Origin of the sequence: Exiguobacterium sp. s64 (assembly GCF_018618035.1) — a bacterium.
Classification (GTDB): domain Bacteria; phylum Bacillota; class Bacilli; order Exiguobacteriales; family Exiguobacteriaceae; genus Exiguobacterium; species Exiguobacterium mexicanum_A.
The window spans coordinates 1-56343 of record NZ_JACSLH010000010.1 but is presented as its reverse complement, the minus strand read 5'-3'; the positions used below and the strand labels follow the sequence as shown (position 1 = coordinate 56343).

The following is a 56343-nucleotide window of genomic DNA, read 5'->3' as shown; positions in this document are numbered from 1 at the left end:
GACGAGCATATAGATGGTCGGTCCGCTCGGATCACGCTTCAGCTCTTCGATGACATGTTTCGTCATCCATTCGCTTTTTCCGCTCCCGGAACGCCCGACATGAAAAGTGACCGTCATTTAGGCGAACACCCCTTCCCTTTTTTCTTTATTATGACCCATTCGACCTCGTTTGTAGAGGGAAATCCTTCAACAGCCCGGGAAGAAAATTGACCAGCCCGCTTCAGTCCCCTTTTCCGCAAAAATCGATTAGACTGAACGTATGAGGGGGAAAGAAGATGAGTGCATATGAACAATTTGGAGGCGAACGTGGCGTTCAGCAACTCGTGGACGCTTTTTACGACCTCGTTTACGCCGATCCGATCTTATTGCCGTTGTTCCCGGACGACAAAGACCGGGTCAAAGCGCATCAGTTTGAGTTTTTAACACAACTGCTCGGGGGACCGAAACTGTATACGGAACGTCGCGGTGGCGGCAACTTGGCGATGATCCATCGCGACCACCCGATCTCGGAAACGCACGCCGGCCACTGGCTCGGCTGCATGGAGCAAGCGCTCAAAACAGTCGATGCCCCCGAATCGGTCAAGCAACAACTGTTCCATCGTTTGATCATGTCATCCTCGAACGTCGTCCGCGTCTGCTCCCACCATTTTGAGTAGTCAGCCTTTCGAAAAGCGGGTATGATAAGAAAGTAAGTAAAGGAGGTCGTTTTTCATGACAGAAGAAGAAAAAAAAGAGGCCGTTTCCTCTGAAGAAGAAACGGAAGAAGTAGAACCGACGGCAGTCCTCGCCGACGCCCTCGCAGAGGATGAAGAGGAAGAAGACCAACCCGAAGAAAAGAACATGGACCATATTAAAGGCGTGTTCAACTATCCACATGAGAATGGACGAGAGTACCGCGTCGTCTTCTATAACGATCGCAAAAACCTCGTGTTCCGTGAACTCGGGAACGGGAAAGTCGAATTCGTCGGCCGTTTCACAGACGAGTCGTATGACCAAGAGAACGAAGCAGAAATGCGTGAACTCGGCGAGCAACAGCTCGAACGGATTCTCGCAGATCGCCTCAAATAAAAAAATCGCCCGCGGGCGATTTTTTTATTTGTGCTTGTTTTTGTTTTGTTTTTTCTTACGAAGCGCGTAAATCGCACCCGCAAGTCCTCCGGCGACAGCAATCCCGGCCATGACCGGCACGAGCACTTTTTTCGTCGGAATCATCTCTTTCACCCGTTCATACGGTGTCGGCACCGACAGCTCGAGTTGAACCGCCGACTCGCCGTGACCGTGCGCACGCGCCTGACGAGCCGCATCGGTAATGACGACACGTCCCGTCGTATAACGACGAACACCGTGTTCATCGGTGTACGGGCGACGGACACGTTTGACGCCACGCACGGTGCGCCCACGAGCCGCATCGGGTCGGACTATCCGTTCACTCGTCCACGAGCGACCCCCTGTCGCGCTATAAGCAGGGCGCATCTTGCGCCGATTGATCCATGTGTACGAATCATTCATGTCTATTCCCTCCAATATACTGAAGTACCTTTTCTTATTATACCCATACAACATCTGGGGGAAACATGAGTTGTCGTGAACGTTCGTTCACAAAAACAGAGGATGGCCCGGTTCGGACCACCCTCTGTTTGCCACATTACTCCGTGAACGGCTTATCTCGATGGCGACGTTTCGCCAAAATCAAGTAGTAAGCTGGAACGAGCACGAGCGTCAATACGGTCGAGAAGAGAATTCCTGACACGATTCCGATAGCAAGCGGTCGGAACAGTGGGTCTTCTCCAAGCGCGACCGGCAAGAGTGCCACGACAGCGGTCAACGCCGTCAACAGAATCGGACGAATCCGGGCGCGTCCCGCCTCATAGACGGCGGTCGTGACGGCCATGCCGTCGCGAATTCCTTGCTCGATGAACTCGAACAAGACGACTGCGTTCCGAACGACGATTCCGGCTAGTGAGACGATCCCCATCGAAGCCATGAAACTAAATGGTGTCTGGGTGACGAACAGTCCGACCACAGCACCGGCAATCGCCAAGTAAATCGTGAACAAGACGAGGATCGGAAGTGACAGTGAATTGAACTGGAACGCGATGATCAAGAAAATCAAGAACAAGACGACGACGAACAACGTAGCAAGTTCAAGGAAGAACTCGTTTTGTGTGTCGCTCGCGCCGGATTGGTCGAACGCGATTCCTTCATCGGTCAATGACGCCTCGGCGTCAGCAAGCACGCGGTCGACGTCTTGTTTGAACGCCTCTTCGTCCATGCCTTCACTCGCATAAATTTGGAGCGTCACGATCCGTTCCCCGTTCTCACGCGGAATCTGTTGAATCTGTTCTGTCGTCGTCTCAGTGACGAACGTACTGAGCGGTGCGACCGGAGGACCCGTCTCCGTCTGAACCGGGACGAGGATGTCGTCTAAGGCGAGCGCCTCACGGTTCGCTTCCGCATCGACGACGATTTTCACATCGCGTTGTTCGACTCCGTCATCAAACGTGCCAATCGGGATGCCGTCCGTGACGAGGCGAATCTGGTCACTGATTGATTTCGCGGTCACACCAGCGGCCGCCATGGCGTCACGATCAAGTTCATACGTGAGCGTCTGGAACGGCTCTTTAATGTTGTCGAGCACGAGTGCACCGTCGATTGCTTCGAGGTCCGCTTTCACGGTATCCCGGGCCATGACGAGTTGCTCGATCGTTTCACCGCGCATCGTGAACTCGACTGGTGCCGAAGTCGGCGGCCCTTGTTGCTGCGTATCCAAGAAGATTTCAGCATCCGGGTTGTTTTCCCGGATTTGTGTCGTATATTCGTCAATCAATTGAATCGCGTCAATCGTCTCGTTGTCGACACGAACGACGATTTGACCCGTGTTTTCACCGGTCTGATCGAGCCCTCCCGTGAAGAGGCTCGGTAGGCCGCCACCCGCAAAGACAGATGTCTCGACGACACCATCAATACTTTGGAACTCTTCCTCGATCGCTCGAAGTCTCTGTTCCGTCTCCTCAAGGTCGGTTTGGACCGGCAAGGTGACACTCGTCACGACTTCTGGCCGGTTCGCAGCCGGGAAGAATTCGAACGGCGTCAACAAGATCAAGCCGTACAATGCGGTCGTGATGACGAAACCGACGAGACCGAACGTCCATGGACGCTTCGCGACTTTGGGTAATAACGTATCTGCATAGAAATTACTGAGCCGGTTCAGTGGCCCACCTAACCAACCCGGCTCGCGTTTCGATACTTTCACTTGCTTCCGATTCAACCAGTACTGGGCGATCGGCACGAGCGTCAAACTGATGAGCATCGAAGCGAGCACCGACAAGGCCAAGACGGTCGGCAAGGCACGGATAAAGTTCCCGTTCGCTCCCGAGAGGAGTGTCAATGGCAAGAAGGCGAAGACGACGGCGAGCGTCGATGTGACGATCGAGCCCCACACTTCTTTCGTCCCGCGTACGGCACCGCCCATCGCCGTGTCACCTTTTCGGTAACGGCGCAGGATATTGTCATTGACGACGATGGCGTCATCGACGAGGATCCCGAGCGCAATGATGGCCCCGATGATTGAGATTTGGTTCAAGTCGACTCCGGTGAAACGAAGTGGAATCAACGCGAGCAAGAACGACAATGGAATCGCTAAGCTGACAATCAGCGAGCCTGAGAACGTGAGCCCAATCGTCGTGACGACGATGACCGCAATCATGGCAATGATGAATTCACGAGTGAGGGATGAGAAAATATCATCGACCGCTTTGGCCTGCTCGTAATATGGAACAAGTTCGACACCATTCACGTCCCCGACTTCATCCGCAACGACTTCGTCGACGCGTTCTTGAAGAGTCGGAATATCTTGACCCGATTCAATCGTGACCGTCAAGGAAACGGCAGGTTGTCCGTCGAGTGAAACGAGGTCCGTGACCGCTTTCTCCGTCTCTTCGACCGTGCCGACGTCTTCAAGCAGGACAGGCGTCCCATCCACTGAGCCGACGACGACTTGGCCCATGTCATTGACGTTCGTCAAACTATCGATCGCCAATTGGTAAATCCCATCTTCAGTCGACTGGCGACCGAGCGGGGTCGTCTTATATTCTTCATTGATCGCCGTCAAGACGTCCGGAAAAGCAAGTTGACGCTCCCCGAGTTCCGCCGAGTCGAGCGAGACGACGAATTCCGTTTCCGGTAGTCCTTTGATCGTCACACCGGTAACCCCATCTGTCCGCAACAGACGTTCCTCCAACCGCTCGATATCTTCACGCACTGTCTGGAGTGTTTGGCGATCATCTGCCGTCAACAAGTAAGAAGCGACCGGCAACTGCCCGATCGAGTCATTGACGGTCGGGGCCAGCGCATTTTCTGGCAAGCGAGGCGCAGCGTCTGAGATCGCTTGGCGTACATTCGACTGCAGCTCACTTCGATCGAAGCCGTCTTCATACTCGACGGTGATATTCGAGAACTCGGATGCGGATAATGATGACACATTCTCGATACCATCGAGTCCTCTCAATTCAGTCTCCAAAATATTCGTAACGTTCCGTTCGACCGTCTCTGCGGTCGCGCCCGGATATGGCGTTTGAATCAAGATGATATTGACACTCGTCTCTGGAATTTCACGCTTCGGAAGTTGGAAGAACGTGAGCACTCCAACGACGACTGCGACGAGCAAAAACACGATGACCAGTTTTCCTCGTTCAATCATTTTTTGAAAAAACATGTTGACCCCTCACTTTCAGATAATGTGCAAATACACATATGAACTATTCTTCTTTATCATAGAGGGGTTCACCATTCATTTCAATCTTTAAACACAGTTGAATGTGCTTCAGTGAAAGCGTTTTTGAAACGAATACGATAACTCGATGGACCGTTGCTTTTGCTTATAGACGGTATGATTCGAGACCGGGACCTCGACCGACTCACCCGAATGAAAGATAATCCGACTTCCTTTACCACTCTTCTTAGCATCGAGGACTTGAGAAAAATTGATCCAGGCACAGTCCGGACTCTCTTTTGCAATCGTCGGGAAAAAGATTGCATCTGCATGCCAATCCATGATGACCGGCGTCTTCCGGTGCGGGCCGAGTACGTTACGGGCCGCCTCGATCCGTCCTTGAATGCTTGAACCGTAATACAGACAGGCCGATTCGAGTAAATACAGGGGCGATCCCTTCATTCGCGATACACCGTCGGATTGATAGACGAGCGTCTCCGCCTCCCCATACTCATTGAAAACTGGAATCAAAGCTCTTGTTTCATTCGTCAACTGAGTCATCTGATTTGCCTCCATCATGGATATAGTGACTTACATGTCATTCATACCAAGAAATGAAGACTTAAACAAATCGCGTTCATATATTTCCCACTAAAAAAACCAACCGATTATCGGCTGATTTTTTAATTTCAGTGATCTAATTTCTTATTCTGTAACGATTTCGATTGGGGAAATTGAAAATGTACACGTACTCCGTCTTTTGTATTTCCCAAGGCGACCGTCCCCTCATGAAGTGTCACGATTCGTTGAACGATGAACAGGCCAAGACCGAACTTCCCTTGTTTCCCTCGCGAAAACTGATGGAACAAGTCGAGGTTCGCGTCGACCGGGGGACCGTCATTCTCAATGGTGATGTCGACACCCGCCTCGGAGCGTGTCAGTTCGATTCGAATCGTCGACTCGGCATAGCGCAAGGCATTATCGAGCACGTTCTCGAAGGCGACACGGATTTGTTCTCCGTCCCCGAGCATCTCGCCGGCATGTCCTGTCACCGACCAGTCCAAGTTGCCTCGCAGTTTGAATCGGCTGACGAGCAGTTCCATCAACTTATCGAGATTAATCGGTTCAAGCCGCATCTCTTGGCCTTTGAAGTATTCGAGCTTCGTGACATATAACAAATCGACGACTTTCTTCTCGAGTCGGGACGCCTCTTCGTCGATGACTTCGGCCGACCCTTTCAAATCCCCGGTCGGATAAATCCCGTCCCCGATGGATTGGGCGTAGCCGCGGATGACCATGATCGGTGTCTTCAAGTCGTGCGAGATGTTTTGGAGCAGCGCCTGTTGGGCCACGTCTTGCTCTTGCAACTCTTGCCGCATCGCGTCAATCGAGCGGGCCAACTGCCCGAGCTCATCTTGACGAGCGAGCGGGAGCACCGTCTCCCATTGTCGGTTCGAGATTTTCTCGACCGCCCGCTCCATCTCGACGATCGGTTTCGTCAACTCTCGCGACATCCATAAAGCCGGGATTAACGACAACAGGCTGATGACGCCGATTAAAATCGAGATGCGCCAGTAGAGCGTCGAGACAAGTTCACGCCGGTAAGCGTCCCAGGCGTAGGAAGCTTGGTAAATCAGAGCCCCATCGTACTCGTTCTGCCGGATGATATAGTAGACGTCCTCTCCATCAATCGTCGTCTGGTATTTGGCGACCTCGCTCGTCTGTGTGAGCGCCTCTTGATACATCCGGTTCGTCAATTCAAGCGGGGCCGAACCATAAATGATGCGTCCATTCGGCAAAAAGATGAGCTGGTTGACCGAACGGGACTCTTGTTGGCGACGGTCATATTCAATCGGATTTTGCGGGATGTTTTCTAGCTCATTCGTATTCCCCAGGTAATAATCGACATCTTGTAACGTCTCATACACTTGTTCATCGATGAACTGCGTGATCGAGGAACGAATCGTCAACAAAATCATCAAGGCGAGCGTCACGATGATCAGAAGGATCAATACCCAAATCTTCCACATGAGCCGTTTCGGCTGGAGACGATCGAGCTTCATGGCTTAACGAGTCGGTAACCGACGCCATAGAGCGTTTCGAGCTCAAGGCGATGCAGTTTCTTCCGGAGACGGCGTACCAAGTCATCGACGACGCGGTCCGAGCCGAAATAGTCATGGCCCCATACCCCTTCTAAAATCTGTTCGCGTGATAAGGCCGACCCCGGATGTTCGAGGAAGAGCAGCAACAAGTCGAACTCTTTTGATGTCAAATCGATTTCATCTTGTTCATGCTTGATGAGACGTTTTTCAGGATAAATCGTATATTCTCCATATTCGATATGCTCATTCGATTTCGAACCGTAGACACGGTCGATCAATTTTTTGACGCGGATGACCAGTTCCCGTGGCAAGAACGGTTTCGCGATGTAATCGTCTGATCCCATCTCGAGTCCGATAATTTTATCGATATCCTCATCTCGCGCCGAAATGAAAATCGTCGGCGTGAACGCGTTTTTCGCTTTGATTTGTTTCAGTAATTGGAACCCATCGAGGTCCGGGAGCATGATATCGAGCACCCATAAGTCTGGTTCGTCTTTAATTGCGGCCTGGGCCGAGGTCCCGTCGGTGAACGAACGGACCTGATACCCTTCTTGCTCTAAATACGTGACGAGCATCTTATTTAAATTGATTTCATCATCGACTAAATAGATTGTGTACATTCCAGTCACCTCTGCAACGTTTTTTGTTTATCATATCAAACAATTGTGGATGAATGATGGGAATGCAGCCGTTTCCTCCGCGCTCAATGTGTTCACGACACGCAAACAAGCCCACAAAAAAAGAAGGGTTCCCCCTTCCTCACCGCGTCGGCCGAGTGCGCATCTGTTGTGCGAGGAATACCGTGCCGCCACTAAGGAGGGCCAGTACACCGCTGATCATCATGAGTTCCATCATGTTCCACCTTCCTACTGATAGCGATTCTCATTATCACCTATAATATAGCATACTTTTCTTAGCATGAACATGACAAAAAAAAACTCCCGCCATGGTAGGCGGGAGCTCTCGATTATGCGTTGACGTCGTAACCCTGTTCTTCGATGGCTTCGATCATCGTTTTCACTGAAATTTTATCGTTGTGGATGACATCGACCCGATGGTCCTGTAACGAGACGATCGCTGACTCGACGCCTTCAAGTTCTGTCAAGGCGCCTTCGACCGCCGCCTTGCAGTGATTACATGTCATACCTTCTACTTTTAATGTCGTTTCATTCATTTTGATGTTCCTCCTTGTGTTTTCAATCGTAACGCGTTCAAGACGACCGAGACCGAACTGAACGCCATGGCCGCCCCGGCAATCCATGGGGCGAGCAAACCGGCCGCTGCGACCGGGATACCGAGACTGTTATAGGCAAGCGCCCAGAACAAATTTTGACGAATGTTACGCATCGTCAACGCACTCATCTCGATGGCACGGTTCACCCCATCGATATCTTGCCCCATCACGGTGACATCGGCCGCCTCAAGGGCGATATCCGTCCCGCTTCCGAAGGCGATGCCGACGTCAGCGACAGCAAGTGCCGGCGCGTCATTCATCCCGTCCCCGACCATGGCCACACGGCCCTGGCGTTTCAGCGCCTCGACATGATCCGCCTTCTCGACGGGCAATACCTCGGCGATGACGTTCGTTTCCGGAATCCCGAGTTGACGGGCGACGTCGAATGCGACTTCTTTCCGATCACCGGTCAAGACGTAGACTTGTCTCGTCTTGGCAAGTTGTTGGACGACGGCACGGCTTTGGTCTTTCAACCGATCTTGCAGACCAAACGCCGCAACGACCCCAGACTCGTCGGCCACATAGACCGGCGTCATCGCCTGCATGTCCCACTCCGGTAATGCAAATCCGGCTTCTTGCATCATACGGACCGAGCCGATAAGAAGAGGTTTCCCATCTACGACCGCTTTCAATCCTCGACCGGCCAACTCTTCAACGCGTTCGACCTGACCGTCCCCTTCGCCCCGACCGATTGCCTCGGCGAGCGGGTGCGTCGACTGACGTTCGGCCATGACGGCTTGTTTCAAGAACGACGTCTCTCCGAACGTCGCCACGACTTCCGGCGTACCTTTCGTGAGCGTCCCCGTCTTATCGAAGACGACGATATCGACCCCATTCAACGATTCGAGCTGACCGCCACCTTTGAACAAGACACCACGTTCGGCGGCACGGCCCGTCCCGACCATGATCGATGTCGGTGTCGCGAGACCGAGCGCACACGGACAAGCGATAACGAGAACGGCGATCGAGGCCCGGATCGCCATGTCCAAATCATTGAAGCCAAGCGTCCAGACGGCGAACGTCAAGGCGCTGATGGCGACGACGATTGGAACGAACACACCGGAAATCCGGTCCGCTTGCCGTTGGATCGGGGCTTTGTCCGTCTGCGCCTGTTCAACAACACGAACAATTTGAGCGAGCATCGTCTCGCTGCCAACACGTTCGGCGACCATCAAGACCCGGTGCGAGCGGTTAATCGTTCCGCCGACAACATCGGCGCCGACACTTTTCTCAGATGGGATTGATTCCCCGGTCAACATCGACTCATCGATGACCGTCTCACCTTCGACGATTTTTCCATCGACCGGCACTTTTTCGCCAGGGCGGACGACGATGACGTCACCGGCTTTGACCAAGTCGATCGCGACTGGCCGTTCCACACCGTCAACAAGTAAAATCGCTTCTTTCGCCTGTAACGATAAAAGTGACTTGAGCGCGTCCGTCGTTTTTTCTTTCGCTCGGGCCTCTAACCATTTCCCGAGCAATACGAGCGTAATCAAAACGGCACTCGTCTCAAAATAGAGCGACGGATGCATCGGATGCACGAGCATCTCGAAGACGGAATAAAAGTAAGCCGCCGATGTCCCTGTCGCCACGAGCACATCCATGTTGGCCGCGCCGCTCTTCAGGCTCTTATACGCCCCTTTATAAAACTGGGCCCCGATCCAGAACTGGACCGGTGTGGCGAGCGCGAATTGCCACCACGGATTCATGAGCCAATCGGCATGGAACGTCACACCCGGGATGTGCGTAATCATGACGAGCAGAAGCGGTGCTGACAATAGCGCCGAGATGAGCACTTTTCGTTCGAGCGGGCGGAGGTCGTGTTTCGGGGTCAATTCCGCTTTCCGTTCTGCGCCGTAACCGATCTTCTCGATTCGGGCGATCAACTCTTCTTCAGTGATACCTTCCTCGACGCGAATCGTCGCCGTTTCAAGCGGCAAGTTAACGGTCGCTTCGACGCCGTCCATTTTATTCAACACTTTTTCGATTCGGGCCGAACATGCGGCGCATGTCATCCCTTGAATCGACAGTTCGACGGTTTTCATCGGTCCACCTCCTTACTTTTTGATGCGGCTGACGATTGTCATCAATTCGTCAATGTATGGGTCCATGTCTTCCGTTTCGCTGGCATGGACTAGACATTTGCGCATGTGACGTTCGAGCAGTTGCATCTCAACTTGTTTGAGCGCAGCTTGAATGGCTGACGTCTGAGTCAAAATATCGACACAATAACGGTCGCTCTCGACCATCTTTTGAATCCCTCGTACTTGTCCTTCAATCCGGCGCAGCCGTTTGCTGAGCGCTTCACGCTCCGCGTCTTCGCGCGGAACGATCGGTTCGTCATGCATGAATTCTTCCATGGTTACCACCTCACCTTCAATATACCCCTACCCCGTAACGGTGTCAAATCATTTAATCAAAAAAAGAGCGACTGATTTGTCGCTCTTGCCCTAATCAATTGCGTTGGAACGCCTCGCTCTTCAAGACGGTCCGTAAAATTTTCCCGGTCGTGTTCCGAGGCAGTTCATCAATGATTTCAATCTGTGTCGGCTGTTTATACTTCGCCAGTTTCGTCGCCGCGAACGCTCGGATCTCGTCGAGCGTCACCTGCTCGTCACGAGTGACGATGAACGCTTTGACCGCTTCCCCTTGTTCTGCGTCTGGCACCCCGATGACGGCCGCCTCGACGATCCCCGGATGCTGATACAACACTTCTTCGACTTCGCGCGGATAGACGTTATAGCCACCGACGATGACCATATCCTTCTTCCGATCGACGATATAAAAGTAACCGTCCTTGTCACGTTTCGCCAAGTCGCCTGTATAGAGCCACCCGTCGCGAAGTGTCATCGATGTCTCTTCTTGGAGTTTGTAATACCCTTTCATCACGTTCGGCCCACGGACGATCAGTTCACCGACCTCGTCGATCCCGACCTCTTCCCCGAGCTCGTCGACGACTTTGTTCTCGACGTGGACGATCGACGGACCAATCGAACCTGCCTTCCGCTCCCCGTGGAGCGGGTTGAAACAGGTGACCGGTGACGCTTCCGAGAGGCCATACCCTTCAAGGATCTTACACTCGAACTTTTGCTCGAACGATTCGAGCAACTGTACCGGCAGACTCGCTCCACCGGAGACGAAGACGCGGACGTGCTTGAGTGCCGAGGCGTAGACCGGGACTTTCATCGCCGTCTGTAACAAGAAGTTGTACATCGTCGGCACCCCGGCGAAAATGCTGACGCAATGTCTCGGGATGAGGTCGAACACGTCCTGCGGCGAGAATTTCGGCAAGATGACAATCGTCGCCCCGCGAAGGAGCGGTGCGTTGACGATGACCGTCAAACAGAAGACGTGGAACATCGGCAGCGCCGCGAGCGCTTTATCTTCCGGCGTGATCTCCAAATATTCGCCGATCGAATGGGCGTTCGAGAACAAGTTGAGATGCGTCAACAACGCTCCCTTCGGTTTGCCGGTCGTCCCGCTCGTATAGAGGATGACGGCGACGTCTTCCTCATCGACCGTGACGAGTTCCCCTTTCGTCGTCGCGAACGCCTCCTCGAACGGCAAGAACTCGATGTCGCCGTCCCGTTTCAACGCCGGTACGTCCGCGTACGGGACCGAGATGACGAGGCGGAGTTGCGGTAACTTCGTGAGCGCGGCTTCTGCTTGCGCGACGAGCGGTGACAAGGCGACGATTGCCTTCACATCCCCATCGACTAAAATATAGGCCATCTCATCTGGCGTGTATGTAGGGTTGATCGGAATGACGACCCCACCTCGTGCGAGCACCGCAAAATAGGAAATCAAGAATGCCGGGCTATTGCCGAGGACGAGTGCGACGTGGTCGCCTTGTCCGATCCCTTTTTGCTCAAGTGTCGCCGCCATCGCCTCGACCTGGCCGAAAAACTGTCCGTAGCTGACCGTGTCTTCCCCAAACACGTAGGCCGCCTTATTCGGATGCGCGGCCACAACGCCCTGTAGTGCCGTGACTAAGTTTGCCATGGTAATCCCCCTTTGAAAATGAATGACTATTCACTTTTGACCCGTAAAAAAGAGCACGGTATCCGCGCTCTTTTTCAGTTATCTTCATTGTACATGAAACGGCTCAATAAGAAAACGCTTTCAAGTCCATCGTCTTCAAATGATACAAACCGGTCCGGCTCTGTACGTGGACGAGCGCCTGCAGTGTCTCGTCATCCATGAGCAAATCGTCCATCAATTTGTGGAGCGCCGACTTCTTCGCTTCGGTCGTTGCCGTGATGAAAAAGATCGCCTCGGCCCGAATGGTTTCAGCAGCAATCGTCTGCATCGCAAACGGGTGATTAAGATGTAACAACGTGATTCCATCTTGTTTCGAAACGTGGAGCGGTACATCGACGACAGCGACCGGTACGGCGACATCTGTCACGCCAGACGGGATCGTCCGCTCTTGTTCGATGACGACGCGCGCGAATGACTCATCGACAATCCCTCTTCCTTCTAACTCAAGACCGATCGCGCGGACAGCGAGGTCAAACGTCGGTTGCTCCGTCACCCACATCCAATTCGCGTCCATCCACTCTGTGATAAATCGGTACATATTGTTTCCTCCTATTGGTTGAACCCAATTTACGAAAGCGCTTGCATTGATTATGATACGCCTCGTCGAAACGACGCGCAACGGTCCACACAAGATGTCACGAAAACGCCAAAAAGAAGGGACCCTGTTCAGAGCCCCTTCTTCCCTCAAACCCGCTTCAGCTAATGAGATCGACGAGTTCTTCGAGCTCGACGTTGCCAAAGTAATGTTTGACGTCAAGCTGTGACAATTGTTCCCGAATCGCGCCGCGTTCGAATCGCGTCCCGACGAGTACTTGTTCGACATCATGGATATCACCGACGCCGAAGAAGTCGCCGTAGATTTTTGCTTCCGTGATCGTCCCTTTGTTGACGTTCAAGCGGACATCAATCGTGCCGATCGGGAAACGACGTTTCGACTCGACATCAAACTTCGGCGATTTCCCAAAGTTCCAATCCCAGTTCGCGTAGCGTTCTTTCGAGATGTCCTGAACGATCTCCCAGTCCTCATCGCGAAGCACGTAACGCTCGGGTTCTTGTCCGTCATAGATTGAGTGAAGGAGTGCCTCGACGAAGTGCTCCATCGCCATCTCTTCTTCTAAAAACTCGGTGATGTTGGCGACACGGCTCCGGACCGACTTGATTCCTTTCGAGCGCATCTTCTCTTCTGAGACGTTGAGCGAGTTGACGACTTCCTCGATGTTCGAGTTGAACATGAGCGTCCCGTGGCTGAACATGCGGCCGCGCGTCGTGAACTGGGCGTTACCGCTGATTTTGCGTTCGCCGACTTGGATATCGTTACGTCCCGTCAACTCCGCCTCGACGCCGAGCTGTTTCAAGGCATCCACGATCGGTTGCGTGAACTTCTTATAGTTATTGAACGAGTTGCCGTCATCTTTTGTGATGAAGCTGAAGTTCAAGTTCCCTTCGTCGTGATAGACGGCCCCGCCGCCCGAGAGGCGACGGACGACGTCGATCCCGTTCTCTTCGATATACTTCAAGTTGACTTCTTCTGACGTGTTTTGGTTCTTACCGATGATGATCGACGGGCCGTTAATATAGAACAAGAAATAGTCCTCATGCTCGACGTTCAAATGTTTGAGGATGTACTCCTCGACCGCCAAGTTGAGTTTTGGGTCCCGGATGTCCGGGTTGAAAATAAATTTCACAGTAAGTTCCTCCTAAGGATGTTCGTTAGTTGTATTATACGAGACGTCGGCCCGGCGCTACAACTCGTTTACTTCCATTCTCCTGTCATGACGCGTTTCAATGCGTTCGCGACACCATATTCGTCGTGACGCTCGGTGACGTGATGGCTGATGGCGATCAAGTCTTCGTGACTATTGCCCATCGCGATGGCTTTGCCGGCGACCTCAAACATCGGAATGTCGTTCAAGTTGTCGCCGATGACGACGACTTCTGACAAATCGACACCGAAATGCTCGGCCAGTTTTTTGATGCCGTGCCCTTTGTCGGCCCCGTTCGCCATGACCTCGATGTTATCGTTGCCTGAAGACGTGACGTAAACGCCTTCGACGCGCTCATCGATTTCCGTCCAAAGTGACGACATTTTCTCAAAGTGGCTCGAGAAAGCGATGAATTTATAGACGCGTCCGGCCTCATTCTTGATGAAGTCCTCGATGTCTTCGACGAGACGAACGTCCTCGTTAACGTAATATCGTTTGCGGAAAAACTCATACATCTCGAGCGACCGATCGTCCCCGTTCTGTTTCAAGTTCTCCATCGTCGCATCGATCAAGTCGAGTCGACTCGCGACGAGTCCCGCCTCTGAGTACATCTCATAGAAGACGTCCGAGTATTTATGGTCTTGATGCAACACCGATACGACCTCGAGCGCTTCTTCCATCGTCAAATCGATTTCATGTAGCACGTCGCCGGTTTCCGTCAACACTCGTCCGCCGTTTGAAGAGACAATCGGGCACGTGAGGCCGACCTCATCGAGGATTTCTTTCGCATTGAAGTAATTGCGTCCCGTCGCAATCGCAAAGCGAATCCCTTGCGCTTCTGCCGCACGGACGATTTCTGCCGTCTCGGGTGCGATTTTCGTGTGGTTGTGCAGGATCGTGCCGTCCATATCAGATACGAACAATTTATACGTTGTCATCAACATCCACTCCTCTTTTTCTGTTTCGCTTATAACTATAACAAAAAGAGAGGCCATCGGAATAATCCGACACCTCCCTTCATAAATCTTTAATCTTCTTCCGAGAGCGCCTTGATCTGTTCATGGACGCTCTTGATGCAGTCCGGCATGCCAATCCCGTCGTAGGCGATGCCCGCGAGCAGGATGCCCGGATAGACGCGGCCCATCTCGGCGCGTAGCGCGCGGACCCGGTCGGAATGGAAGACGGCGTATGGCGGCAGCCCGTCCCGGAGCCGGCTGACGACCGTCTCGAGCGGGGCTGCTTTAATCGTCATCAAGCCGCCAAGGTCCCGAAGTGCGGTCGTCACAATCTCGTCATCAGACGCATCGACGATGTCATCGGCGCCCGGTCGTCCGAGAAAGACGCGCAGGACGTGATACCCTTCCGGCACGGCGTGCGGCCATTTTTGGTCGATGAACGTGCACGCGGTGATCGTCACGTCCGCCTCTTGGCTCGTGACGAAACCTGTCCCGACGAACGGCAGCTCGATATCGTCTTGTTTAAACACGAGCGAGCACGTCGCCGTCGCGTGCGGCTTCATGTCCGCGAGAAAATCGCTGTCGACTTTCGGCAAGAACTGGCGGATGAGCCGGGGCGGGACCGTCAAGATGAGGTGATCGGACTCGATATCCCCACGGTTCGTCAATAGTCGATAGCCGCCCTCAATCTCCTCGACTTGTTCGACCGAACAGTTCAAGACGATTTCAGTGCGCTCTAGCCGTTCGGCTAGACGGTCGGTGAGCGACTTCAACCCTCGTTTGAGTGAAGCGAACTGTCCGACTTTCTTCGCCCCGACTTCAGCGACCCGCTGCTCGGGACGAAGGTGACGCATTCCCTCATACAAGTTGCCGTATTTCTTCTCGCCTTCGATAAATTGCGGGAACGTCGACAACGCACTCATCTGATCGATATCTCCCGCATAAATCCCGGAAAGAAGCGGCTCGATCAACCGGTCGACGATCGGGTCCCCGACGCGCTCGCGTAAATAAAGCCCGAGCGAGACGTCCGTCTTCGGCGCTTCGACGTCCGGGGGCGACAACAGCATCTTCCGAAGCGTGGCGTGTTCTTCCTCGGACAAGAGTGTCGTATCCTTGAACGCATCGACGTCGAGCGGAATGCCCATGACCGTCTGCTTCGGAATCGGATGTAATCCGTCATGATGGAGCACGTACGCTTGGCCGACGCCGTTCCGGACGATCTCATCGCCGAGCCCGACCTCATGAATCAAGTCGGTCATCGCCGTTTTCCGGAACACATACGAATCCGGCCCTCGTTCGACCGCAAATTCCCCGGTCTCGAACGTATCGATTTTTCCACCTAAACGGCCGCTCGCTTCGACGAGCTTGATGGTGACGTCTTCCGGCAAATAACGCTCGGCATAAAAAGCGGCGGTGAGACCTGTGATCCCACCACCGACAATCGTTACATTACGCATGATGTACAATCACGCTTTCCATTCGATCGGCGATGGCTTCAATGAAGCTACGCTCCGCGTTTGGCATGTTTGGACGTGCATAGTGGACGCCTAGGCGGTCACAAACGACTTTACATTCCACGTCGTTATCGAAGAGCACCTCGAGATGATCCGCGACGAATCCGACCGGCGTATAGACGAACGCCTCATAACCATGCTTTTCATAAAGTTCAGCCGTCAAATCTTGGACGTCCGGTCCGATCCACGGGTCAGGCGTGTTGCCCTCTGACTGCCAACCGACCTCATAGTTCGGTACGCCCGCCGCTTGGGCGATTTTATCCGCCGTCTCTTTCAATTGATCCGGATACGGGTCGCCGCCTGCCAAAATCTTCTCTGGGAGACTGTGTGCCGAGACGATCAAGCATGCCTTCTCGGCCGGCACCGGCAAGTTCGCAAACGTCGCCTTGATTGCTTCCGCCCACCATTTGATGAATTTCGGCTCATCGTACCACGATTCGACCGAACGGATCTCGATGCCGTATTTCGCGGCTTCTTCATGCGCCCGCCCGTTGTACGACTTGACGCTGTATGACGAGTAGTGCGGAGCCAATACGACCGACACCGCTTCTTTGATGCCGTCGTTTGCCATTTGCGCGACCGCATCTTCTACGAACGGTTCGATGTGCTTGAGCCCGATGTAGAGCTTGAAGTCGATCTCACCGGCGTGACGCTCGTTCAAGATGTCACGGAGCGTCTCCGCTTGGTCGATGGTAATCTTCGCGAGCGGTGACACGCCACCGATGGCCTCATAGCGCTCCGTCAAGTCTTGGAGTGCTTCCGGTGATGGTTTACGGCCATAGCGGATGTGTGTGTAGTAACGCTCGATATCTTCAGGTTTGTATGGTGTCCCATAAGCCATTACGAGTAATCCGACGGTTTTCATAATGATTTGCCTCCCATTTTTTCACGTGAGTAGTCATGGATAAATGCTGTCAATTTGACGAGCACGGACGGATCGACTTCCGGGAACACCCCATGTCCCAAGTTGAAGACGTATCCAGGTTGCTTCATCCCCTCGTCGAGGATTTCTTTCACTTTCGCTTCGATGACCGGCCACGGGGCCAGCAAGAATGACGGGTCAAGGTTGCCTTGGACCGCTTTCGTGATGCCGCGGTCGCGCGCCTCTTGAATCGATAGGCGCCAGTCGAGTCCGACGACGTCGAGCGGCTGGTCTTGCCACTCTTCGACGAGATGGCTCGCTCCGACACCGTGCATGATGAGCGGGATGTCGAGCTTGCGCAACTCGGTGAAGATCCGTTCAGTCGTCGGTTTGATATAACGGACATAATCCTTACGGCTGAGCGTCCCGACCCATGAGTCGAACAATTGGAACGCCTGGATCCCGGCTTCTGCCTGCGCCGTCGCATATGTGATGACCATGTCGCCCAGTTTCTCCATGAGCGCGTTCCACACGTCCGGCTCGGCGTACATGAGTGCTTTCGTTCGGTGGTAGCTCTTCGAAGGACCACCTTCAATCATGTAGCTCGCAAGCGTGAACGGTGCGCCTGAGAATCCGATGAGCGGAACTTCCAAACGTTCCCGAAGCAAACGGATCGTCTCGAACACGTACGAGATGTCGTCCGTGTTGAGCGGTTTTAAGCGTTCCACGTCTTCCATCGTCCGGTACGGGTTATCAATGACCGGACCGATGCCGCTCTTGATTTCTACATCCACGCCCATCGACGGGAGTGGCGTCATAATATCTTTATACAGAATGGCCGCGTCGACTCCTAGTTGTTTTACCGGGAGCTCTGTCACGTAGGCACACAATTCGGCATCATGCGTGATTTCGAATAATGTCCTCGTTTTTTTGATCTCACGATATTCTGGTTGGTAGCGTCCGGCTTGGCGCATGTACCAGACGGGCACATAGTCTGTCGCCTCTCCTCTAAACGCCTTCAAAATAGTATCGTTCATACGTCGCGTCATTCCCCTCTATAATTCTCCTACACTCTTCTTCTATAGGTATGTGAACTCAAAAACATTATACAGAAATTAATTAGAATAATGCTAATGTGAAGCATTTTCATTGTGTTTTCTTTGTGTCATTTCTTTGGCGGATACGTGCGGAAGGCTGAATTGAGCTGACCTCGAATCAAATCGTCACGCTGTTTCGACGACAGACGCTTCTCGCGCTCTTTGATGTCTTGAATTCGCCAGCCATCCTCAAGTTTCGACGCTACATCGACCAATCGCTCGACGTCATGGAAGGAATATTTACGTGACCCACCTTTTGTCCGATCCGGAAAGACGAGCCCTTTCGCTTCATAATAACGGACTTGTCGCTCCGAAAGTCCTGTCAGCTCAGTGATGACGCCCATCCCGATTACTTTCTTCGACTTATAGTCCATCGCTCGTCCTCCTCCTTCATAAAAAACTATGTCAGATAATCTGACAAATTGCAATCCAAGTCGAATTTTTCGTCTTACACTGAAAACAACTTTTGAATCATCAATCGCAAAAAGGAGGAATCGCAACATGGAAGACATTTTATATTATATGGACACGCTGTTCGTACTCATCGCTGCACTGCTCGTCTTAACGATGCAACTTGGTTTTGGCTTGCTCGAGACGGGGACGCTCCGGGCTAAAAACGCCGGGCACGTCGCAGTCAAACAAATCATCAGCCTCTCTGTGGCGGCACTCGCCTTTTGGGCCGTCGGCTTCGGCCTCTCCTTCGGGGACGGGACCCGCTGGTTCGGGACGGAAGGATTCTTCATGAACGGATCGTTCACGAGCCTTGATTGGGCCAACGTCTCGATCGACATCAAATTCTTGTTCCAGTTGTCGTTCGTCGCTGTCGCACTCGCCATCGCCTGGGGCGGTTTTGCGGAGCGGGCCAAACTTTCCGCGTACGTCTTGTTCGGTATCTTCTTCGTCGCCATCCTCTATCCGATCGTCGCCCGCTCCGTATGGGCCGGTGGACTCCTCGGATCGATGGGGATGCAAGACTTCGCCGGTTCGGCCGTCGTCCACCTTCAAGGCGGAATGGCCGCCCTCATGGCCACGATCATCTTGAAACCACGTCGTAAAACCGAATCACTCGCCGGTCACAACCACGTCTTGACGGTCGTCGGTGGACTCGTGCTCTGGCTCTGCTGGTTCGGATTCAATGCCGGGTCGACGATGTCGGTCGCAGATGGATTCTTCGGTTACGTCGCTCTTACGACGATGCTCGCCACGGCTGCCGGTGCCCTCGGCGCCCTCGCCATCGTCATGATGCATAAGAAGACAGCGGACATCCCGACAATCGTCAACGGTGTGCTCGGGGCGCTCGTCGCGATCACTGCTGCCTGTGCCTTCGTCGAACCATGGGCCGCCGTCGTCATCGGTGCCGTCGCTTCAATCGCCACATACGGTACGAGCATCCTCATGGCAAAATATATCGATGACCCGCTCTGTGCTTTCTCGGTACACGGGGTCGCCGGAATCATCGGGACGCTCGCGCTCGGATTCTTCGCCTCGCCTCGCTTGGTCGAGATCACAGGCATCGGTTCGGCCGGCCTCTTCTACGGCGGCGGCTTGGGTCAACTCGGTGTTCAAGCACTCGGCGTCTTGATTGCAATGGTCATCGCTGGTGGCGGTAGCTACGCCTTCTTGAAATTGCTCGACGTCACGATCGGTCTTCGTGTCACGGAAGAACAAGAAGATATCGGCCTCGACATCGCCGAGCACGGTGTATCCGCATACGGTGAAGTCGAGACAGAACCTGAAACTCCGGCACGCCTCCCGAAAATTCTCGGGTCGAGTGTATCGGTCATGTCACCGAAGAAATAACGACAACAGTCAGGGACACCCAAAGCGGGTGTCCCTGTTTCATGTCAGTCGGCTCAAATAGTACCGGACGACCATATATGCGAGCACGAGACCGACGAGCGCGTCCCACGTCGCCCCGAACATGAGCGAAGCCGCGCCAAGGGCGAGCATTTGCGCGAACAACAGCCGTGTCGCCCACCATTTATAGGCGACGAGCCGCTCGGCACGTGTGATCGGCAACCACGACGCCATCGACACCGTGTCGAGTCGTTTAAACAATGGGACGAGTTGCAAGGCAGTCAACCCGACGAAAAGCGGGACGACCAACCCGACGTACCACCCGCCCGAGAGCCACATGACGACGAGCGCGACGGCGGAAAGACGCAACACGAGATCGAGCGAGTCGTTCGAGCGCATGACCCGGAGGCCATAGACGTACCGTGCCGCATCGGCCCGTTTCAAGACCGAGCGCTCGAGCAGGCTGACGATGAGCGATCGTTCCCGCACATCTTCCCGCATCGCCGGGACATCGACGAACCAACTGACGACCCGGTTGAACTGGGCTTTGCTCTTCTCTTCAAGCAAGAGCCAATCGAACAGCGGGATGCGTCGATTTCGTCGCACGTGGAGCAAGATGAATGGGATGAGCGCCGGCACCGGTGTCAACATCGGCACACCAAACAGGATGAGAAAGCCGCTCGCGAGCGCGCTCGGCAAGACGACATATTTGACCCCCTCCAACTTGGCGAGCCGCCCCGCCACCGAGATCAGGACACTCGTCGCGATGATGGTCCCGACTTCGACCGAGGTGAGCGCTTGCGTCCGGACGAGCAACGGCAACACGACGAGCATGATGAGGACGGCACGGACGGCAGCGAAGACGACGTTGAATAGTCGAACGCCGTTCATGAACGTTTGCATCTCACCGAGTCGCGGCAATAAGAAGACTTGGTCCGCTTCTTGAATCAATGTGCGGGGGCGATGCCCGAGCGGCAGAAGCAACCAGAGGAGCGCCACAATCCATTCACTCGGGAATGCCGGGTCCAAGTCCGTCAAGAACTGGTTGTAAACGAACGCTCCGTAAATGAGCGTGAAATAAAGTGTGAACAACAAACCGCCGTTCGCCACGTACCGGCTGTATTTCACGACGTCCTCCACCCAGACGCCAAATCGTTGTTTGAACACGTTCATTGCTTCCGCTCCTCGGCATCAATCGCCTCGACATAAATGTCATCGAGCGTGGCGTCCGGACGAAGACCATATGTCTCGCGCAACTGCGCCGCCGTACCGGTCGCGATGACCGACCCCTGGTGCAAGAAAACGAAGCGGTCGCAGTGACGTTCCGCCGTCTCCAAGATGTGGGTCGACATCAAGATGGCGCAATCTTCCTTATACTCATCAAACAATCTCAATAGTTGACGAATCGCGAGTGGATCGAGTCCGACGAACGGCTCATCGACGATGAGGAGCGGCGTCTTTGTCACGAGTGCACAGAGGATCATCGCTTTTTGCCGCATTCCTTTTGAAAAAACGGACGGAAACCAGTCCAATTGCTTCTCCATCCGCATATCTCGGGACAATCTTTCGGTCCGGATTTTCAGGTCGGCCTCGTCGATGTCATACGCTTTCCCGATTAGCGTCAAATGTTCACGCAACGTCAATGTGTCGTATAAAATAGGGGTCTCGGGTATATAACTTATTTTCTTACGATAGTTATTTTCCGAAGAAGCGAGTGTCTCACTATCGACTTCGACCGATCCCGAAATCGGATCAAGCAATCCTAAAATATGTTTGATCGTCGTCGATTTCCCGGCGCCGTTTAGCCCTATGAGCCCCACGAGCTCACCTTTTTTCACTTCAAACGAAACATCGTGTAACACTTGTTTACCTATATAACCGCCGTTCAACTGGTCGACGTGCAACATGAAAACTCCACCCCTCATTTTCAACTTTTTTTCGTGATATATGTTTTAAAAGCTGTCACATGGGAATAATCTGAACTGTAAGGCATTTTAAAACTTATTCATTACTTCCATTGTTCCATAAAATTGTTAGGAAGAACAATGGACAAAACAGAAAGGAGAATGTTTTTATGGGTTGGATTATCACTTTAATCGTCGGGGGTATTATCGGTTGGTTAGCAGGTCTTATTTTAGGTAAGGATGTACCAGGTGGCGTCATCGGGAACATCATTGCCGGTATCATCGGTGCTTGGCTCGGTGGCCTCATCTTCGGAGACTTCGGTCCTGCAGTTGGCGGCATCGCGATTATTCCAGCACTTCTCGGTGCGATTATCTTGATCTTGATCGTATCGTTCGTTATGAAGTCAATGAACAAAAAGCGCTAATCCAGTGCTAGAAAAACGGGACCCTCGGCGAGGGTCCCGTTTTTTGTCATGTGAGGATGAGATAGAGGGCCTCATCCCGCTCGATGAATCGTTTCTCGCTCTCCAAGCGCAAAAACGTGAAAATCGACTCGAGCAGCGTCCGGTCGTAGCGCCATTCGACACCGAGGTCCGTTTCGACTCGCTCGTTCGGTTCACCTAAAAGCGCAATGAGGTCATCCGGCCGCTTCTGTAAATCGATGTCGATGCGTTCGACGCGCCCGTCAACAAACCGTAACTCCATCCCCACATAGCGCCAAACGTCCCCTCGCTCCATCGGTTCACCAATCTCGTCGAGGACGGTTTGTTCACGTTTGTTCATCAGCCCTTCGATCGTCTCAATCGAGTGACCTGTCTGAGCTTCGACTTCGATTTCAATCAACTCGGCCCGATCAAGATCGAACTGCCCGGCGACGGTCTCAGCTTGTTCCGGCAACAAGGCAAACGCCAAGTCATCGTCTTCTGTCAGCGTCACGACCTCAGTCTCGGTCACCGTCGACCCATCGATGACGGCGACGGCTTTCACGTCATAACGACCCGGCATACGCTCGAGTGCCACCTCACCGCCCCCTTCATCAATTCGACCGACTTGTGCACCGTCCACCCACACGTTCGTCAACGGTACGTCCGATGTCACAACGAGCGTCTTCGGCAACAATTCAATCCGATAGTCCGAGAAACCAAATCGTCCTGCCCCTGTATCGACGAGCCGGAACAAACCATCCGTCTCCATACCTTGCTCCCGGTCGGCGCGGTCCTGCGCTACTTCCGAGATGGCCTCGCCCCGAATCGTCTTCTCTTCATTCAACCAGCCCATGAAGCGGAGCGCCTCGGCTCGCGTCAGCGGTTCTGATTCATACTCGACGTTCTCCTGGAAGAAGCTGACATCCTCGTTCAACAGCGCCTCTTTGAACCGGACATGAATCTTGTCATTGGCGGCTGCCGGTTGATATCCCCAGCGATAGACGGCCCCGGCGATCAGCCCGAGCACGATTGTCGCAAGGAGGACATAATAGATTCGCCTCCACCGTACCGTTTTTTTCGATCGTACATACGCCATCCGTTTACTTCCTCTCTTGATTGCTGTTGTTTCTAGTCTAAGACGATTCATCCTCCCGGACAATCATTCTTCCGCCTGAATTTCCATGTTATGATGAAGTGGAATAGTCATTTACGAATGGAGGAACCCACATGCACACTGAAGCCAACTGTATTTTTTGTAAAATCGTCCAAAACGAGATTCCTTCTTATAAGGTATACGAGGACGACGCCGTCGTCGCGTTCCTCGATATCTCGCAGGTCACGAAAGGCCACACGCTCGTCATCCCAAAACATCACGCCCGAAACATTTATGAACTGTCAGCCGATGTCGCCCGGGACGTCTTCCAAGCCGTGCCTGCTATCGCAAACGCCATCCAGCGCGAGACGGGCGCGATCGGCATGAACATCCTATCGAACGCCGAAGCAATCGCCGGACAAACGGTTTACCATTTCCATATGCATCTGTTGCCACGCTATGGCGAGACAGATGGATTTGACGCAAAATGGGAGACGCACCAAGACGATTACTCCACTGAAGACATGCAAGCCATCGCTGCCGGCATCAAAGCGAAGCTATGAAAAAATGGACCGCCGCTCCTGGAGCGACCGGTCCATTGTCTTATGTGCCCTTATGACGAATTGATCGAATCGAGATGACGTTTCCTCTCTTCCTCGATTTGGGCCCGTTCGACTTGTAATTTAATCGCTTGCTCGTACAACTGTTGCCGCGATTTGACAGATTCCGCTTGTTCGAATTCTTTTCTTAACAAATTTAGACGGGCGTCTATTTCAACGAGTCGCTTTTCAAGCAAAGTTTGTTTACGCGTCTGTTCATTCTGTTCCGACGCTTCATATCCCGCCTCGAGTGCTTCCATTATTGTCTGTGCCCAAGGGTCATCTCCCAGTCGCTTGGCCGCGTTATACAGGTCTAGCATGTCATCAACCCAACGCTTTTGCATGTTCACTGGAGGTCACCTTCCTTTACCCATAGTTTAAAATAAAATGATTTTTCGGTCAAAATTGAATGTTCTGAAAAATTTTATTTAAGATATAGGTTTTTAATCACTCTTTTTTGGTAAAATAATATGAAAAGAATGTATTGTAGCATCAGTGTGCTTGAGGAGGGGAATGTATTGTCGAGTCACAATCGTCGAGAGTGGGTTGCATTTGGCTTCGTCGTAGCGTTTTTAGGGGTTGCGACCGTGAAGAAAATCGCCCGTGGAACGGCAAATGACGCCGCGGCCAATCAACACCGGGCGTCCACAATCACTACGTTGAAAGAACAATTCCAAAAAGTTGCCAAGGACGCGTCGCAAGTAGCCGCGGCCGGTAAATTGCAAGGGAAAGAATTGACGGATCAAGTGAAAGCCGAAGTCGAACGTTATCAACAAGACATTCAGCCTTCAATCGAGCGGATCCAAGGAAACCTAGACGAGCTTTCGAACGTACAGTCAGACATGACCGAAGCGAAAGCGGAAAAGACCAACTGACCGGTCTGTTGTCATCGCCCGTCGTTTTAGTCACATTGTATCCGGAAAGGATGGATCGACATGGAACATGAAAAAGAATTCACTGGCCCTGAGGCCATGCTCTATAGTCATAAAATCATTCAACTTAGTAAGGCATTGTGGAAGACGGTCGAGAAAGACTGGCAGAATTGGATCAAGCCGTTCGATTTGAACATTAACGAACACCATATTTTATGGATCGCTCACGCCCTCGGCGGCGCCTCGATCTCAGAGATCGCCAAATATGGGGTCATGCACGTATCGACGGCGTTCAACTTCTCGAAGAAACTCGAAGACCGCGGTTTGCTCACGTTCTCGAAAAAGGAGACGGACAAACGAAATACGTACGTCCAATTGACGCCTGAAGGTGAAGCGCTCTTGCTCGAGACGATTCATGCGTTCGATCCGGAAGAGAACGGCGTCTTCCGCGCCTCCCTCCCGCTCCAAGAATTGTACGGGAAATTCCCGGACTTGACGGACATCACAGCGATCGTTCGCCGCTTGTATGGCGACAACTTCATGGACATCTTCGCTGAAACATCGAAGATGATCACAGAAGAAGCCGGACGTCGCCCTGAGGACGACGAGATCAGTAAAGAAGCTTGACCTGCCGATACAGCGGTTCCGTGACGTCTAGCGCCATTCCTTGGCGCACGCACGCCTCGAGAATCGTCTCGGCCTCTAAATGAGGATGAAGCATGCCGACGAAATGAACGAGCAAAGGCTCTACGGACGACAGACCGTAGCGCGCTTGCTCGTTTTGTCGTTCTCGGATATCATCAAGCAGCGCGAAAAACGCGACGACTTCTTGCCGTGTCAGATTCGCCTTGAGCACCTCATGTTCAAAGGGCCGCTCCGACCAATCGACCGCCCCGAGCAACAGTTCCATTTGAAACGATAATTGATTGATTTTCTCTTCTAACGACACGTTCTCCACCCCATCATTTCACATTCTATTTCATCATTATACGACACGTTTCTGTGCTATGATACTACACAGGCAAGAGAACAGCTGTTATCATTAACAAAATGTGGTATAGTCGGATTTAGAAACTTATAGATTTTTAGGGGTGGAATATATGTCAAACGGAATGACGAACGAACCGAACAAACAAAACAAGAAGTTTTCAACAGGCGCCCTCGTCGGCGCATCAGCGATTGCACTTCTCATCGGTGTCGGCGGCACATATGCGGCGACAAACGGCGGATCTTCGGACAACTCAGCAGTTGTTTCCTTTGAAGGCGGCGAAGTGACACGCGGCGAGATCGCGGACATGAGCTACGACCGTATGGTCCCACAACTAGCTTTCCAAGAAACGATGAACGAGTTGCTTGAAAAAGAATACGGCGACAAAGTCGAACAAGACAAAGTTGACGAAGAGTTCAGCAAGACTGAAGAGCAGTTCAACTCGAAAGAAGAGTTCGAGCAAGCGATTCAACAAGCTGGCATGACTGACACGGACGAGTTCAAAGAAGCGCTCCGCGGACAAATGCTCGTCGATGCAGCGAAGTCAGAACTCGTCGAAGTGACGGACGAAGACATCGAGGCACAATTCGCGAAAGAGAACGTCGAAGTCAAAGCGAGCCACATCCTCGTTGAGACAGAAGAAGAAGCCCAAGCGATCATCAAAGAATTGAACGATGGCGCTGACTTCGCAGACGTCGCGAAAGAGAAATCGACAGACACAGGTTCTGGTGAAAAAGGTGGCGACCTCGGTTACTTCTCAGCCGGCGCCATGGTCCCAGAGTTTGAAGAATACGCGTTCCAAGAAGACGTGGTCGGCAAAGTATCTGAGCCGGTCCAATCACAATTCGGTTTCCACGTCATCAAAGTCATGGATCGTAAAGAAAAAGATCTTAAACTCGAAGACGAGAAAGATCGCATCCGTGAAGAATTGGCAACTGAAAAAGCAGCCTCTGTCGACGCGAACAAGATCTACGCCGAGTTGATCGAGAAATATAACGTCGACGTGAAAGATGCGAAAGCTTCAACACAGTTCGACGCTGTGAAAGACGCCATTAAAGCGTCAGAAGAAGGTACAGAAGAAGCACCGGCCGAAGAATCGACCGAGCAATAAGCAAAAGACGTCCCGCGGGACGTCTTTTTTGTATGCCTTCATAGCTTCGGTTTATAAAACGCACGGTTATCGAGTGCCATGACCCGCTCAGTGAACGCTCCGGGTTCGATCCCCTCGAACGCCTTCTCGAACATGTTCATCCGGGCATCGATGTTGTCGATGAAGAACAACATCTCAGCTTCCGGGAGCTGTGGCGCGTTCGCCGATCCCCACTCCGGTTTCCCGTGATGACTGAGGACGAGATGTTGGAGCAACGTCACGACTTCGCGTTCGGTCCCGAGTTCTCGGGCCACGACCTCGATTTCAGACGCCATGAGCGACAAGTGGCCGAGCAGTTTGCCTTCAAGCGTATACTCCGGCGTGATCGCATCCGACAACTCGATTACTTTCGCCAAGTCGTGGAGCACGACACCTGAGACGAGCAAATCACGATTCAATTGCGGGTACAGGTCACACATCGTTTCAGCGAGTTTCAGCATCGACAAGACATGGAACGCAAGGCCCGAATAGACCGCATGGTGGTGTCGCACCGCAGCCGGATACGTGAAGTAAGCCTCTTCGTTCCGGTTGACGAGCGCAGTCACGAGCTCACGCATGCCCACGTGTCCGATCGCATCGATATAGCCGCGGATTCCCGTCTCGAGTTCCGACTTCGGTACAGGTGCCGAACGGACGTATGGCGCGATGTCCGTCTCCCCTTCGATGATGGAGATTTGTTTGAGCTTCAGTTGGGTTCGCCCGCGGTAATCCATCACTTCTCCGGAAGCGTGGACGATTTTCTTCGTCGCATATTTATCCGTGTCGGCGCTATCCCATACTTTCGTCTCAATCTCTCCGCTCTCATCGCAAAGAATGAGCGTCAAATATGGTTTGCCATTTCCGGCGAGTCCTCGATAGGATTGTTTGATCATGACATATTGGTTTAACGTGTCGCCCACTTTGAGCTGACCGATTTTAGTAGTCGTCAAAAAAAGCACCTCTCTTCTTGTCAGTACCTTCATCTTAACGAAAGTTCACGTGAGATGCCAACTTTCTTAGGAAAGCGGGAATACTTGAGGGAGAAGGAAATTGGGGGAATGGAAGATGAGTTGGAAATGGTATACACGACCCGAAGAAATCGTACAGGTCGACAATCATTATGAAGAAGCGTACACGTATTGGCTCGAGCAGTTGACGACGGCGAAAGTCACAAAAATCATTGTCGAGCAAGACTATATGTATGGCTCGCTCACGCTCGACTATGAACAGCTCGAGCGCGAACCGCAAAAGATCGGGCACTACTTCGTGACCCGGGATTTCTTATGGACGATCGGGTTTGATGACATCTATTGCCAGTCAGTGGCGGCCAAGCAATACGATACACCAATCGAGGCGTTCTATGATTTGCTCGCTGAAAAGATGGACTATTACTTTCATGGCATCGATGAATATGAAGAACGGTTGATGGTCGCCCAGCGCGAGATGAGCGGGCAAGTGCCGCCCCAGTTCATGAATGAGATTTTCGGGCTCCGCAGCGAAATCGAACGATGGTCCGATACCGTCGTCCCGTACCGCGAACTGCTCATGGCCGGGCGCGAGGCGTTTCTCGACATGGACCTAAACGAATTGAGAGCGTATCGTCTCGCCAAATATCGAGTCAATCGGCTCCTGACGTTGATTGAACATTACCAGGAAGACATCATCGCGATGACCGATTTGGCCGCGACGTTGTCAAACTTCCGTGGCAACGAGATCATGAAGGCGCTCACCGTTTTCACGGCCTTGACGACGCCCGTCGTCGCGTTCGGTGCGGTCTGGGGCATGAACTTCAAACAAATGCCCGAGCTCGAGTGGCCGCTCGGCTATTTGTTCGCCTGGCTTATGATCATCGGCTTCACGGTTTTGATTTATTTCTGGTTAAAGCAAAAAAATTGGATTGGGTCACTCCTGCAATTCCCGAATCAAATCCGTAGCCAAGAAAAGTTGGATAAACAGCGCAGCAAACGAAATAAGCAAAACTAGCAAAAAACGAACAAAAGTTCGGTATACTGAAAGGAGCAGATGATACAGAAAGGTGATGTTCATGGAACGATTGATCATCCATGTTGATATGGACGCGTTTTACGCCTCGGTCGAACAACGCGACCGCCCTGACTTGCGCGATAAACCGGTCATCGTCGGTGGCGCCCCTCACAGCCGTGGGGTGGTCGCCACTTGTTCGTATGAGGCGAGAAAATACGGCGTGCACAGCGCCATGTCGTCACGGCGGGCGTTCGCACTCTGTCCGCAGGCGACGTTCGTCAAACCGCGGTTTCACGTCTATCGGCACGTCAGCCAACAAGTGATGGCCATTTTCAAATCGATCACGCCGCTCGTCGAACCGCTCTCGCTCGACGAGGCGTACTTGGACGTGACGGAGAATACGCTCATGAGCACGTCCGGCCCTTATATCGCGCGTTACATCCTTGGGGAAATCAAACGCCGGACCGGACTGACCGCTTCGGCCGGGGTCGCCCCGTCGAAGTTTGTCGCCAAAATCGCCTCAGGATTCAACAAACCGAACGGACTGACGGTCGTCGAGGCGGATGACGTCGAGGCGTTCCTCGCCCCGCTCCCAATCACGACGATGCACGGGGTCGGCAAAGTGACCGCGCAGACGTTGTTCAAGCACGACTACCATACGATCGCCGATTTGCAGGGCACCCGCCCCGAGCAGTTGAAGGCCATCTTCGGCCACGACCGGGGAAATCAGTTATATGAGCTCGCCCACGGTCGGGATAGCCGCCCCGTCGTCCCGACCCGGGAACGAAAATCGATCGGCTCCGAGACGACGTTCGCGTTCGACCTCGACGACCCGGAAGAAGTGTACGAACGCGTCATCCCGGAAATCGAAGACGTGCTCCATCAGCTCGACCGCCGTGAGCTCAGCTGTCAGACGGTGACAATCAAAATCAAGACGAGCGAGTTCCAGGCCCGGAGCCATCAAATCAAATTGAACCATCCGACGCACGACCATGACGAGATTAAACGGCTCGCCCGCCGTCTGTTCGACGAGATGGCGATCACCGAACCGGTCCGCTTGATCGGGATGACGGTCTCAGAGTTGATTCCGCGTACCGAAACGGCCCGTCAGCTCACGTTCGAGGAGCTGACGAAACCTTCGCTTGAAGAATGAATAGTCATTCAGTACAATGGAAGCAAAGGGGGCGAACGGATGGAACAGTATACGATCACAGCGTTCGAGAACGACGGCACGGTCGTCTTGAACGATTCATTTACCGCGGCAAGCGATGACGAGGCGAAAGCGAAAGGGCTCGCGATGCTCGAGGAAGCCGGGCACCTCCATAAAGGGGCCCGCATCGCACGTCGCGGTCAACTCATCTACTTCGAGCGCTGTAAACTGCCAGGAAAACTGAAAGGCACGGCCTCATAATAGAAGCGCCTCGGGAATCCCGAGGCGCTTGTTCATTCGCTATATTTGGCTTCCCACTCGCTGCGCCACTCCATGTAATCGGGATGCAGCTCTTCCGCCGTCTTCCCATCGAGTGAATAGCTCGCTCCGGTAAGCGGCTCGGCCGAATCCGGATATGACGTCCCGCCGATGATCTCGCCGTCCACCATCATGACCGAGACGTTCGTCTGGCCGAGTTCTGCGACTTCATCGAGCGGATGGTTGCGGACGATGAAGTTCTCATGTCGAATGTCACGTCCAATATAGTCATCCGGCGGCGTCATCTGGACTTGCCACGTACTTTGCGTTGGCAACTCAAGCAGGTCTGCCTTTTCAAAGCTCAACGTTCTATTCCCTTTATAAGAGACGACGTCATAGCCTTGCTCCTCTAAGTACGCCTTGGCCACTTTGGCGTCCGCCCCGAGCGTCGGTGCCGGCTGTTCGCTCTCATTCGAGCAGGCCGCCAGCAAGAACACAGCCAAAATCATCCCAACTCGTTTCCACATCATCTCTCACCTCACCGTTTAGCATTTTTTTACACATTCGGCAGAGCAAACAACATTTCCTTCAAAACGGGAAGATGAACAAAATCGTGAAGATGGCGATGACCGCCGTCACGACCTGAAGCGGCAAGCCGACTTTGACAAAATCGAAGAAGCGATAGCCGCCGATGCCGAACACCATCGCGTTCGTCGGCGACCCGAATGGTGTCATGAACGCGAGCGAGGCCGCGATGGCGACGGCGACGACGAGCGGGACGGGACTGACTTGGAGTGCCGAGGCGAGCGACAGTGCGAGCGGAGCGAATAAGACGGCCGTCGCCGTGTTCGAGATGATTTGACTCAGCACTATCGTCGCGACGAAGAGCGCAACGAGCACCCAGACCGGACCAGCCTGCCCGAACGACTCACTGATCCATGTGACGAGCCACGTCATGATCCCAGCATTGTCGAGCGCTTGGCCGACCGGGATCATCGCTGCGATCAAAAGAAGCGAGGACCATTGAATCGATTGATACGCGACGTCCATTTGGCGGACGGCTCCGGTGAGCACCATGGCGAGCGCCGCGAGCCATACCGCTACCGTCGGGTCGACCCACTCGAACACGAGGAGCGTGACCATTCCGAGCATGATCAATCCCGCTGCTAGTTGATGACGTTCGGATACGGCCCGATTAGCCACGTCGGTCACGTGCTCATTGGCAAGCAAGAGGTGCGTCTCGTTTCCGACCCGCTCTAAGTCGGCCCACTCCCCTTGGGCGACAAGCATGTCGCCTCGTTCGAGCGGCACATCTTTCAATCGGGTGATGGCGATCTCCTCGTTCGGGCGTACGACTTGAAGCACGTTCAATCGATACGCATTGCGCAACCGGCTTTCGGACAAACAGCGGCCGACGAGCGGGCTGTCGGTCGGAATCGTGAAAACGGCGACGCCCGACTCTTTGCCGTAGACATCTTTGACGTTAACCGGCTCGACGACCAATCCTTCTTGTCGGGCGATGCGGTGGACATCCGTCTCATCACCACTGACGAGGACACGCCCTTCCGTAAGCACCGTGTCGGCTCGGGCCGTGATAAACCGATGAACCACTCCTTTTCGGTGTTCGCCGACGACGACCAGGCCGTCTCGTGACCACTTGACGTCACTAAGCGTCTGACCGACGAGGCGATGTCCTTTCGTGATGGACAGCGCGTAGACGGCTACTTGCGGTATCATCAACGGATGAGCCGCCGACGAACGGACATCCCCCGCCCCGAGCAGACGGTTCCCAACGACATAGAAATATAACAGTCCGACCACAGCCACGACGAGACCGATCGGCAAGAGCGCAAAAAATCCAAGCGTTCCCCCCGCCCCTCGAAGCGTCTCCGCGGCGACTAGGTTCGGCGGCGTTCCGATAAGTGTCATCGTCCCACCGATGCTTGAGAAAAAGGCGAGCGGCATGAGCAATTTCGCCGGGCTCGTCCCCATCTGCCTTGACATGGCGAGCACGACCGGAATCAACAAAGCGACCGTTCCCGTGTTCGACATCAGGCTCGACAGAAACGTCACGGTGACCATGAGGACGAGAAAGAGACGTACTTCACTCCCTTTCGCGTACGGGATGAGAGCGGCCCCTAACCGTTCGGCGAGTCCGGTGTGAAACAACCCGGCACCGACAATGAACAGTCCGGCGATCATGAGCACGACCGAATTCGAAAAACCGGCCATTGCTTCGACCGGTGTCAGTTGATTTGTCAAAACGAGCAAGAGGAGACCAATCAGCGCGACCAAGTCGGCCCGAAGCCAACCTCCGATAAAACCGATGATCATGACGGCTAAAATCACCAAGGTGACCATGACGTCCACCCTTTCTTGTGAAATGACCTACAAATAGAGTATACCACGCTTTATGTAAGCGCTATCATGAATTGGGTGACAATCTAGGCAACAAAAAAGCGGATGGCTCGATTGCCATCCGCTTCACTGTTATTGAACTTCGTTATCATTCACCATCGGAGCGTAGAGCTCTTCAAGTGGCTTCATGATGATTTTCGTCACTTCTGTGACCAGTTGATGCATGCGTTGCTCTTCTTGCATGAGCTCCATGATCAATTCGTTTTGTTGAACGCCCATCATTTTTGTCTGCGCATCCATCATCTCTTGTTCAGAGATTTCTTCGCCTTGCATTTGCTTCTGTTGAAGCGTCATTTGGATATCACGGAAGTCAGCGAATAACTGGTTCGCTTCTGCATCCGCATTGACACGGTCGTATAGTGAAGAGAGATTTGTGAACTCCTCAGAATCGCGAAGTGCTTTTTCCAATTGGTAAGCATGATCGTACAAGTTTGATTGTGACATGTGACGTCCTCCTAAAAACTATTAGGGCGTGCCGATCAAACGATGGCAATCAACCCTTGAATCAATCCAATCATACCACCTAATAAGGCGCCAAGCCATGTTATTGCCCGGAACTCTCGTTTTGAGATCGAAAGGACGATCTCTTCGAGGTACGAGGTGTCGAGCGAGCTCACTTGCTCTTGAACGATTTGATCGATTTTCAGGCGATCCATGACCGTCTCCATTTGATCCGTGAAACGCGTGATGACGAGCCTCACGCCGTTCGGCACGAGTTCTTCGATGACACGGTCTTCGACGTCCCGCGTATAGGAGTAGACGGTCCGATCGAGCAGTTCCCCAACCGGAAGACGCGAGACGACTTCCGTCGTCACACCGTCAATCAACCGTTCCTCTAATCGGTCGTCGAGCAGTGTATCGACCGAGCGTTCACTGAACCGCTCGAATTCGCGCGTGATCATCGTCGCCATGCCAGACCGAGTCGAGCCACCTCGCAAGATATTGATAATCTCGGGACGAATCATTTCGACGAAATTCAAGTTTTGAACGAACCCGGCGATGAAACCGAGCCGACGTTGGACGAACGAGTCGACCATGTGCCGAAGTTGCGCCTCGCCTTCAGCCGAATAAAAGTATTCTTCTGACTTGACGAGCAGGGCGTCCACGATTTCGGGGATGATGCCGCGGACACGGTCCATCCCGTCTTCACCGAGAAGCTCATATAGTTGACGCGACTTCACATCCGCAAGGACAAGTCGGAGCTCTTGACGGAGCTTCGTATCCGCTTCTCCCAACACACGTGTCTCCGCATCGGGATAGAGCGGTTCGATGAGCGAACGAATCGTCTTGTCTGAACGAAGCATCGTCCGAACCTCACCTTGCACGAAGTGGGTAATATGACTACCGACTTGTTCATCGAGCAGGCGCTTACGCATCCCTTCAGGCGTCAACAAGTGCTTGACGACCGTCTTCCCGAGGCTAGTTGCCAATTCGTCGCGACGTTTCGGGATCAACCCTGGGGTGAACGGAACTCTCATCTTCCCGATGTATTTAGGATGATGGGGCCGAAACAACATTTTGATAGCGAGAAAGTTCGTGACTCCCCCGATTGTCGCCCCGATGGCGATCATGATGAATATTTTTAGTAGACTGTCCAAACTGCCTGCCTCCGTTCTGAAATATGATACATTGTTTGAAGAGGTGATTGTATTGACTACGTATGATCGTATTAAATCGATTTTCCCGACCGTTGTCCATCGGTCGGAAGATGCATCCGGAGACTACATCTGGTACCAAGCACACGATGGGACCGTGTTTGGACTACCCAAAATGGAATTGAGCGAGCGTGAACGACAGCTCCTTGAATGGTCGGCGACACCGTTTGTGACGACGCGTGATCCGCGTCAAGAGAAATGGCAAGACCGCTTGCTCACAGATTCGTATCGGATTGCCCAGCCATTTCGGTTGTTGTCGCTGTCGCTCCATTATCAAGAGCCGGAATCGCTCGAGCAATTTTTAGAGATATTGCACGATTTCATGCCTGAAGCGGAAATCGTCGTCATGACACGACATCACGTGGAAATCATCGAGATGAATCAACTCGTCGATTTGTCCGAGTTCGAGGACGTGTTACGGGCCGTCGCGAGCGATTGCTACGTTGAGGCCCATGTCATCTATAGCGAGCGACCGCTCGGTGTGTTAGGGACACTGTACCAACAACATCAAACGCTGCGCCCGTTCGCGAGACTCTCTACTAAAGCTTACCCTGCTAGTCAACTATTATACCATTACTTGCTAGAAGACCATGAGACTTTTGCCGAACGTCTCCAATTGATTGAGGCCGTATATACGACGCTCGACAAGACGAACATCGAGCTGTTAGAGGCATTATTCGCCCACTCTTTAAACGTATCCCATACGGCTAAAGCATTGTTCATGCATCGAAATACGCTCAATTATCGGCTCGATCGGCTGTATGAACTGACAGGATACGATGCCCGCCAATTCTATGATGCGAGTTTGCTTCAACTCATTGTCACGTTGCACAAATCTGAGTAAGCGTTTTTGTGCAACGTGTACATATCCAATGCAAGCGGTTTCACCGTATAATCAATCTTGTAAGCGCTATTATACAAGAACAGATTCCCAGGAGGCTAACGACATGGCAGAAATTCAATTGAACCACATTGATAAAATATACGAAGGTGGCGACTCAAAGGCAGTCAGCGATTTTAACTTGCACATCAAGGACCGCGAGTTCATCGTCTTCGTCGGACCTTCAGGTTGCGGTAAATCGACGACACTCCGTATGATCGCCGGACTCGAAGAAATCTCGAGCGGGGACTTCATCATCGATGGCAAGCGCATGAACGACGTCGCACCGAAAGACCGCGACATCGCCATGGTCTTCCAAAACTACGCACTTTACCCGCACATGAGCGTCTATGACAACATGGCGTTCGGTTTGAAACTTCGCAAGTTCCCGAAAGATGAAATCGACCGTCGCGTCCAAGATGCGGCCCGTATCCTCGGACTTGAAGAATACCTTCAACGTAAACCGAAAGCACTCTCTGGTGGTCAGCGTCAACGTGTCGCCATCGGCCGTGCCATTGTTCGTGATGCCAAAGTGTTCTTGATGGATGAGCCGCTCTCAAACTTGGATGCCAAGCTTCGCGTTCAGATGCGTAAAGAAATCATCCAGTTGCACAACCGTCTCGACACGACGACGATTTACGTTACCCATGACCAAACGGAAGCGATGACACTCGCGACTCGCATCGTTATCATGAAAGACGGAATCATCCAACAAGTCGGTTCACCAAAAGAAGTATACGAAAATCCAGACAACATCTTCGTAGCCGGCTTCATCGGATCACCTTCGATGAACTTCTTCCGCGGAAAATTGGCTGATGGGAAGTTCCTCGTCGGCGGTGAAGAAATCAATGTCCCTGAAGGCAAAATGAAAGGTCTTCGTGACCGCGGTTACGTCGGTAAAGAGCTCGTTCTCGGAATCCGTCCAGAATCGATCCACGATGAGCCGATCTACATCGACTCGCCAACGACGCACACGTTCCGCACACATATCGACGTTGCCGAGCTCATGGGCGCTGAGTCATACTTGTACGCTGAACTTGGCGGCCACCAGTTCACGGCTCGCATCGATGGACGTTCGAACATCCACATGGGTGATGACGTCACACTCGCACTCGATATGACGAAAGCTCACTTCTTCGACACGGAAACAGAACAAGTTATCCGTTAATACAAAAATCCCTTCGATTGGTTGCAATCGAAGGGATTTCTTTGTGTCAGCGAATCGCATACCGACGTTCGAGACGATGCTGCCCCGCCTGGATGAGCGTCGACAAGATCCAATAGATCGATGCCGAGAACAAGAGGAGCGGCATGACGAGATACGTCGTCGCGGCAATTTGGTCCGACACGTACGTCAACTCTTGGACGGCGATGACCGAACCGAGCGACGTCGATTTGATAATATCGATGACCGAGTTGGACACCGGTGGGATCGCACGCGATAGCGCCTGGGGGAAGATGATATCCTTGAAGCGCTTCGCACGCGGGATGCCGAGGGCGACACTCGCCTCGACTTGTCCTTGGTCGACCGAATTGATCGCCGCCCGGAACGCTTCCGAGATATAGGCCGCGAAGTGAAGGCCTAACCCGAAGATGAGCGCCTGCATCCCGCTCAACTGAACGAATCCGGTCAAACCGACGTACAAGATGAGAAGTTGCAACAAGAGCGGTGTGCCCCGGAAGAACGAGATATACGTGCGCGTGAACAAACGAACGACTTTGACAGGGCTGCTGTGTAAGACAGCGATGATCAGACCGAGCACCAAGGCGAGGAGAATCGACAGGATACTGGCGATCAACGTCAATTGTACGGCTTCGATATAGGCCGAACGGTTCTCGATGACGGTCGTGATCAGTTCACTCATTGACTGATGTCCTCACCGAAGTACTTCTCACCGATCTCAGCCATCGTGCCGTCTTCTTGCATCTCAGCGAGCGCCTCGTTCAAGCCTTCGAGCACGTCCGAGTCTTGGCGTGTCATGAAGCCGGCTTCGCTCTTGTTGAAGACGTCACCGACCGCTTTCACGTCGTAACCTGTCTTCTCTAGCTCCGTCAAGATGAAGAGACGGTCGTTGAGCGCTGCGTCAAGACGTCCGACTTGAAGGTCTTGGAGCACTTGGTTCGCGCCTTTGTAGAACTTGACTTCAGCTCCAGCTTCTTCAGCGAGCTTGGCGTAGACCGATCCTTGTGTCGAGCCGACGACTTTGCCGTCGAGGTCATCGATGCCTTGAATGTCTTCGTTGTCCGAAGCGACGATGACTTGCGCACCTGATACCGCGTACGGAGTTGAGAACGCGTATTTCTCTTCACGTTCTGGGGTGATACTCATTTGGTTGGCAATCATGTCGATGCGTTCTGCGTCGAGGGCCGGTACGAGTCCTTTGAAGTCCATCGGCTCGTATTCGACCGTGTAACCGGCACGCTCGGCCGCTTCGTTCAATACGTCGATGTCATACCCTGTGATTTCACCTTTGTCTTTGTACGTGAATGGCGGGTACGTCGCTTCTGTCCCGACTGTGATGACGGCTTCTTCTGAGCCGCTGTCTGTCTCTGTCCCGCAAGCCGCGAGCACCCCGAACGATGCTCCGATTGCAAGTACTGCTGTTAATGATTTTTTCATGGTAATTTCCGCCTTCCTGATAATCCGTATATGATTACATGGTTATGAACAATACACTCATCATACTGACGGGGGCATATCTTGTCAAACAAAAAACACCACCCTCGTCAGGGCGGTGTCGTCGATTAATCGATTGCTTTCGCTTGCTTCATGACATCGCGTTCAATCGCTTCCCGTTTCACTGTCGTTTTCTCCGCGCTATCGGCGTGGACGCTGAAGTAGAACTTGATTTTTGGCTCCGTTCCAGACGGACGCAGGCAGAACCATGAGCCATCCTCGAAGATGAACTTGAGTACGTTCGACGACGGCAACTCGATTGCTTCCGTCTCTCCTTGACGCAAGTTCGTCGCGACTTGTTGCTTATAGTCTTCAAAGCGGACGACTTCGTAGCCGCCGACTTCTTGTGGCGGATTGGCGCGGAACGCCTCCATCATTCGACCGATTTGTTCGAGACCGGCTTTCCCTTTCAACGTCATCGATTGGAGCGACTCCTCGTAGAAGCCATACTTCTCATAGACGGCTTGGAGGGCATCGTACAACGTGCGTCCCTGCTGTTTATGGAAAGCCGCCATTTCTGCGCCGAGCAAGCACGCCTGGACGGCATCTTTGTCACGGCAGAAGTCTCCAATCAAATACCCGTAGCTCTCTTCGTAGCCGAACAAGAACGTATATTCACCAGATTCTTCATATTGTTTGATCTTCTCACCGATGAACTTAAAGCCGGTGAGCGTATTCTCGAGGTGAACCCCATACGCCTTGGCGATGGCCGCGCCAAGTTCAGACGTGACGATCGTCTTCGCGACGAAACCGTTCGTCGGAAGCGTCCCCGTCTCGACTTTCTGAGACAGAATGTAATCCATGAGGAGCGCCCCGGTCTGGTTCCCCGTCAAGACGAACCATTCGCCGTTGCGGTCACGGACCGTGAAGCCGACACGGTCGGCGTCCGGATCCGTCGCCATGAGCAAGTCGGCGCCGACGCGGTCGCCGTACTGCATCGCGAGCTCAAACGCGGCCCGTTCTTCCGGGTTCGGATAACTGACCGTCGGGAACGACCCGTCTGGCTCGGCCTGCTCCTCGACGATGGTGACATGTTCAAATCCATACGCCTTCAACCCTTCCATGACCGGGCGACGTCCCGTCCCGTGGAGTGGCGAGTAGACGATTTTAAGCGGGTCTCCTTGCACATCCGTATGAATGCGAATCGATTGAAGGGCCTCCATATAAGCCGCATCGACCGACGCATCGACGGTGACGAGCGTGCCGTCGGCGCGGAGTGGGGCTTCATCTTGGACTTCGATCTTTAATTCGTCTTCGATCGCGTTGACGTACGAGACGAGCTCATCGGCCTCAGCCGGCGGCAACTGTCCGCCGTCGGCGCCGTACACTTTGAAGCCGTTATATTCTGGCGGGTTGTGGCTCGCCGTGATGACGATGCCTCCAAATGCGTTTAAATGTCTGACGGCGAACGACAACTCTGGTGTGGCCCGCAGGCTTGGGAACAAGTATGTCTTAATCCCATTCGAAGCGAGCGTACGCGCCGCTTCGAGCGCGAACTCCGGCGAGAAGTGACGTGAGTCGTGGGCGATGACAACGCCGTGACGTTTCGCTTCTTCGCCTGAGGCAGCGATAAAGTCCGCGAATCCTTGCGATGCCTTACGAATCGTATACATGTTCATCCGGTTCGCACCTGGTCCGATTTCCCCGCGCATACCGCCCGTCCCGAATTCGAGCGTCTTATAAAAGGCGTCTTCGAGCGACGTCTCGTCTTGCTCCATTTCCTCAAGCTCGGCGCGCAAGTGCGGTTCGAGCGCCTCGTGTTGTTTCCATCGGTCATATGTCTGTTGCCATGTCATGGTCAGTTCCCCTTTCGACATTCAAAAATTCAATCGAAGTACTCGCCAATTTGTTCCATCTTGTATACGATGGGAGTAACGAAACTTCGAGGTGATACTATGTTTCCAACTATGCGTGCCCAAGAATTGAAACACATCGTCCATACGGACTCGATTCGCTTTATTGATTGTCGTTATTCATTAAACGACGCCTCATACGGAAAGTATGTGTATCGACAGGGACATCTCCCGAACGCCGTCTTCCTCGATTTGATGGAAGATTTATCCGGTCCCGTCTCCGAACACGGCGGACGCCATCCACTGCCGTCAAAAGAAGCATGGACCGAGACGCTTCGCCGGATCGGGATTCAAAAAGATGATTTGATCATCATTTACGATGACGGATTCCCTTATGCCGCCCGTGCTTGGTGGTTATTCAAATGGGCCGGCCATGAGCGTGTCATCGTGCTCGAGGGCGGGATTCAGTCCGGAATCACTTACTGCGGCGAGACGACGACGGACGTTCCGTCCTACCCCGCCTCAGATTACGTCCCAGCGTTCCAAGACGAGATGATTGCGACGATCGAAGACGTCCGTGCCGCCACGGTCACGGGCGGGCTCTATGATTCACGGACGGCCGACCGGTACGACGGCAGCCATGAACCGATTGATCGCAAACCGGGCCATATCCCGAACGCCGTCCTTTGTCCGTATACCGAAGCCGTCACCGACCTCGGCACGCTTCAAGATTTTCATGATTTGAGAGAGCTGTACGCCAACGTCCTCGACGTCCCCAACCCCATCTTCTATTGCGGGAGCGGAGTCACCGCCTGCGTGAACATTTTGGCGTTACACGCCCTCGGTAAAGATGACGTCCGGCTGTACCCAGGGTCTTACTCTGATTGGATCAGTTATCCAGAAAACACGGTCCACCCGTAACGGGTGGATCGCTTTTTTTATTTCACGCTCGTCGGTTTGATGTTCCAGACGGCGTTCGCGTATTCCGTGATCGTCCGGTCACTCGAGAAGATTCCCGATTTGGCCGTGTTGACGATTGAACTCTCGGCCCAGCGTGCCTTGTCCGAGAACACCTCGTCGACGCGTCGTTGCGCCTGCATGTAAGACGCGAAATCTTTCAACACGAGGAAATCATCATTATAGACGAGAAGCGAGTCGAAGATGGCTTGGAATTGGTATTCTCCGACCTTGTCGAACGTTCCGTTGACGAGGGCATCGACGACGTTACGCACTTCCGTGTTCGCATGATAGATGTCGGCCGCATGATAACCGCCGAACTTCTTGTAGTTCATGACTTCTTGCGGTGTCAATCCGAAGATGAAGATATGGTCGTCCCCGACCGCATCGCGAATCTCGATATTGGCCCCGTCGAGCGTCCCGATCGTGAGCGCACCGTTCATCATGAACTTCATGTTGCCGGTACCTGACGCCTCGTAGCTCGCCGTCGAAATCTGTTCACTCAAATCCGAACCTGGGAAGATTCGCTCCGCCATCGAGACGCGGTAGTTCTCGAGGAAGACAATCTTGATGAAGCGGCTCGCCCGCTTATCGTTGTTGATCATGGCCGCGAGCGCGTTGATATAGCGAATGACTTCTTTCGCGTAATAGTAGCCCGGCGCCGCCTTCGCACCGAAGATGAATGTCCGTGGCACCATCGTGAACGTCGGGTCCGCTTGAATCTTCTGATAGAGCGCGTGGATATGCATCGCGTCCATCAATTGACGTTTATAAGCGTGGAGCCGCTTGACTTGAACATCAAAAATCGACTCCGGGTCGACGGCGATGCCCGTCTCTGCTTGAATGTAGCCGGCGAGGTCAAGTTTGTTCTGTTGCTTCACGTTCATGACCTGTTCTTGGAAGCTCGCGTCTTTTGACACACCCATCAACTTCTCAAGATCGTTCGGGTGTTCGATCCATGACGAACCGATCGCATCGGTGATCAAGTTCGAGAGTCGCGGATTTGACTTGAGGAGCCAGCGGCGATGCGTGATCCCGTTCGTCTTGTTGTTGAAGCGCAGCGGGAACATCTCATACAAATGACGCATCTCACGTTGCTTCAAAATATCGGTATGGATGCGGGCGACCCCGTTCGTCGAGTGCGAGCCGACGACGGCAAGGTTCGCCATGTTGATGTGTTGGTTCGACACGATTGCGATCTCGCCCATGTGCGGCTCGAGATGTGGATAGTTGACGAGCACATCTTTACAGAAGCGGCGATTGATTTCGGTGATGATTTGATAGATGCGCGGCAATAGCCGTTCATACATCTCGACCGGCCACTTTTCGAGCGCCTCGGCGAGAAGCGTGTGGTTCGTGAATGACATGACGCTCTTCGTCACACGCCACGCCTCATCCCACCCGTAACCGTGGTCGTCCATCAAGATGCGCATGAGCTCGGGGATGGCCACGACCGGATGCGTGTCATTGATGTGGACGGCGTAATGGTCGCCCAAGTGCTTCAACGATTTATTATGACGTAAGTAAGACGCGATCATTGACTGAACGCCCGCCGAAACGAAGAAGTACTGTTGCTTCAAGCGCAATACTTTTCCTTCATATGTCGTGTCGTCCGGGTAGAGGAACTCAGAGATGGTCGCAATCGACTGCTTGTATTTGAGCAAGTCTTTGTACGAACCTTTCGTCCGTTCCATGTACTCCTCGTCATCAAACGGTGACTCGGCGTTCCAAAGACGGAGCGTATTGACGACATCGTTTTTGTAGCCGATGATCGGCATGTCGTAAGGCACGGCTCGGACGACTTCATCCGGATGGTGGACGACGCGAAGCCGGTCCCCAATTTGTCGCATCTCGATCCAACCGCCGAAATTGACGTCGACAGCCCGGTCAGCCCGGCGTGTCTCCCACATGTTGCCATCACGGAGCCAGTTGTCCGGCAACTCGACTTGATAGCCGTCGACGATCTTTTGTTTGAACAAGCCGTAACGGTAACGAATCCCGTTCCCGTGCCCAGGCAGGCTGAGCGCGGCGAGTGAATCGAGGAAACATGCCGCCAAACGACCAAGCCCGCCATTCCCGAGACCCGGTTCCGGTTCATATTCCGTGATGTCGGTGAAGTTGAAACCAAGTTCGTCTAACCCCTCTTGCACGACTTCTAAGACGTCCATGCTGAGCAAATTGTTATACAGAAAACGACCGAGCAAAAATTCAAGTGAGAAATAAATGACTTGTTTACTCTGTTTTTCTTCGTGCTTGTCGCGGGTGTTGATCCATTTCGGGATCGCCTGTTCGCGCACCATCGTTGCCAACGTTTGATACACTTCCTGCTCGGTCCCTTCATCAAACGACTTCCCGTTTAATGCGACGAATCTCTTTTGAAATGAAGTGACGAAGCTCTGTTTATCTGTAAACATATGTGTGTAAAACTCCTTCCGGTCATGCGAATAGGTGATACAACTCACGGTATTGCTTCGCGGATTGTTTCCAGCTAAAGTCCGCAGTCATTGCTTGATGGACGAGGGCGTTCCAATTGTTGTCGTCGTAGAAGACACGAATCGATTTCTCAATCGTCGCGAGCATCTCGTGGGCGTTGTAATTCAAGAAACCAAATCCCGTACCCTCTTGTGTGTACTCATTATACGGCTTGACCGTGTCGCGTAACCCCCCCGTCTCGCGGACGATCGGGAGCGTCCCATAGCGCATCGAGATAAGTTGGCTCAGACCGCACGGCTCAAAGCGCGACGGCATGAGGAATGCATCCGATCCCGCGTAAATCAAGTGTGCGAGTTCAATGTCGAAGCCGATATACGACCCGACCTTGCCTGGATGCGTCGCCGTCATCTCGTGAACGATGCCCTCGTATTCGGGTTGACCCGATCCGAGGAAGACGAACTGACAGTCCAAGTTTCCGAGCTCTTCACTCACGGCTTCGATCAAATCGAGCCCTTTTTGCTCGACGAGTCGACTGACAAAGCCAATCAACATGACGTCGTCACGTACCTCGAGACCAAACCGCTCTTGCAGGACGCGCTTGTTGACGAGCTTCCCTTCCTTCACCGTATCGAGGTCATACGTTTGCGCGATGCGCTTATCCGTGCTCGGGTCGTTCGTCGCCAAATCGAGGCCGTTCAAGATGCCCCGGACGTCAACTGACCGGTATCGAAGCGCCGCGTCGAGCCCTTCGCCGTAGTACGGTTCCATAATCTCGTCGCGATACGACGGACTGACCGTCGTGATTTGATCGGAATGAACGATTCCGGCCTTCATGTAGTTGACGAGACCGTTATGTTGAATCCCTTCTGCTGTGAAGTGTTCCGGACCGAACTGTAACAGCTCACCGAGGACTGCTTCCGGGAAGATGCCTTGATATTGCAGGTTATGGATGGTGAACACCGTACGGATGCGTTGGTACGCCTCCAGGTGTTGATAATGAATCCGTAAAAAGGCCGGGACGACGCCCGTTTGCCAGTCGTGACAATGGAGCACGTCCGGGATATCCTCTGCTTCGAGTTTCCCGATCATCTCAAGGACGGCCCGAGAGAAAAATGCGAACCGCTCGGCATCATCGTAATGGCCGTAGAGCACGCCTTCCCGTTTGAAATAATACTCGTTATCGATAAAGTAGAACGTGACCCCATCGCGCACAAGCTTCAGGACGGCACCAAACTGCTTGCGCCATCCGACCGGTACGATCAAGTCGAATAGATATTCCATCTCGTCCACATATTCCTGAGCAATCGAGCCATACTTCGGCATAACGACACTCACATCTTCACCGAGGCCAGACACCGCTTGAGGGAGCGAGCCGATGACATCGGCAAGCCCCCCCGTTTTCATGAACGGTGCCGCTTCTGAAGCGACATACCATATTTTCATAATATCCCCCCTTTAAACCGTTGTTCGTTTTCCGATGACGATCGGTTCGTCGACCGTACCTCGAATGACTTGTCCTCGTTTGACGACCACTTCTTTATCTAAAATGGCGTTCTCGACGACAGCGCCTTCTTCGATAATCGACTTGGATAAAATGATTGAGTTTTTGACACGGGCGTGCTCACTGACGACGACACCGCGGAAGAGAATGCTGTTTTGAACTTCTCCGCTGATTTTACAGCCGTTTGCAACGAGCGCTTCATTCACTTTCGACCCTTTCAAATAACGGGTCGGCGGCTCATGTTTAATCTTCGTATAGATATGCGGAAAGTCATAGATAATCCCTTCCTGACGAAGTAAGCGCATACTTTCATTATAGTATGAAAGGACAGAATGAATCACCTGCATTTTTCCAGTATAGTGGTAGCCGTGTACGTGCAGACGATGAAGCTGCGGACGGATGACGCCGTCGAGCAAATCGTACTCGCCTCTTGATGTCGCTTCGTCGACGAGACGAAGGAACAAGTTTTTCGACATGATGATCGTCTCGGTATACGTATACTCATCGTCCGGGCTGTATCCGCGCTCGCCGATGCCGACGACACGATCGTTTTCGCCGAGACGAATCGGGCGGCAATAGCCGCATTTTTGTTCGTGAGCGGCGTAGCCGAGCGTGATGTCCGCACCCATTGATTTATGATGCTCGAGCATGTCTTGGAAGTCGATCGTCGTCAACACGTTTGATCCGGTGATCACGACGTACGGCTGTTTGCTGCGTACGAAGTGTTCGCGGTGCATCGAGAAGTTGGCCAAGTCGCCGAGGTACGCTTCCCCGTCAGGCTTGAGCGCCGGCGGGAAGATGTGTAGCCCGCCTTGCGAACGGTCCAAATCCCATTCTTTCCCTGAACCCAAGTGATCCATGAGCGAGCGATACTTATCGAGCGTGAAAATACCCACTTGGTTGATGCCTTGGGTAATCATATTCGTCAATGTAAAATCAATCAGGCGGTAACGCCCAGAGAACGGGACAGCCGCTAAATTGCGATGCCCCGTAAATTCTGGAAACAAGCCCTCTTCGGTCCCTAAGTTGATGACCCCTAACAAATCATTCGTCAACAGTAACGCCTCCTTGCGTCGGTCTTTTTTTAAATTAAGCACGTTGTTTGAAGACTGTGCCGCTCTCGATATTTTCATGTGGTTCAATGACAACGATCTCACCACCCGGCTCACCGACCGTCGCACCGTCCTCAATGACGGCACAGCTCGCGACGATGGCTCTATGAATCGTTACATCTTTTCCGATTCGTGCTCCAGGCATGATAACCGAGTCTTTGACGAGCGAGCCTTCCCCGACGCGCACATCATAGAACAAAACTGAATGTTGAACTTCGCCCTCAATCCGGCAACCTTCATTGATGACCGACTGTTCGACGCAGGCATCTTTGCCGATGAACTGAGGCGTCTGGTTCGGGTTGACCGAGTAGATTTTAAAGTCCGGATCATATAGATCGAACGGTGGATCTTCTTCGAGCAAGTCCATGTTGGCTTCCCAAAGCGATTGGATTGTTCCAACGTCTTTCCAGTAGCCTTTGAATTTATAAGCGAACACGTTTAAGCCGTCAAGGAGTGTGTTCGGAATGATGTTTTTACCAAAGTCGAAACTTGATGTCTCATCTTCTGCGTCTTGAATCAAATGCTCCCGAAGTACTTTCCAGTTGAAGATATAAATCCCCATCGAGGCCAAGTTGCTCTTCGGCTTCTCTGGCTTCTCGTCGAACTCATTGATGCGAAGATCATCGCTCGTATTCAAAATCCCGAAGCGCGGCGCCTCGTCCCAGGGAACTTCCATGACCGAAATCGTGACGTCGGCTTGCTTCTCTTTATGGAAATCGAGCATCTTCTCATAGTCCATCTTGTAAATGTGATCCCCCGATAGGATCAGCACGTACTCCGGATCGTAGTCGTCGATATAGCTCAAGTTCCGATAAATCGCATTGGCCGTACCTTCGTACCAGTTTTTTCCCGACTGTGCTTGGTATGGCGGTAAAATGGCCAAGCCTCCGTTGCGGCGGTCCAAGTCCCAGGCTGACCCGATGCCTAGGTAACGGTTCAATTCTAGCGGCTCATATTGTGTTAACACGCCCACCGTCGTAATTCCCGAATTGGTACAGTTCGATAATGGAAAATCGATGATTCGGTACTTCCCTCCGAAATGGACAGCAGGCTTCGCTGTCTTCCGTGTGAGAGGCCCGAGTCGTTTCCCTTCTCCTCCAGCGAGGAGCATCGCAACCATTTCTTGCTTCATAGTACAGCCTCCTAAATTCGTAATATAAACATCTATTACCCTCTTTCTCTACTTCCTAATGTATTCCTGCTCAAATTATTATATGATAACGTTTACATTTTGAATTTTATCGAAAGACTGACGATATAATGAATATAGAGAGAGGTGAGACGATGCGAGCGTGGATTGGGACACTATTTTTTGCCGGTTTGCTAGCCACCGGTCTGGCAATCAGCGGGGCGTTGAAAGAGGAGATTGAACAGACGAAGCAGATTTTGATGTGGGGCGAAAAGACGGTCGATGCGGCCCCGCTCGCTTCGAAGCATGCCGTCACATTGACGTATAAAGGCGGGACAGAACAGCTCTATTTGAGCGGCCGACGTGATGACGTCTCCGTCGCCCGCTTGCCGGCCCATATCCGGGAGGCGATCATGGTCATCGAAGATCGTAAGTTCAACGCCCACCCAGGGTACGATCTCGGCGGGATTGCCCGGGCGTTCATTCACAACGCCAATGAATCGTCATTACAGGGGGGAAGTACGATCACGCAGCAGCTGGCTCGTAACGTGTATTTGACTCATGAACGGACATATGAACGTAAAGTGAAAGAACTTTTACTCGCTCGAGCACTGGAAAAACAATATAGTAAGAAAGAAATTATGACCGCCTACAGTAATGTCATTTTCTTTGGACATAACGTTTATGGTATCCAAGCAGCTGCCGATACGTACTTCGCTCGTCCGCTCGTAGATTTAAATTGGAATCAAATCGCTTTCCTGTTGACCGTACCAAACAACCCATCCCTCTATGATCCGCTCCAACCTTCAGCCGGATTTTATGAGCGTAAGGACCGCATCCTCACTCAACTGCGGGATGCCGGCGTGCTATCGAAGCAAGCTTACGAGACGCACCACGGTGTGAAGCTGAAGGCGACCTATCGCCAGCACGTCGTCCGCTATCCCGATTATATGGATACGGTCATGAAAGAAGCGATCCGACTCGTCCGCTCACGCTACGACCTCGATGAAGACGCGGCCAGAGACTACTTGGCGACGAATCAAGCGACGATCGACACGTACCTGTCTGTCGCCCGACAGCAACAAGCAAAACAAGTGATGACGAAACTGCCGAACGGTTTAAACGGCGGCTATGCTGAATTGACGCCGAAAGGCCGGATCGTCGCCCTCGTTGATTCAGAAATGACTCAGAGCGGTGAATTCAACCGGGCCACGCAAGCTTTCCGTCAACCCGGGTCGGCCATCAAGCCGGTCCTCGTCTTCGCCCCTTTCATCGAAGAGACCGGTGCGAAACTCGATACGATCCTTGACGGCCGGCCGGTCTGTTACGGAACATATTGTCCGACAAACAGCGGCAACCGCGTCCTCGGCGATGTATCGTTCCGTGATACGGTCGCGTATTCTTACAACACGCCGGCGCTCGCTGCCTTCACCGCGATCGACCAGGAAACGGCGTTCGCCACGGCCGACCTAATGTTCAGCCAATGGGACGCTAAAACAGATAACAGCCTGGCCAGTGCGCTCGGCGGATTGACTCAGGGCGTGTCACCGAAAGAACTCGCCGCCGCCTATACCCCGTTCTTAAATCAAGGGGTGTACGTGTCAGGTCAAACCATCAAACAGATTCGTTTCGAGTCGGGAGCCCCAACGCTCACGCCAAGCGTGACGCAACAAGCCGTCTGGTCGAAATCGACCGTCACGACGATGCGCGAGGCGTTGTCTTCCGTCACGACGTACGGGACCGGACGGTATGCCGGTCAAATCAAACGTCCTTATGTCGGCGGCAAGACCGGTACGACGAACTCGCATAAGGACATGTGGTACGTCGGCTTGACCGATGAGACAATCACGGCCATCTGGCTCGGTGCCGATACCCCTCGGCCGTTCCCGGAACTCGCCAATCGGGCCTATCCTGCCATCATTTGGACAGAAGCTCATCGCTAAAATAAGGTCAGGGACAGTTGTCCCTGACCTTATTGCTGTTTTCGATAAGTATGGCATCCGTAACTCCCCCATGACTCAAACAGTTCATCCTCATGAATCAGCTTCCACGGATTGAACATCGTCTGCCCATTCTTGTTGAAGAAGAGTCCGGCGCCGATGCAGTATGTCGCGTGTTGGATTCGACCCGCATCATCAACGAACGTGAGCACGTCACCTCGTTCGGTCAGTCCCGAATCGGTTCTCATGTAACCGGCCTGACCGAGCGTCTGGAGGAACGTGCCGGGATGGACCCATTGCGAAGCGATCCACTCCTCTCCCGTCACAGCGAACAGCGTCGCCGCCAAACAGTTGCTACCCGATGTGACCGGGAAGGTGTTGGCAAGGCATCGCACGTGGTCAGGGCAAGTATCGGGGATGGAACTCGCCATCCACTCGTCCCAAGCTTTGGCGTACTCGAACGTCAGTTGACGACGTATCTCGTCTGGCATCACCTGAAAGGCTGACTGATGTAAGATAAGATACGGCACATCGTCTACCGTCACAATCGAAGTCGCCAACGAATCGATTTCCATGTCAGTCGCCGGGAAAACGAGCCCTCGTCCGACCGTGACTTGATAGGCAAGCAACTCACGTCTCACTTCTGGCGGCAATGTCTCGATCCAACTAGGCGGCGCATGCAGGACGTACGGCACTTCCCGGTCAATCGTCCAATACGTATAGGCGTTGGCGACTCGGACGTTCCGGTAAGACGGGTGTGTGTCAAATTCTGCTTTCGGGATGATCAACACTGACACCTGTGCGCCTAATTGCGTCACGAGATGCTCGTCCGCCATAAACAAGTCCATCGGTGGCACCATCGACGACATCCACTCCTGGACGACTTCTTCGGCCGGGATGAGGGAAATCGTCGTGTTCACCGTCATAGGATGATATCCCCGACCGAGTTAAACAAGCGGAGCATGGCCCAAGCGAGGCCGCTCAAAAGAATCGCCCACATCATCGCTTGAATTAACAGTAGACCGATGGCACGAAACGTCGACATCAACTGGCTGACTTGCCATATGTAATAGAACAAATAGAGAACGAACGTGCCGAGCAGTACCGCAATGACGGCAAGCAACGAATTTAAAAACAAGAAGCTAATCCCTGAGCCGACGAGAAAAATCGTCGCCCCTGGCTTCAACCGATGCAACGAGCTACCGTTCGTCTCACGCGCAAAGAATGCGAACCCGAGTTGGTTGAACGTGTCGGCCACGAGCTTGAAAGCGCTGAACAGCATAAAGTAAATGGTAAAGAACACGACGAGCACGAGCACTTTCGACTCTTGGACGGACAACAAGGCGATGATTTCGCTGTACACGCCGACACGCGTCAGCCATTGAATCACATACTCACTCGTGGCAATGGCGAGCGACATCGAGAATAGAATGATCCCAATCAACGGGGCATAGCTTAACAAGTACACGTTTGTTTTCATATCGGCTCCAATTTCACAAGAATTTCTCATATTCAGTGCAAATCTATTATCAAGTATATTATAATATTCGTAGTCACGGAGAACAAAAGGGGGATTTTTAGATGGGTTTGTTACTAATGGTCGGAATCAGCGTCGTCTTCCTCGCAGCTATCTTCACAGCTGGATACAACAGAAAACCTGAAGGTAATCAATAAGAGCCGAGATTCTCACGAATCCGGCTCTTTTTTTATTTCAATCCAGCATATCCTTGTTGACGGAGCGCCTCATAAACGATGATTGCCGCCGTGTTTGAGACGTTGAGTGACCGAACGAGGTTCGATTGGGGTAAACGGATGCAGCGGTCGAGGTTGTCCTCGATCACTTCCATCGGCAACCCTTTCGTCTCGCGTCCGAAGACAAAGAAATAGTCTTTATCGACCGCAGACACATCGAGGTCACTTGGGTACTGTTCCCCATACTTGGTAATGTAGAAGAACTCTCCGTCCGGGTGTTTGGCCCACAGTTCATCGAGCGAATCGTGATAACGGACGTCGACGAATTGCCAATAGTCGAGCCCGGCCCGTTTGAGCATTTTGTCGTCCGTCGAGAAACCTAACGGACGAATCAAATGGAGCACGGAATTCGTCGCCGCACATGTGCGCGAGACGTTACCCGTATTTGCTGGGATTTCTGGTTGGAACATTACTACATGGATTGCCATAATCTACTCCTCACTTCACTTGTTCGAAATCAAGTAATCGTTGTTTTTGATGAAGGCCGCCTCCGAACCCGGTCAGTTGCCCTCCGCTGCCGACGACGCGATGGCATGGGAAAATGACGGGCAACGGATTGCGGTTCAGCGCCTGGCCGACCGCCCGAACCGCTTTCGGGCGGCCGATTTGTTCAGCGATTTGTTTATACGAACGCGTTTCCCCGAATGGGATCGTCAATAACGCATCCCATACTTCTTGTTGGAAGACGGTCCCCTTCATCTCGATCCACTCGCGGTCAGACGGTTGAAGCCCATTTTGCTCCACGCGTTCAATCAGGTCGGTCAGCCAACTCGGCGCCGATCCGTCATCTGCTTCCGTCTCCGCAAAGTCTAACGCGCATAGCTTCCCTTGCGCGTTCAATTCATACGCCAATGTACCCCATTTAGATGACACGGTCTTCACGGTCCCACTCCTCTCGGAACAATCGAATCTCTTCATGTACGAGCTCAGACGTCTCCGTCGACTCGATTTGTCGATAAATCGTCTCGGCTTCGGCTCCGAGAATCGCACCAATCGCCCAGACGGCCGTCGCCCGCATGTCTTCGCGCTCATCTTGTCGAATAAAATCTTCGAGCACCGGCACGGCCGATGGTTCCCGATAATGGGCCAACGCTAAAATCGCGTTTCGCTGAATCGGCTTTTTGCCGCGCCATGCGCCAGACAGATGGCCAAACTTCGCTTTGAACTCCCGATTGCTCAAGTTCAGTAACGGGACGAGCAACGGTTTGACGATTTCAGCTTCAGGAATCAGTTCCTCATGATGGCGCCAATCTTTTTTCCGATTAAACGGACAGACTTGTTGGCACGTGTCGCAACCGTAAAGCCGCCCACCGAGCTTCGAACGAAACTCGCGTGGCATAAGTGTCTTCATTTGCGTCAAATAGGCGATACAACGTTTGGCATCGAGAACACCTGGTTCGATGAGTGCCGTCGTCGGACAAGCCGTCATACATTTCATACACTCGCCACAGCCGTCCTCAATCATCTCGTCCGGTGGTAAGTATGTGTCCAGGATCATCTCCCCTAAATAAAGGTACGACCCCTTCTCGGGCGAAATGATGGAACAGTTCTTGCCGCTGAAGCCGATTCCGGCCCGTTCGGCGACGGCACGGTCGACGAGTTCTCCCGTGTCGACCATCGAGCGTGTCCGGACGCCCGGGACGAGCTGTTCAATATACGCTTGCAGCTGCTCGAGCCTTGAGCCGACGGCGCGATGGTAGTCGAGCCCCCACGATGCCCGGGCGAACAAGCCCCGTCGTTCATCGGCAACACTTCGCGGCGCATCTTTCAATTTGCTCGGATACGCGATGGCGATGGCGATGATCGACTGCGCTTCGTCGAGCAACAGCGTCGGCGTCGTCCGTTTGTCCAAGTCAGGCTCCTCGAACCCCGAGGCGAATCCCTTCTCTTGCTGATTCACGAGACGTTGCTTCATGACGATGAACGGGTCGGCGGTCGTCACTTTCAACTCGTCAATCCCGATCGTCGTCGCATATGCTACAATCTTCTGTTTGAGTGTCTCCGGGTCCATCCCGTTCATCGAATCACCTCTTTCGTGTCTATTTTCGCATACAAAAAATCTCCCCGCCAGTCGGCAGAGAGATGATGAAGCGGGTGAAGAGAATCGAACTCTCGTCATCAGCTTGGAAGGCTGAGGTTTTACCATTAAACTACACCCGCATGGTTCAAATGAGTCGTCTGTAAAAGCGACTACAATCAATATACATCTATACCTTTAGGAAGTCAATACTTTTGAAGAATTTTATTTGATAGCTTATGAAATCTATACTTATGGTGTATGAATACATATAATTCCCTTATCTCTCTTCTTCAAACCATATCTCACTATAAGATAGACGTCGCGGTATAAAAATATCCTGCCGACTCTGTCGGCAGGAAGTTCTATTACAATGACGATGTTTTTGGTTCCCGAAGCAAATGTTTAATATCTCGGAACGTGACGAACGTCTTGTTTTTAGCATCATATAGTTTATAGCGCAGCGATTTCAAACTAGAGAACAGACCAATCGTCGTCGCTTTCTGGAGCGGCGGTGTCGCCGTATGGGCTTGTTCAAGGTTATAGTTCGGTACGCGTGGGCTCAAATGATGCACGTGATGGAAACCAATGTTTCCCGTCACCCACTGCAACACTTTAGGCATCTCGTAATACGAGCTCCCTTCAATTGCTGCTTTCACATAATCCCATTCGCTCTCGTCCTCGAAATACGAGTCTTCGAACGTATGTTGGACATAGAACAACCAAATCCCGAGGATACCTGCCGTGAACATCGTCGTTCCTTGAACGATCAAGAATGCTTTCCATCCGACGAGCGCGATGACGAGTGCGTAGAGCACGACGAGAGACAAGTTGATGAGATACATGTTGTTGCGCTCTTTCTTACGTGCGTCTTTCCGGTTGAAGCGGCTCGTGATAAGGATCAGGAACAAAGGTCCAAGGCCGAACATGACGAGCGGGTTACGATAGAGACGATATTGGAGACGAGTCCACTTCGAAGCTTCGACGTACTCTTCGATTGTCATGACCCAAATGTCACCGACACCCCGTTTATCCAAGTTCCCACTCGAAGCGTGGTGAATCGAATGCTCTCGTTTCCATTTCTCATACGGGAATAACGTCAAGATACCCATGATCGTCCCGACGATGGCGTTCGCTTTTTTATTCTTGAAAAACGAACCGTGCGTACAGTCGTGGAAAATGATGAACATCCGGACAACGAATCCGGCTGCGACGATGGCGAGCGGGATGGTCAAGAAGACCGAGATTTGGAGCACCTGATAGGCAAGGATCCAGGCGGCAAGAAACGGCAGGATCGTATTGATCATCTGCCGGACGCTCTTCTTCACGTCGGCCTTTTCAAACGGCGAGACGTGTTTCCGGAGCTGTGCGATTTTTTCTTTACTCATGTACAACTTCCTCCTCAATTGCATACAGCGTTGACGACAACAAAAATGAAATATGAAACCAACTACACTATGATAGTGACGACGGCATCCATCGCCATAAGAATCAATTTGTCATAAAAATATTATTACCAGGTAATTATATCACATTATATAGAATAAATCGTTCATTCCATACCAGTAATTGAATCAATTATTATTTCTGTCTCAATAATTTCCATTGAAATTCCTTATATGGAATTATTAATACATAAAGTGTGTTAGACTCCAATTATGTAGAGATAGGAGGAAATGTTATTGTTTCAGAAATTAAAAAATTTGATCACACCTAAGCGATTGATCATCATGGTGAGCGTCTTTATCTTGCTTATCCCAGTCTTCTTTGTCAGCTATACGTTCTATAAAAATTTGAGTCAAGGCGTCGAAAATAAAGACCTTGATGACAAATATGCAAAGCGAGTCAAAGAGTTACAAATCGAAGTTTCTAAAGAAGACCCATTAGATCGGAGAGGCAACTCCACCGCAAAGACGCGTGTTGAATTGGAGGTCTCCTTCAATGAAGAGAAACCGAGCCGAACTGGATTGATTAAAAACATGCACTTGATGACACATCAAAAAATATCGGCCCGTTCCAAATGGGGAGCGATTCCGATGACCCCAGACAATATACAACAGTCCGCTGACTATTTGGAGCTCCTAAAAACTAAATTCAAAATTGGTGACAGTATGTACTCGGAATTGAAAACGATGCTCGATCACTGGTCGCAAGGTGACTTCTCTAAAGCGGACAAGGAACAAGATCGTTTGTTGCACTTCCTCCAAGCGAGTAGAGGGTTCTCGAACGGATTAGCTACCAAGAATGAAGAAGAACTCTTTATCTTAAACAACTTCGGACCTGAATACTTGAACACGTTGGAAGAAACGACGTACACGTCATATAAAGAATCATCTCAATGATGATTCTTTTTTAATTGATGCAAAAAGCTCTAACACGAGTGTACCTTTCATAGTTCAGCTTCTTAACACTTCTGCCCTATTCTTTATGCGTCGTTTCCCTCTCTCCATTCTTCTTGGTTTTAGATACACAAAAAAGACCCTAGCCTCAGCTAGGATCTACGGATACCGGTGGTCGGAGTCGAACCGACACTCCAGAGGAACACGATTTTGAGTCGTGCGCGTCTACCAATTCCGCCACACCGGCATATTATGTTGGAGGCGCCAGTCGGAATCGAACCGACGATAGAGGAGTTGCAGTCCTCTGCCTTACCACTTGGCTATGGCGCCAAATTTAATGGAGCGGAAGACGGGATTCGAACCCGCGACCCCGACCTTGGCAAGGTCGTATTCTACCACTGAACTACTTCCGCATAATGGCTGGGCTGGAAGGGATCGAACCTTCGCATGTCGGAATCAAAATCCGATGCCTTACCACTTGGCTACAGCCCAATATAATGGGGCGACTGAAGGGAATTGAACCCTCGAATGCCGGAATCACAATCCGGTGCGTTAACCACTTCGCCACAATCGCCATAATGATATTAAGAAGCAGGGGCAGCAGGAATCGAACCCGCGCTGACGGTTTTGGAGACCGTAGTTCTACCGCTAAACTATGCCCCTAAGTGGTGGGGGGGGGCGGATTCGAACCGCCGAACCCGAGGGAGCGGATTTACAGTCCGCCGCGTTTAGCCACTTCGCTACCCCCCCACATGGTGGCTTTGGACGGAATCGAACCGCCGACACAAGGATTTTCAGTCCTTTGCTCTACCAACTGAGCTACAAAGCCATGTATGTAGTAATTTAATTAAAAAAATGGCGGTCCTGACGGGATTCGAACCCGCGATCTCCTGCGTGACAGGCAGGCATGTTAACCACTACACCACAGGACCACTGATAATTGCGGGGGCTGGATTTGAACCAACGACCTTCGGGTTATGAGCCCGACGAGCTACCAGACTGCTCCACCCCGCGACGATATAAAACTTTAAATGGTGACCCGTACGGGATTCGAACCCGTGTTACCGCCGTGAAAGGGCGGTGTCTTAACCGCTTGACCAACGGGCCATATCTTGGATTGAAAAACTGGCGGAGAGCAAGGGATTCGAACCCTTGAGACGGTTTTGCCGCCTACACGAATTCCAATCGTGCTCCTTCGGCCACTCGGACAGCTCTCCAAAAAGAGAAAAGTGGCTCCGCAAGTAGGATTTGAACCTACGACCTACCGGTTAACAGCCGGTTGCTCTACCACTGAGCTATTGCGGAACGATCTTGCCTGG

The 56343-nt window shown here is 52.5% G+C and carries 56 protein-coding genes and 14 tRNA genes (1 of these 70 only partly in view); 16 read left to right on the top strand and 54 right to left on the bottom strand.

The window, feature by feature from the left end; translation table 11 throughout:
• On the bottom strand, positions 1 to 117 hold the start of the coding sequence (gene addB / locus KNP64_RS12940; protein WP_214763651.1) for a helicase-exonuclease AddAB subunit AddB. Its footprint begins 3324 nt before the window's first position; only the first 117 of its 3441 coding nucleotides appear in the window; it begins with the start codon at positions 115 to 117; its stop codon lies beyond the left edge, outside the window.
• Between the two features lie 158 nt (positions 118 to 275).
• On the opposite strand from addB, the gene KNP64_RS12935 reads away from it, so the two are divergent.
• Together KNP64_RS12935 and KNP64_RS12930 are read left to right on the top strand one after the other, a co-directional pair.
• Positions 276 to 656 (top strand): truncated hemoglobin, encoded by a 381-nt coding sequence (locus KNP64_RS12935; RefSeq protein ID WP_138859867.1) that lies wholly within the window; start codon positions 276 to 278, stop codon positions 654 to 656.
• Positions 657 to 711: 55 nt separating this feature from the next.
• Positions 712 to 1068, top strand: a complete 357-nt coding sequence (locus KNP64_RS12930) for a hypothetical protein (protein ID WP_034776562.1) — start codon at positions 712 to 714, stop codon at positions 1066 to 1068.
• 24 nt (positions 1069 to 1092) lie between these two features.
• Here KNP64_RS12930 and KNP64_RS12925 read toward each other — a convergent pair whose 3' ends face one another.
• From KNP64_RS12925 to KNP64_RS12850, 16 genes are all read right to left on the bottom strand, one after another.
• Positions 1093 to 1509 carry a hypothetical protein gene (locus tag KNP64_RS12925; protein ID WP_034776560.1) on the bottom strand — a complete coding sequence of 139 codons (417 nt, stop codon included), beginning with the start codon at positions 1507 to 1509 and terminating at the stop codon, positions 1093 to 1095.
• Between the two features lie 136 nt (positions 1510 to 1645).
• Positions 1646 to 4714, bottom strand: coding sequence for an efflux RND transporter permease subunit (locus KNP64_RS12920; protein WP_214793802.1), 3069 nt, complete (start codon positions 4712 to 4714; stop codon positions 1646 to 1648).
• A gap of 108 nt (positions 4715 to 4822) precedes the next feature.
• Positions 4823 to 5272 (bottom strand): competence protein ComK, encoded by a 450-nt coding sequence (locus KNP64_RS12915; protein WP_034776556.1) that lies wholly within the window; start codon positions 5270 to 5272, stop codon positions 4823 to 4825.
• Between the two features lie 128 nt (positions 5273 to 5400).
• Positions 5401 to 6774, bottom strand: a complete 1374-nt coding sequence (locus KNP64_RS12910) for a sensor histidine kinase (protein ID WP_214707894.1) — start codon at positions 6772 to 6774, stop codon at positions 5401 to 5403.
• A complete protein-coding gene (locus KNP64_RS12905) occupies positions 6771 to 7433 on the bottom strand; it encodes a response regulator transcription factor (RefSeq protein ID WP_034776554.1) in 663 nt (220 codons plus the stop codon). The genes KNP64_RS12910 and KNP64_RS12905 overlap by 4 nt, the downstream gene beginning before the upstream one ends.
• Before the next feature lie 347 nt (positions 7434 to 7780).
• Positions 7781 to 7987, bottom strand: coding sequence for a copper chaperone CopZ (gene copZ / locus KNP64_RS12900; RefSeq protein WP_029595964.1), 207 nt, complete (start codon positions 7985 to 7987; stop codon positions 7781 to 7783).
• A complete protein-coding gene (locus KNP64_RS12895; protein ID WP_034776553.1) occupies positions 7984 to 10095 on the bottom strand; it encodes a heavy metal translocating P-type ATPase in 2112 nt (703 codons plus the stop codon). Before KNP64_RS12895 ends, copZ begins: the two co-directional genes overlap by 4 nt.
• A 12-nt stretch (positions 10096 to 10107) precedes the next feature.
• A complete protein-coding gene (locus KNP64_RS12890) occupies positions 10108 to 10410 on the bottom strand; it encodes a metal-sensitive transcriptional regulator (RefSeq protein WP_034776552.1) in 303 nt (100 codons plus the stop codon).
• Positions 10411 to 10504: 94 nt separating this feature from the next.
• Positions 10505 to 12052: a long-chain-fatty-acid--CoA ligase gene (locus KNP64_RS12885; RefSeq protein ID WP_214793799.1), complete on the bottom strand. Its 1548-nt coding sequence runs from the start codon at positions 12050 to 12052 to the stop codon at positions 10505 to 10507.
• 103 nt (positions 12053 to 12155) lie between these two features.
• Complete coding sequence (locus KNP64_RS12880) at positions 12156 to 12629, bottom strand: PTS sugar transporter subunit IIA (RefSeq protein ID WP_034776548.1); 474 nt, start codon at positions 12627 to 12629, stop codon at positions 12156 to 12158.
• Between the two features lie 157 nt (positions 12630 to 12786).
• Positions 12787 to 13776, bottom strand: coding sequence for a lipoate--protein ligase (gene lplA / locus KNP64_RS12875; RefSeq protein ID WP_034776545.1), 990 nt, complete (start codon positions 13774 to 13776; stop codon positions 12787 to 12789).
• Positions 13777 to 13844: 68 nt separating this feature from the next.
• On the bottom strand, positions 13845 to 14732 hold the full coding sequence (locus tag KNP64_RS12870) for a Cof-type HAD-IIB family hydrolase (protein WP_240731253.1): 888 nt from the start codon (positions 14730 to 14732) through the stop codon (positions 13845 to 13847).
• A gap of 89 nt (positions 14733 to 14821) precedes the next feature.
• Entirely contained in the window at positions 14822 to 16207 is a 1386-nt protein-coding gene (hemG, locus tag KNP64_RS12865) for a protoporphyrinogen oxidase (protein ID WP_138859876.1), read from the bottom strand.
• Positions 16200 to 17129 (bottom strand): ferrochelatase, encoded by a 930-nt coding sequence (gene hemH / locus KNP64_RS12860; RefSeq protein ID WP_214763645.1) that lies wholly within the window; start codon positions 17127 to 17129, stop codon positions 16200 to 16202. The genes hemG and hemH overlap by 8 nt, the downstream gene beginning before the upstream one ends.
• Positions 17126 to 18175: a uroporphyrinogen decarboxylase gene (gene hemE / locus KNP64_RS12855; protein WP_214793796.1), complete on the bottom strand. Its 1050-nt coding sequence runs from the start codon at positions 18173 to 18175 to the stop codon at positions 17126 to 17128. Before hemE ends, hemH begins: the two co-directional genes overlap by 4 nt.
• Before the next feature lie 116 nt (positions 18176 to 18291).
• Entirely contained in the window at positions 18292 to 18597 is a 306-nt protein-coding gene (locus KNP64_RS12850; RefSeq protein ID WP_214763643.1) for a MerR family transcriptional regulator, read from the bottom strand.
• Between the two features lie 127 nt (positions 18598 to 18724).
• On the opposite strand from KNP64_RS12850, the gene KNP64_RS12845 reads away from it, so the two are divergent.
• Positions 18725 to 20023 (top strand): ammonium transporter, encoded by a 1299-nt coding sequence (locus tag KNP64_RS12845; protein WP_138859879.1) that lies wholly within the window; start codon positions 18725 to 18727, stop codon positions 20021 to 20023.
• A gap of 39 nt (positions 20024 to 20062) precedes the next feature.
• On the opposite strand, the gene KNP64_RS12840 is transcribed toward KNP64_RS12845, so the two are convergent.
• Positions 20063 to 21193: an ABC transporter permease gene (locus KNP64_RS12840; RefSeq protein ID WP_214793793.1), complete on the bottom strand. Its 1131-nt coding sequence runs from the start codon at positions 21191 to 21193 to the stop codon at positions 20063 to 20065.
• Entirely contained in the window at positions 21190 to 21927 is a 738-nt protein-coding gene (locus tag KNP64_RS12835) for an ABC transporter ATP-binding protein (RefSeq protein WP_138859881.1), read from the bottom strand. Before KNP64_RS12835 ends, KNP64_RS12840 begins: the two co-directional genes overlap by 4 nt.
• A gap of 167 nt (positions 21928 to 22094) precedes the next feature.
• Here KNP64_RS12835 and KNP64_RS12830 point away from each other — a divergent pair, with 167 nt between their 5' ends.
• Positions 22095 to 22349: a GlsB/YeaQ/YmgE family stress response membrane protein gene (locus KNP64_RS12830; protein WP_034776523.1), complete on the top strand. Its 255-nt coding sequence runs from the start codon at positions 22095 to 22097 to the stop codon at positions 22347 to 22349.
• Positions 22350 to 22395: 46 nt separating this feature from the next.
• On the opposite strand, the gene KNP64_RS12825 is transcribed toward KNP64_RS12830, so the two are convergent.
• Positions 22396 to 23445 (bottom strand): hypothetical protein, encoded by a 1050-nt coding sequence (locus KNP64_RS12825; RefSeq protein WP_214793790.1) that lies wholly within the window; start codon positions 23443 to 23445, stop codon positions 22396 to 22398.
• 131 nt (positions 23446 to 23576) lie between these two features.
• Here KNP64_RS12825 and KNP64_RS12820 point away from each other — a divergent pair, with 131 nt between their 5' ends.
• Positions 23577 to 24005 (top strand): HIT family protein, encoded by a 429-nt coding sequence (locus KNP64_RS12820; protein WP_214752373.1) that lies wholly within the window; start codon positions 23577 to 23579, stop codon positions 24003 to 24005.
• A 50-nt stretch (positions 24006 to 24055) separates the two neighbouring features.
• Here KNP64_RS12820 and KNP64_RS12815 read toward each other — a convergent pair whose 3' ends face one another.
• Positions 24056 to 24385 (bottom strand): hypothetical protein, encoded by a 330-nt coding sequence (locus tag KNP64_RS12815; RefSeq protein ID WP_232938993.1) that lies wholly within the window; start codon positions 24383 to 24385, stop codon positions 24056 to 24058.
• A 174-nt stretch (positions 24386 to 24559) separates the two neighbouring features.
• On the opposite strand from KNP64_RS12815, the gene KNP64_RS12810 reads away from it, so the two are divergent.
• Both KNP64_RS12810 and KNP64_RS12805 read left to right on the top strand, forming a co-directional pair.
• The gene (locus KNP64_RS12810; protein WP_235420126.1) at positions 24560 to 24916 is read left to right on the top strand and encodes a hypothetical protein; all 357 of its coding nucleotides are present in this window, start codon (positions 24560 to 24562) and stop codon (positions 24914 to 24916) included.
• 60 nt (positions 24917 to 24976) lie between these two features.
• On the top strand, positions 24977 to 25540 hold the full coding sequence (locus KNP64_RS12805) for an HTH-type transcriptional regulator Hpr (RefSeq protein WP_021066715.1): 564 nt from the start codon (positions 24977 to 24979) through the stop codon (positions 25538 to 25540).
• On the opposite strand, the gene KNP64_RS12800 is transcribed toward KNP64_RS12805, so the two are convergent.
• Positions 25524 to 25862 carry a DUF1878 family protein gene (locus KNP64_RS12800; RefSeq protein ID WP_235420124.1) on the bottom strand — a complete coding sequence of 113 codons (339 nt, stop codon included), beginning with the start codon at positions 25860 to 25862 and terminating at the stop codon, positions 25524 to 25526. The two genes, KNP64_RS12805 and KNP64_RS12800, sit on opposite strands and share 17 nt — an antisense overlap.
• 151 nt (positions 25863 to 26013) lie before the next feature.
• Between KNP64_RS12800 and KNP64_RS12795 the strand changes: the two genes are divergently transcribed.
• Positions 26014 to 27012 (top strand): peptidylprolyl isomerase, encoded by a 999-nt coding sequence (locus KNP64_RS12795; RefSeq protein ID WP_034776518.1) that lies wholly within the window; start codon positions 26014 to 26016, stop codon positions 27010 to 27012.
• Between the two features lie 38 nt (positions 27013 to 27050).
• On the opposite strand, the gene KNP64_RS12790 is transcribed toward KNP64_RS12795, so the two are convergent.
• Entirely contained in the window at positions 27051 to 27923 is an 873-nt protein-coding gene (locus tag KNP64_RS12790) for an HD domain-containing protein (protein WP_371815354.1), read from the bottom strand.
• A gap of 172 nt (positions 27924 to 28095) precedes the next feature.
• Between KNP64_RS12790 and KNP64_RS12785 the strand changes: the two genes are divergently transcribed.
• From KNP64_RS12785 to KNP64_RS12775, 3 genes are all read left to right on the top strand, one after another.
• Positions 28096 to 29013: a magnesium transporter CorA family protein gene (locus KNP64_RS12785; RefSeq protein WP_214763635.1), complete on the top strand. Its 918-nt coding sequence runs from the start codon at positions 28096 to 28098 to the stop codon at positions 29011 to 29013.
• A 61-nt stretch (positions 29014 to 29074) separates the two neighbouring features.
• Entirely contained in the window at positions 29075 to 30166 is a 1092-nt protein-coding gene (gene dinB / locus KNP64_RS12780; protein WP_251126450.1) for a DNA polymerase IV, read from the top strand.
• A gap of 39 nt (positions 30167 to 30205) precedes the next feature.
• On the top strand, positions 30206 to 30424 hold the full coding sequence (locus KNP64_RS12775) for a YhzD family protein (protein WP_029595983.1): 219 nt from the start codon (positions 30206 to 30208) through the stop codon (positions 30422 to 30424).
• Positions 30425 to 30456: 32 nt separating this feature from the next.
• On the opposite strand, the gene KNP64_RS12770 is transcribed toward KNP64_RS12775, so the two are convergent.
• The 4 genes from KNP64_RS12770 to KNP64_RS12755 all read right to left on the bottom strand — a co-directional run bounded on the left by KNP64_RS12770 (position 30457) and on the right by KNP64_RS12755 (position 34410).
• Positions 30457 to 30951 (bottom strand): hypothetical protein, encoded by a 495-nt coding sequence (locus KNP64_RS12770; protein WP_214763632.1) that lies wholly within the window; start codon positions 30949 to 30951, stop codon positions 30457 to 30459.
• Positions 30952 to 31009: 58 nt separating this feature from the next.
• Positions 31010 to 32782, bottom strand: a complete 1773-nt coding sequence (locus tag KNP64_RS12765) for an SLC13 family permease (protein WP_251126449.1) — start codon at positions 32780 to 32782, stop codon at positions 31010 to 31012.
• A gap of 129 nt (positions 32783 to 32911) precedes the next feature.
• On the bottom strand, positions 32912 to 33283 hold the full coding sequence (locus KNP64_RS12760) for a YlbF/YmcA family competence regulator (RefSeq protein ID WP_034776512.1): 372 nt from the start codon (positions 33281 to 33283) through the stop codon (positions 32912 to 32914).
• Between the two features lie 35 nt (positions 33284 to 33318).
• Positions 33319 to 34410 carry a DUF445 domain-containing protein gene (locus KNP64_RS12755; RefSeq protein WP_214793816.1) on the bottom strand — a complete coding sequence of 364 codons (1092 nt, stop codon included), beginning with the start codon at positions 34408 to 34410 and terminating at the stop codon, positions 33319 to 33321.
• Between the two features lie 70 nt (positions 34411 to 34480).
• Between KNP64_RS12755 and KNP64_RS12750 the strand changes: the two genes are divergently transcribed.
• On the top strand, positions 34481 to 35338 hold the full coding sequence (locus tag KNP64_RS12750; protein ID WP_353048135.1) for a PucR family transcriptional regulator: 858 nt from the start codon (positions 34481 to 34483) through the stop codon (positions 35336 to 35338).
• A 103-nt stretch (positions 35339 to 35441) separates the two neighbouring features.
• Positions 35442 to 36542 carry an ABC transporter ATP-binding protein gene (locus KNP64_RS12745; RefSeq protein WP_034776508.1) on the top strand — a complete coding sequence of 367 codons (1101 nt, stop codon included), beginning with the start codon at positions 35442 to 35444 and terminating at the stop codon, positions 36540 to 36542.
• 46 nt (positions 36543 to 36588) lie between these two features.
• On the opposite strand, the gene KNP64_RS12740 is transcribed toward KNP64_RS12745, so the two are convergent.
• The 3 genes from KNP64_RS12740 to KNP64_RS12730 all read right to left on the bottom strand — a co-directional run bounded on the left by KNP64_RS12740 (position 36589) and on the right by KNP64_RS12730 (position 39847).
• The gene (locus KNP64_RS12740) at positions 36589 to 37239 is read right to left on the bottom strand and encodes an amino acid ABC transporter permease (RefSeq protein ID WP_131472220.1); all 651 of its coding nucleotides are present in this window, start codon (positions 37237 to 37239) and stop codon (positions 36589 to 36591) included.
• The gene (locus KNP64_RS12735; protein WP_131472218.1) at positions 37236 to 37994 is read right to left on the bottom strand and encodes a transporter substrate-binding domain-containing protein; all 759 of its coding nucleotides are present in this window, start codon (positions 37992 to 37994) and stop codon (positions 37236 to 37238) included. The genes KNP64_RS12740 and KNP64_RS12735 overlap by 4 nt, the downstream gene beginning before the upstream one ends.
• A 125-nt stretch (positions 37995 to 38119) precedes the next feature.
• Positions 38120 to 39847 carry a phospho-sugar mutase gene (locus KNP64_RS12730; protein WP_214752367.1) on the bottom strand — a complete coding sequence of 576 codons (1728 nt, stop codon included), beginning with the start codon at positions 39845 to 39847 and terminating at the stop codon, positions 38120 to 38122.
• Between the two features lie 99 nt (positions 39848 to 39946).
• On the opposite strand from KNP64_RS12730, the gene KNP64_RS12725 reads away from it, so the two are divergent.
• Positions 39947 to 40765: a sulfurtransferase gene (locus KNP64_RS12725; RefSeq protein ID WP_052090077.1), complete on the top strand. Its 819-nt coding sequence runs from the start codon at positions 39947 to 39949 to the stop codon at positions 40763 to 40765.
• 17 nt (positions 40766 to 40782) lie between these two features.
• On the opposite strand, the gene KNP64_RS12720 is transcribed toward KNP64_RS12725, so the two are convergent.
• The 4 genes from KNP64_RS12720 to KNP64_RS12705 are packed head-to-tail and all read right to left on the bottom strand — an operon-like array spanning position 40783 to position 46979.
• Positions 40783 to 43215 (bottom strand): glycogen/starch/alpha-glucan phosphorylase, encoded by a 2433-nt coding sequence (locus KNP64_RS12720; protein ID WP_214763626.1) that lies wholly within the window; start codon positions 43213 to 43215, stop codon positions 40783 to 40785.
• Positions 43216 to 43237: 22 nt separating this feature from the next.
• Complete coding sequence (gene glgA / locus KNP64_RS12715; protein ID WP_214793782.1) at positions 43238 to 44677, bottom strand: glycogen synthase GlgA; 1440 nt, start codon at positions 44675 to 44677, stop codon at positions 43238 to 43240.
• A gap of 12 nt (positions 44678 to 44689) precedes the next feature.
• Positions 44690 to 45790 carry a glucose-1-phosphate adenylyltransferase subunit GlgD gene (gene glgD / locus KNP64_RS12710; protein WP_214763623.1) on the bottom strand — a complete coding sequence of 367 codons (1101 nt, stop codon included), beginning with the start codon at positions 45788 to 45790 and terminating at the stop codon, positions 44690 to 44692.
• Positions 45791 to 45824: 34 nt separating this feature from the next.
• Positions 45825 to 46979, bottom strand: coding sequence for a glucose-1-phosphate adenylyltransferase (locus tag KNP64_RS12705; protein ID WP_214793779.1), 1155 nt, complete (start codon positions 46977 to 46979; stop codon positions 45825 to 45827).
• A gap of 152 nt (positions 46980 to 47131) precedes the next feature.
• On the opposite strand from KNP64_RS12705, the gene KNP64_RS12700 reads away from it, so the two are divergent.
• The gene (locus KNP64_RS12700) at positions 47132 to 48919 is read left to right on the top strand and encodes a transglycosylase domain-containing protein (RefSeq protein ID WP_251126447.1); all 1788 of its coding nucleotides are present in this window, start codon (positions 47132 to 47134) and stop codon (positions 48917 to 48919) included.
• Positions 48920 to 48948: 29 nt separating this feature from the next.
• On the opposite strand, the gene KNP64_RS12695 is transcribed toward KNP64_RS12700, so the two are convergent.
• From KNP64_RS12695 to desA, 7 genes are all read right to left on the bottom strand, one after another.
• Positions 48949 to 49842, bottom strand: a complete 894-nt coding sequence (locus KNP64_RS12695) for a hypothetical protein (protein WP_214793777.1) — start codon at positions 49840 to 49842, stop codon at positions 48949 to 48951.
• A complete protein-coding gene (locus KNP64_RS12690) occupies positions 49839 to 50396 on the bottom strand; it encodes a DUF5366 family protein (RefSeq protein ID WP_021066738.1) in 558 nt (185 codons plus the stop codon). The genes KNP64_RS12695 and KNP64_RS12690 overlap by 4 nt, the downstream gene beginning before the upstream one ends.
• A gap of 226 nt (positions 50397 to 50622) precedes the next feature.
• Positions 50623 to 51096: a tRNA (uridine(34)/cytosine(34)/5-carboxymethylaminomethyluridine(34)-2'-O)-methyltransferase TrmL gene (trmL, locus tag KNP64_RS12685; protein WP_034776487.1), complete on the bottom strand. Its 474-nt coding sequence runs from the start codon at positions 51094 to 51096 to the stop codon at positions 50623 to 50625.
• Positions 51097 to 51106: 10 nt separating this feature from the next.
• Complete coding sequence (locus tag KNP64_RS12680; protein ID WP_214793813.1) at positions 51107 to 51541, bottom strand: methylated-DNA--[protein]-cysteine S-methyltransferase; 435 nt, start codon at positions 51539 to 51541, stop codon at positions 51107 to 51109.
• Entirely contained in the window at positions 51531 to 52679 is a 1149-nt protein-coding gene (queG, locus tag KNP64_RS12675) for a tRNA epoxyqueuosine(34) reductase QueG (RefSeq protein ID WP_214793810.1), read from the bottom strand. Before queG ends, KNP64_RS12680 begins: the two co-directional genes overlap by 11 nt.
• A 78-nt stretch (positions 52680 to 52757) precedes the next feature.
• Positions 52758 to 52828, bottom strand: a tRNA-Gly gene (locus tag KNP64_RS12670).
• 225 nt (positions 52829 to 53053) lie between these two features.
• On the bottom strand, positions 53054 to 54073 hold the full coding sequence (gene desA, locus KNP64_RS12665; protein WP_214793774.1) for a Delta(5) desaturase DesA: 1020 nt from the start codon (positions 54071 to 54073) through the stop codon (positions 53054 to 53056).
• A gap of 294 nt (positions 54074 to 54367) precedes the next feature.
• Here desA and KNP64_RS12660 point away from each other — a divergent pair, with 294 nt between their 5' ends.
• Entirely contained in the window at positions 54368 to 55027 is a 660-nt protein-coding gene (locus KNP64_RS12660; protein ID WP_214710123.1) for a DUF6241 domain-containing protein, read from the top strand.
• Between the two features lie 163 nt (positions 55028 to 55190).
• Here KNP64_RS12660 and KNP64_RS12655 read toward each other — a convergent pair.
• The 13 genes from KNP64_RS12655 to KNP64_RS12595 form a co-directional block, all read right to left on the bottom strand.
• Positions 55191 to 55271, bottom strand: a tRNA-Leu gene (locus KNP64_RS12655).
• 9 nt (positions 55272 to 55280) lie between these two features.
• A tRNA-Cys gene (locus tag KNP64_RS12650) sits at positions 55281 to 55354 on the bottom strand.
• 8 nt (positions 55355 to 55362) lie between these two features.
• Positions 55363 to 55437, bottom strand: a tRNA-Gly gene (locus KNP64_RS12645).
• Between the two features lie 4 nt (positions 55438 to 55441).
• Positions 55442 to 55516: transfer RNA gene (locus tag KNP64_RS12640), tRNA-Gln, on the bottom strand.
• 6 nt (positions 55517 to 55522) lie between these two features.
• Positions 55523 to 55598: transfer RNA gene (locus KNP64_RS12635), tRNA-His, on the bottom strand.
• Positions 55599 to 55616: 18 nt separating this feature from the next.
• Positions 55617 to 55687: transfer RNA gene (locus KNP64_RS12630), tRNA-Trp, on the bottom strand.
• Between the two features lie 3 nt (positions 55688 to 55690).
• Positions 55691 to 55774 (bottom strand) — tRNA-Tyr (locus KNP64_RS12625).
• A gap of 3 nt (positions 55775 to 55777) precedes the next feature.
• A tRNA-Phe gene (locus tag KNP64_RS12620) sits at positions 55778 to 55853 on the bottom strand.
• A 27-nt stretch (positions 55854 to 55880) separates the two neighbouring features.
• Positions 55881 to 55956, bottom strand: a tRNA-Asp gene (locus KNP64_RS12615).
• A gap of 8 nt (positions 55957 to 55964) precedes the next feature.
• A tRNA-Met gene (locus KNP64_RS12610) sits at positions 55965 to 56038 on the bottom strand.
• Positions 56039 to 56056: 18 nt separating this feature from the next.
• Positions 56057 to 56131: transfer RNA gene (locus KNP64_RS12605), tRNA-Glu, on the bottom strand.
• A 19-nt stretch (positions 56132 to 56150) separates the two neighbouring features.
• A tRNA-Ser gene (locus KNP64_RS12600) sits at positions 56151 to 56241 on the bottom strand.
• Positions 56242 to 56254: 13 nt separating this feature from the next.
• Positions 56255 to 56329, bottom strand: a tRNA-Asn gene (locus tag KNP64_RS12595).
• Between the last annotated feature and the right edge of the window lie 14 nt (positions 56330 to 56343).

What these genes read in the sequence shown, in the direction of transcription:
- KNP64_RS12935 (WP_138859867.1), top strand. Translation starts at nt 276, where the DNA reads ATGAGTGCATATGAACAATTTGGAGGCGAACGTGGCGTTCAGCAACTC.
- KNP64_RS12930 (WP_034776562.1), top strand. Translation starts at nt 712, where the DNA reads ATGACAGAAGAAGAAAAAAAAGAGGCCGTTTCCTCTGAAGAAGAAACG.
- KNP64_RS12925 (WP_034776560.1), bottom strand. Translation starts at nt 1,509, where the DNA reads ATGAATGATTCGTACACATGGATCAATCGGCGCAAGATGCGCCCTGCT.
- KNP64_RS12920 (WP_214793802.1), bottom strand. Translation starts at nt 4,714, where the DNA reads ATGTTTTTTCAAAAAATGATTGAACGAGGAAAACTGGTCATCGTGTTT.
- KNP64_RS12915 (WP_034776556.1), bottom strand. Translation starts at nt 5,272, where the DNA reads ATGACTCAGTTGACGAATGAAACAAGAGCTTTGATTCCAGTTTTCAAT.
- KNP64_RS12910 (WP_214707894.1), bottom strand. Translation starts at nt 6,774, where the DNA reads ATGAAGCTCGATCGTCTCCAGCCGAAACGGCTCATGTGGAAGATTTGG.
- KNP64_RS12905 (WP_034776554.1), bottom strand. Translation starts at nt 7,433, where the DNA reads ATGTACACAATCTATTTAGTCGATGATGAAATCAATTTAAATAAGATG.
- copZ (WP_029595964.1), bottom strand. Translation starts at nt 7,987, where the DNA reads ATGAATGAAACGACATTAAAAGTAGAAGGTATGACATGTAATCACTGC.
- KNP64_RS12895 (WP_034776553.1), bottom strand. Translation starts at nt 10,095, where the DNA reads ATGAAAACCGTCGAACTGTCGATTCAAGGGATGACATGCGCCGCATGT.
- KNP64_RS12890 (WP_034776552.1), bottom strand. Translation starts at nt 10,410, where the DNA reads ATGGAAGAATTCATGCATGACGAACCGATCGTTCCGCGCGAAGACGCG.
- KNP64_RS12885 (WP_214793799.1), bottom strand. Translation starts at nt 12,052, where the DNA reads ATGGCAAACTTAGTCACGGCACTACAGGGCGTTGTGGCCGCGCATCCG.
- KNP64_RS12880 (WP_034776548.1), bottom strand. Translation starts at nt 12,629, where the DNA reads ATGTACCGATTTATCACAGAGTGGATGGACGCGAATTGGATGTGGGTG.
- KNP64_RS12870 (WP_240731253.1), bottom strand. Translation starts at nt 14,732, where the DNA reads ATGACAACGTATAAATTGTTCGTATCTGATATGGACGGCACGATCCTG.
- hemG (WP_138859876.1), bottom strand. Translation starts at nt 16,207, where the DNA reads ATGCGTAATGTAACGATTGTCGGTGGTGGGATCACAGGTCTCACCGCC.
- hemH (WP_214763645.1), bottom strand. Translation starts at nt 17,129, where the DNA reads ATGAAAACCGTCGGATTACTCGTAATGGCTTATGGGACACCATACAAA.
- hemE (WP_214793796.1), bottom strand. Translation starts at nt 18,175, where the DNA reads ATGACGCGACGTATGAACGATACTATTTTGAAGGCGTTTAGAGGAGAG.
- KNP64_RS12850 (WP_214763643.1), bottom strand. Translation starts at nt 18,597, where the DNA reads ATGGACTATAAGTCGAAGAAAGTAATCGGGATGGGCGTCATCACTGAG.
- KNP64_RS12845 (WP_138859879.1), top strand. Translation starts at nt 18,725, where the DNA reads ATGGAAGACATTTTATATTATATGGACACGCTGTTCGTACTCATCGCT.
- KNP64_RS12840 (WP_214793793.1), bottom strand. Translation starts at nt 21,193, where the DNA reads ATGAACGTGTTCAAACAACGATTTGGCGTCTGGGTGGAGGACGTCGTG.
- KNP64_RS12835 (WP_138859881.1), bottom strand. Translation starts at nt 21,927, where the DNA reads ATGTTGCACGTCGACCAGTTGAACGGCGGTTATATAGGTAAACAAGTG.
- KNP64_RS12830 (WP_034776523.1), top strand. Translation starts at nt 22,095, where the DNA reads ATGGGTTGGATTATCACTTTAATCGTCGGGGGTATTATCGGTTGGTTA.
- KNP64_RS12825 (WP_214793790.1), bottom strand. Translation starts at nt 23,445, where the DNA reads ATGGCGTATGTACGATCGAAAAAAACGGTACGGTGGAGGCGAATCTAT.
- KNP64_RS12820 (WP_214752373.1), top strand. Translation starts at nt 23,577, where the DNA reads ATGCACACTGAAGCCAACTGTATTTTTTGTAAAATCGTCCAAAACGAG.
- KNP64_RS12815 (WP_232938993.1), bottom strand. Translation starts at nt 24,385, where the DNA reads ATGCAAAAGCGTTGGGTTGATGACATGCTAGACCTGTATAACGCGGCC.
- KNP64_RS12805 (WP_021066715.1), top strand. Translation starts at nt 24,977, where the DNA reads ATGGAACATGAAAAAGAATTCACTGGCCCTGAGGCCATGCTCTATAGT.
- KNP64_RS12795 (WP_034776518.1), top strand. Translation starts at nt 26,014, where the DNA reads ATGTCAAACGGAATGACGAACGAACCGAACAAACAAAACAAGAAGTTT.
- KNP64_RS12790 (WP_371815354.1), bottom strand. Translation starts at nt 27,923, where the DNA reads ATGATCAAACAATCCTATCGAGGACTCGCCGGAAATGGCAAACCATAT.
- KNP64_RS12785 (WP_214763635.1), top strand. Translation starts at nt 28,096, where the DNA reads ATGAGTTGGAAATGGTATACACGACCCGAAGAAATCGTACAGGTCGAC.
- dinB (WP_251126450.1), top strand. Translation starts at nt 29,075, where the DNA reads ATGGAACGATTGATCATCCATGTTGATATGGACGCGTTTTACGCCTCG.
- KNP64_RS12775 (WP_029595983.1), top strand. Translation starts at nt 30,206, where the DNA reads ATGGAACAGTATACGATCACAGCGTTCGAGAACGACGGCACGGTCGTC.
- KNP64_RS12770 (WP_214763632.1), bottom strand. Translation starts at nt 30,951, where the DNA reads ATGATGTGGAAACGAGTTGGGATGATTTTGGCTGTGTTCTTGCTGGCG.
- KNP64_RS12765 (WP_251126449.1), bottom strand. Translation starts at nt 32,782, where the DNA reads ATGGTCACCTTGGTGATTTTAGCCGTCATGATCATCGGTTTTATCGGA.
- KNP64_RS12760 (WP_034776512.1), bottom strand. Translation starts at nt 33,283, where the DNA reads ATGTCACAATCAAACTTGTACGATCATGCTTACCAATTGGAAAAAGCA.
- KNP64_RS12755 (WP_214793816.1), bottom strand. Translation starts at nt 34,410, where the DNA reads ATGATCGCCATCGGGGCGACAATCGGGGGAGTCACGAACTTTCTCGCT.
- KNP64_RS12745 (WP_034776508.1), top strand. Translation starts at nt 35,442, where the DNA reads ATGGCAGAAATTCAATTGAACCACATTGATAAAATATACGAAGGTGGC.
- KNP64_RS12740 (WP_131472220.1), bottom strand. Translation starts at nt 37,239, where the DNA reads ATGAGTGAACTGATCACGACCGTCATCGAGAACCGTTCGGCCTATATC.
- KNP64_RS12735 (WP_131472218.1), bottom strand. Translation starts at nt 37,994, where the DNA reads ATGAAAAAATCATTAACAGCAGTACTTGCAATCGGAGCATCGTTCGGG.
- KNP64_RS12730 (WP_214752367.1), bottom strand. Translation starts at nt 39,847, where the DNA reads ATGACATGGCAACAGACATATGACCGATGGAAACAACACGAGGCGCTC.
- KNP64_RS12725 (WP_052090077.1), top strand. Translation starts at nt 39,947, where the DNA reads ATGTTTCCAACTATGCGTGCCCAAGAATTGAAACACATCGTCCATACG.
- KNP64_RS12720 (WP_214763626.1), bottom strand. Translation starts at nt 43,215, where the DNA reads ATGTTTACAGATAAACAGAGCTTCGTCACTTCATTTCAAAAGAGATTC.
- glgA (WP_214793782.1), bottom strand. Translation starts at nt 44,677, where the DNA reads ATGAAAATATGGTATGTCGCTTCAGAAGCGGCACCGTTCATGAAAACG.
- KNP64_RS12705 (WP_214793779.1), bottom strand. Translation starts at nt 46,979, where the DNA reads ATGAAGCAAGAAATGGTTGCGATGCTCCTCGCTGGAGGAGAAGGGAAA.
- KNP64_RS12700 (WP_251126447.1), top strand. Translation starts at nt 47,132, where the DNA reads ATGCGAGCGTGGATTGGGACACTATTTTTTGCCGGTTTGCTAGCCACC.
- KNP64_RS12695 (WP_214793777.1), bottom strand. Translation starts at nt 49,842, where the DNA reads ATGACGGTGAACACGACGATTTCCCTCATCCCGGCCGAAGAAGTCGTC.
- KNP64_RS12690 (WP_021066738.1), bottom strand. Translation starts at nt 50,396, where the DNA reads ATGAAAACAAACGTGTACTTGTTAAGCTATGCCCCGTTGATTGGGATC.
- trmL (WP_034776487.1), bottom strand. Translation starts at nt 51,096, where the DNA reads ATGGCAATCCATGTAGTAATGTTCCAACCAGAAATCCCAGCAAATACG.
- queG (WP_214793810.1), bottom strand. Translation starts at nt 52,679, where the DNA reads ATGGACCCGGAGACACTCAAACAGAAGATTGTAGCATATGCGACGACG.
- desA (WP_214793774.1), bottom strand. Translation starts at nt 54,073, where the DNA reads ATGAGTAAAGAAAAAATCGCACAGCTCCGGAAACACGTCTCGCCGTTT.